Annotated in this window: 52 protein-coding genes and 1 pseudogene (1 of these 53 running past the window's edge); 27 read left to right on the plus strand and 26 right to left on the minus strand. The window is 71.2% G+C overall.

What is annotated here, in order from left to right; translation table 11 throughout:
- Positions 1-1,105: MFS transporter (locus tag IE136_RS30270; RefSeq protein WP_189601902.1), on the minus strand; the 1,105-nt coding region annotated here is incomplete at its 3' end.
- 261 nt (positions 1,106-1,366) lie between these two features.
- On the opposite strand from IE136_RS30270, the gene IE136_RS30275 reads away from it, so the two are divergent.
- The 5 genes from IE136_RS30275 (at position 1,367) to IE136_RS30295 (ending at position 5,848) form a co-directional block, all read left to right on the plus strand.
- Positions 1,367-2,479, plus strand: coding sequence for a carbohydrate kinase family protein (locus IE136_RS30275; protein ID WP_158987172.1), 1,113 nt, complete (start codon positions 1,367-1,369; stop codon positions 2,477-2,479).
- Positions 2,480-2,647: 168 nt separating this feature from the next.
- Complete coding sequence (locus IE136_RS30280; RefSeq protein WP_158987170.1) at positions 2,648-3,670, plus strand: PhoH family protein; 1,023 nt, start codon at positions 2,648-2,650, stop codon at positions 3,668-3,670.
- Between the two features lie 12 nt (positions 3,671-3,682).
- The gene (gene ybeY / locus IE136_RS30285) at positions 3,683-4,186 is read left to right on the plus strand and encodes an rRNA maturation RNase YbeY (protein ID WP_158987168.1); all 504 of its coding nucleotides are present in this window, start codon (positions 3,683-3,685) and stop codon (positions 4,184-4,186) included.
- Between the two features lie 25 nt (positions 4,187-4,211).
- Entirely contained in the window at positions 4,212-5,498 is a 1,287-nt protein-coding gene (locus IE136_RS30290) for a hemolysin family protein (protein ID WP_158987166.1), read from the plus strand.
- Complete coding sequence (locus IE136_RS30295; protein WP_158987164.1) at positions 5,495-5,848, plus strand: MmcQ/YjbR family DNA-binding protein; 354 nt, start codon at positions 5,495-5,497, stop codon at positions 5,846-5,848. Before IE136_RS30290 ends, IE136_RS30295 begins: the two co-directional genes overlap by 4 nt.
- A gap of 44 nt (positions 5,849-5,892) precedes the next feature.
- Here the strand turns inward: IE136_RS30295 and IE136_RS30300 are convergent, their stop codons facing one another.
- Positions 5,893-7,299 (minus strand): MFS transporter, encoded by a 1,407-nt coding sequence (locus IE136_RS30300; protein ID WP_158987162.1) that lies wholly within the window; start codon positions 7,297-7,299, stop codon positions 5,893-5,895.
- A gap of 91 nt (positions 7,300-7,390) precedes the next feature.
- Here IE136_RS30300 and IE136_RS30305 point away from each other — a divergent pair, with 91 nt between their 5' ends.
- The 7 genes from IE136_RS30305 to era all read left to right on the plus strand — a co-directional run bounded on the left by IE136_RS30305 (position 7,391) and on the right by era (position 13,331).
- Positions 7,391-8,275, plus strand: a complete 885-nt coding sequence (locus tag IE136_RS30305; protein WP_189601903.1) for a helix-turn-helix transcriptional regulator — start codon at positions 7,391-7,393, stop codon at positions 8,273-8,275.
- Positions 8,276-8,306: 31 nt separating this feature from the next.
- Positions 8,307-8,732, plus strand: coding sequence for a hypothetical protein (locus IE136_RS30310; RefSeq protein ID WP_189601904.1), 426 nt, complete (start codon positions 8,307-8,309; stop codon positions 8,730-8,732).
- 27 nt (positions 8,733-8,759) lie between these two features.
- Positions 8,760-9,122, plus strand: coding sequence for a cytidine deaminase-like protein (locus tag IE136_RS30315; protein ID WP_158987156.1), 363 nt, complete (start codon positions 8,760-8,762; stop codon positions 9,120-9,122).
- 232 nt (positions 9,123-9,354) lie between these two features.
- Positions 9,355-9,828: a hypothetical protein gene (locus IE136_RS30320; RefSeq protein WP_158987154.1), complete on the plus strand. Its 474-nt coding sequence runs from the start codon at positions 9,355-9,357 to the stop codon at positions 9,826-9,828.
- A 213-nt stretch (positions 9,829-10,041) separates the two neighbouring features.
- Positions 10,042-11,376: a WxL domain-containing protein gene (locus tag IE136_RS30325; protein ID WP_158987152.1), complete on the plus strand. Its 1,335-nt coding sequence runs from the start codon at positions 10,042-10,044 to the stop codon at positions 11,374-11,376.
- A gap of 35 nt (positions 11,377-11,411) precedes the next feature.
- Positions 11,412-12,359, plus strand: coding sequence for a WxL protein peptidoglycan domain-containing protein (locus IE136_RS30330; RefSeq protein ID WP_158987150.1), 948 nt, complete (start codon positions 11,412-11,414; stop codon positions 12,357-12,359).
- A 30-nt stretch (positions 12,360-12,389) separates the two neighbouring features.
- Entirely contained in the window at positions 12,390-13,331 is a 942-nt protein-coding gene (era, locus tag IE136_RS30335; protein WP_158987149.1) for a GTPase Era, read from the plus strand.
- 137 nt (positions 13,332-13,468) lie between these two features.
- On the opposite strand, the gene IE136_RS30340 is transcribed toward era, so the two are convergent.
- Positions 13,469-13,780, minus strand: a complete 312-nt coding sequence (locus tag IE136_RS30340; protein ID WP_189601905.1) for a protealysin inhibitor emfourin — start codon at positions 13,778-13,780, stop codon at positions 13,469-13,471.
- Between the two features lie 12 nt (positions 13,781-13,792).
- Positions 13,793-14,866, minus strand: a complete 1,074-nt coding sequence (locus IE136_RS30345) for a M4 family metallopeptidase (protein WP_158987145.1) — start codon at positions 14,864-14,866, stop codon at positions 13,793-13,795.
- 293 nt (positions 14,867-15,159) lie between these two features.
- On the opposite strand from IE136_RS30345, the gene leuA reads away from it, so the two are divergent.
- On the plus strand, positions 15,160-16,917 hold the full coding sequence (leuA, locus tag IE136_RS30350; protein ID WP_158987143.1) for a 2-isopropylmalate synthase: 1,758 nt from the start codon (positions 15,160-15,162) through the stop codon (positions 16,915-16,917).
- 355 nt (positions 16,918-17,272) lie between these two features.
- Complete coding sequence (locus tag IE136_RS30355; protein WP_158994255.1) at positions 17,273-17,932, plus strand: TerB family tellurite resistance protein; 660 nt, start codon at positions 17,273-17,275, stop codon at positions 17,930-17,932.
- 28 nt (positions 17,933-17,960) lie between these two features.
- On the opposite strand, the gene IE136_RS30360 is transcribed toward IE136_RS30355, so the two are convergent.
- The 4 genes from IE136_RS30360 to IE136_RS30375 form a co-directional block, all read right to left on the minus strand.
- Entirely contained in the window at positions 17,961-19,343 is a 1,383-nt protein-coding gene (locus tag IE136_RS30360; protein ID WP_189601906.1) for an FAD-binding oxidoreductase, read from the minus strand.
- Positions 19,344-19,635: 292 nt separating this feature from the next.
- Entirely contained in the window at positions 19,636-21,693 is a 2,058-nt protein-coding gene (locus IE136_RS30365; RefSeq protein WP_229819305.1) for a helix-turn-helix transcriptional regulator, read from the minus strand.
- Positions 21,694-22,232: 539 nt separating this feature from the next.
- Positions 22,233-23,609: an FAD-dependent oxidoreductase gene (locus tag IE136_RS30370; RefSeq protein WP_158987139.1), complete on the minus strand. Its 1,377-nt coding sequence runs from the start codon at positions 23,607-23,609 to the stop codon at positions 22,233-22,235.
- Between the two features lie 383 nt (positions 23,610-23,992).
- Positions 23,993-24,190 (minus strand): hypothetical protein, encoded by a 198-nt coding sequence (locus IE136_RS30375; RefSeq protein ID WP_189601907.1) that lies wholly within the window; start codon positions 24,188-24,190, stop codon positions 23,993-23,995.
- Between the two features lie 700 nt (positions 24,191-24,890).
- On the opposite strand from IE136_RS30375, the gene IE136_RS30380 reads away from it, so the two are divergent.
- The 4 genes from IE136_RS30380 to IE136_RS30395 all read left to right on the plus strand — a co-directional run bounded on the left by IE136_RS30380 (position 24,891) and on the right by IE136_RS30395 (position 27,347).
- Positions 24,891-25,109 (plus strand): hypothetical protein, encoded by a 219-nt coding sequence (locus IE136_RS30380; protein ID WP_158987135.1) that lies wholly within the window; start codon positions 24,891-24,893, stop codon positions 25,107-25,109.
- 97 nt (positions 25,110-25,206) lie between these two features.
- On the plus strand, positions 25,207-25,956 hold the full coding sequence (gene recO / locus IE136_RS30385) for a DNA repair protein RecO (protein ID WP_158987133.1): 750 nt from the start codon (positions 25,207-25,209) through the stop codon (positions 25,954-25,956).
- A 19-nt stretch (positions 25,957-25,975) separates the two neighbouring features.
- Positions 25,976-26,800: an isoprenyl transferase gene (locus IE136_RS30390; RefSeq protein WP_189601927.1), complete on the plus strand. Its 825-nt coding sequence runs from the start codon at positions 25,976-25,978 to the stop codon at positions 26,798-26,800.
- 19 nt (positions 26,801-26,819) lie between these two features.
- A complete protein-coding gene (locus tag IE136_RS30395) occupies positions 26,820-27,347 on the plus strand; it encodes a YcxB family protein (RefSeq protein ID WP_189601908.1) in 528 nt (175 codons plus the stop codon).
- Positions 27,348-27,421: 74 nt separating this feature from the next.
- On the opposite strand, the gene IE136_RS30400 is transcribed toward IE136_RS30395, so the two are convergent.
- From IE136_RS30400 to IE136_RS30415, 4 genes are read right to left on the minus strand one after another with little or no spacing between them, the layout of a single operon-like run.
- Positions 27,422-27,832 carry a Fur family transcriptional regulator gene (locus IE136_RS30400; RefSeq protein ID WP_158987129.1) on the minus strand — a complete coding sequence of 137 codons (411 nt, stop codon included), beginning with the start codon at positions 27,830-27,832 and terminating at the stop codon, positions 27,422-27,424.
- 46 nt (positions 27,833-27,878) lie between these two features.
- Positions 27,879-28,769: a metal ABC transporter permease gene (locus IE136_RS30405; RefSeq protein WP_158987127.1), complete on the minus strand. Its 891-nt coding sequence runs from the start codon at positions 28,767-28,769 to the stop codon at positions 27,879-27,881.
- Between the two features lie 16 nt (positions 28,770-28,785).
- Positions 28,786-29,547, minus strand: coding sequence for a metal ABC transporter ATP-binding protein (locus IE136_RS30410; RefSeq protein WP_158987125.1), 762 nt, complete (start codon positions 29,545-29,547; stop codon positions 28,786-28,788).
- 23 nt (positions 29,548-29,570) lie between these two features.
- Positions 29,571-30,575: a metal ABC transporter substrate-binding protein gene (locus tag IE136_RS30415; protein WP_158987123.1), complete on the minus strand. Its 1,005-nt coding sequence runs from the start codon at positions 30,573-30,575 to the stop codon at positions 29,571-29,573.
- Between the two features lie 164 nt (positions 30,576-30,739).
- Between IE136_RS30415 and IE136_RS30420 the strand changes: the two genes are divergently transcribed.
- On the plus strand, positions 30,740-32,122 hold the full coding sequence (locus tag IE136_RS30420) for a glycine--tRNA ligase (RefSeq protein WP_158987121.1): 1,383 nt from the start codon (positions 30,740-30,742) through the stop codon (positions 32,120-32,122).
- 78 nt (positions 32,123-32,200) lie between these two features.
- Here the strand turns inward: IE136_RS30420 and IE136_RS30425 are convergent, their stop codons facing one another.
- The gene (locus IE136_RS30425) at positions 32,201-32,785 is read right to left on the minus strand and encodes a TetR/AcrR family transcriptional regulator (RefSeq protein WP_189601909.1); all 585 of its coding nucleotides are present in this window, start codon (positions 32,783-32,785) and stop codon (positions 32,201-32,203) included.
- A gap of 58 nt (positions 32,786-32,843) precedes the next feature.
- Complete coding sequence (locus tag IE136_RS30430) at positions 32,844-33,869, minus strand: aldo/keto reductase (protein ID WP_189601910.1); 1,026 nt, start codon at positions 33,867-33,869, stop codon at positions 32,844-32,846.
- Between the two features lie 304 nt (positions 33,870-34,173).
- Here IE136_RS30430 and IE136_RS30435 point away from each other — a divergent pair, with 304 nt between their 5' ends.
- A complete protein-coding gene (locus IE136_RS30435) occupies positions 34,174-34,419 on the plus strand; it encodes a DUF6243 family protein (RefSeq protein WP_158987115.1) in 246 nt (81 codons plus the stop codon).
- A gap of 73 nt (positions 34,420-34,492) precedes the next feature.
- Here IE136_RS30435 and IE136_RS30440 read toward each other — a convergent pair whose 3' ends face one another.
- Positions 34,493-35,965 (minus strand): MFS transporter, encoded by a 1,473-nt coding sequence (locus IE136_RS30440; RefSeq protein WP_189601911.1) that lies wholly within the window; start codon positions 35,963-35,965, stop codon positions 34,493-34,495.
- A 101-nt stretch (positions 35,966-36,066) separates the two neighbouring features.
- Here IE136_RS30440 and IE136_RS30445 point away from each other — a divergent pair.
- A pseudogene (locus IE136_RS30445) lies at positions 36,067-37,013 on the plus strand (MmyB family transcriptional regulator).
- Positions 37,014-37,055: 42 nt separating this feature from the next.
- Here the strand turns inward: IE136_RS30445 and IE136_RS30450 are convergent.
- Positions 37,056-38,483, minus strand: a complete 1,428-nt coding sequence (locus IE136_RS30450; protein WP_158987110.1) for an MFS transporter — start codon at positions 38,481-38,483, stop codon at positions 37,056-37,058.
- A gap of 52 nt (positions 38,484-38,535) precedes the next feature.
- Between IE136_RS30450 and dusB the strand changes: the two genes are divergently transcribed.
- The 3 genes from dusB (at position 38,536) to IE136_RS30465 (ending at position 44,388) form a co-directional block, all read left to right on the plus strand.
- Positions 38,536-39,672, plus strand: a complete 1,137-nt coding sequence (gene dusB, locus IE136_RS30455; protein ID WP_158987108.1) for a tRNA dihydrouridine synthase DusB — start codon at positions 38,536-38,538, stop codon at positions 39,670-39,672.
- A gap of 401 nt (positions 39,673-40,073) precedes the next feature.
- Positions 40,074-42,785 carry a pyruvate, phosphate dikinase gene (gene ppdK, locus IE136_RS30460; protein WP_189601912.1) on the plus strand — a complete coding sequence of 904 codons (2,712 nt, stop codon included), beginning with the start codon at positions 40,074-40,076 and terminating at the stop codon, positions 42,783-42,785.
- 562 nt (positions 42,786-43,347) lie between these two features.
- Positions 43,348-44,388, plus strand: a complete 1,041-nt coding sequence (locus IE136_RS30465) for an ArsR/SmtB family transcription factor (RefSeq protein WP_189601913.1) — start codon at positions 43,348-43,350, stop codon at positions 44,386-44,388.
- On the opposite strand, the gene IE136_RS30470 is transcribed toward IE136_RS30465, so the two are convergent.
- Positions 44,358-45,518 carry a PhoX family protein gene (locus IE136_RS30470; protein ID WP_158987104.1) on the minus strand — a complete coding sequence of 387 codons (1,161 nt, stop codon included), beginning with the start codon at positions 45,516-45,518 and terminating at the stop codon, positions 44,358-44,360. The two genes, IE136_RS30465 and IE136_RS30470, sit on opposite strands and share 31 nt — an antisense overlap.
- A 222-nt stretch (positions 45,519-45,740) precedes the next feature.
- Between IE136_RS30470 and IE136_RS30475 the strand changes: the two genes are divergently transcribed.
- Positions 45,741-47,039, plus strand: coding sequence for a hypothetical protein (locus IE136_RS30475; protein ID WP_158987102.1), 1,299 nt, complete (start codon positions 45,741-45,743; stop codon positions 47,037-47,039).
- Between the two features lie 68 nt (positions 47,040-47,107).
- On the opposite strand, the gene IE136_RS30480 is transcribed toward IE136_RS30475, so the two are convergent.
- Positions 47,108-47,686: a hypothetical protein gene (locus tag IE136_RS30480; RefSeq protein ID WP_189601914.1), complete on the minus strand. Its 579-nt coding sequence runs from the start codon at positions 47,684-47,686 to the stop codon at positions 47,108-47,110.
- Positions 47,687-47,848: 162 nt separating this feature from the next.
- Between IE136_RS30480 and IE136_RS30485 the strand changes: the two genes are divergently transcribed.
- Complete coding sequence (locus IE136_RS30485; protein ID WP_158987098.1) at positions 47,849-48,259, plus strand: VOC family protein; 411 nt, start codon at positions 47,849-47,851, stop codon at positions 48,257-48,259.
- 27 nt (positions 48,260-48,286) lie between these two features.
- On the opposite strand, the gene IE136_RS30490 is transcribed toward IE136_RS30485, so the two are convergent.
- The 6 genes from IE136_RS30490 to IE136_RS30515 form a co-directional block, all read right to left on the minus strand.
- The gene (locus tag IE136_RS30490) at positions 48,287-49,048 is read right to left on the minus strand and encodes an SDR family NAD(P)-dependent oxidoreductase (RefSeq protein WP_189601915.1); all 762 of its coding nucleotides are present in this window, start codon (positions 49,046-49,048) and stop codon (positions 48,287-48,289) included.
- Positions 49,049-49,093: 45 nt separating this feature from the next.
- Positions 49,094-49,402 carry a hypothetical protein gene (locus IE136_RS30495; protein WP_229819307.1) on the minus strand — a complete coding sequence of 103 codons (309 nt, stop codon included), beginning with the start codon at positions 49,400-49,402 and terminating at the stop codon, positions 49,094-49,096.
- A gap of 314 nt (positions 49,403-49,716) precedes the next feature.
- Positions 49,717-50,301, minus strand: coding sequence for a TetR/AcrR family transcriptional regulator (locus IE136_RS30500; protein WP_189601916.1), 585 nt, complete (start codon positions 50,299-50,301; stop codon positions 49,717-49,719).
- Positions 50,302-50,374: 73 nt separating this feature from the next.
- Positions 50,375-50,701 (minus strand): nitrite reductase small subunit NirD, encoded by a 327-nt coding sequence (gene nirD / locus IE136_RS30505; RefSeq protein WP_189601917.1) that lies wholly within the window; start codon positions 50,699-50,701, stop codon positions 50,375-50,377.
- Positions 50,702-50,705: 4 nt separating this feature from the next.
- On the minus strand, positions 50,706-53,246 hold the full coding sequence (nirB, locus tag IE136_RS30510) for a nitrite reductase large subunit NirB (protein ID WP_189601918.1): 2,541 nt from the start codon (positions 53,244-53,246) through the stop codon (positions 50,706-50,708).
- A gap of 1 nt (position 53,247) precedes the next feature.
- Positions 53,248-54,615 carry an NAD(P)/FAD-dependent oxidoreductase gene (locus tag IE136_RS30515; protein ID WP_189601919.1) on the minus strand — a complete coding sequence of 456 codons (1,368 nt, stop codon included), beginning with the start codon at positions 54,613-54,615 and terminating at the stop codon, positions 53,248-53,250.
- 217 nt (positions 54,616-54,832) lie between these two features.
- Here IE136_RS30515 and IE136_RS30520 point away from each other — a divergent pair, with 217 nt between their 5' ends.
- Complete coding sequence (locus IE136_RS30520; RefSeq protein ID WP_189601920.1) at positions 54,833-55,615, plus strand: TSUP family transporter; 783 nt, start codon at positions 54,833-54,835, stop codon at positions 55,613-55,615.
- Positions 55,616-55,628: 13 nt separating this feature from the next.
- On the opposite strand, the gene IE136_RS30525 is transcribed toward IE136_RS30520, so the two are convergent.
- Together IE136_RS30525 and IE136_RS30530 are read right to left on the minus strand one after the other, a co-directional pair.
- Positions 55,629-56,279, minus strand: coding sequence for a class F sortase (locus tag IE136_RS30525; RefSeq protein WP_506417212.1), 651 nt, complete (start codon positions 56,277-56,279; stop codon positions 55,629-55,631).
- Between the two features lie 64 nt (positions 56,280-56,343).
- Positions 56,344-56,823, minus strand: the 3' portion of a protein-coding gene (locus IE136_RS30530; RefSeq protein ID WP_189601921.1) for a GVDTG sorting domain-containing protein. Its footprint extends 27 nt past the window's final position; the window shows 480 of its 507 coding nt (coding positions 28-507); the start codon falls outside the window, past its right edge — the gene reads right to left on this strand; it ends in the stop codon at positions 56,344-56,346.

Raw genomic sequence — 56,823 nt, forward strand, 5'->3', positions numbered from 1 at the left:
GGACCGCCACCAGCAGGAGCAGGACGCACAGGATCACGCCCATGCCCGGGTAGCCGGCCTGCTCGGACAGCACACTGCCGGTGACCGGGCCGCAGGCCACGCCCAGCGAGGACGCCGAGCCGACCAGCACCGCCCAGCGGCCGCGCGGGTCCAGGGAGGCGGCCAGGCCCAGCAGGTAGGACAGGACGACCGGATAGAAGACGTTCCACAGGATCTCGCCGGTCGCGAAGGCCGCCAGGCTCTCGGCGCCCGAACTGACCAGTACACAGAGGGCGATGAAGGCCGTGCCCGCCCCGACCGGCACCGCGCGGCCCAGCCTCGAACCGAGCACCCCTGCGCCCAGGACGCCCGCGAGACCCGCGCCGAGCGCCACCGCGAAGACCGCTCCGACGGTGACCTCGCCGAGGCCCGCCTGGGTGACGCCGATCCGGCCGCTGACGCCCCACAGGGCGTTCTGCGCCAGGGACCAGAGCAGGATCGCGGCGGCGAGCACGGCACCCGAACGCCGGTGCGGGAGCGGACTGCGAGGCCCGCCTCGAGCCCCCGCGCGCAGAGGCGTGCGGGCACCGGCCGGCCCGGCGAGTCCGCCCGTCAGCGGCCAGACCAGGGCCGCCGTCAGCGCGATCGACGCGAAGGGCAGCGCGTGGCCGCCGCCGAAGTGGGGGAGGGTCAGGTAGAGGGCGCCGGCCGTCGCTGAGACGGAGAGGAGGCCGAGCGTCGAGGCCCGGTGCGGGTCGGGCTGCGCCGCGATTCCCGCCGCGGCCACCGCGAGCGCCGTACCGGAGCCGAGACCGCCGATGACCGCGCCGCCGACCACCAGCGGGACGCTCGCGGTGAGCGCCGCCGAGCCGTAGCCGACGCCCATCGCCAGCAGCCCGGTCCTCGCCGCCCGTCGCGGGCCGAACCGTTCCACGCGTGCGGCGAGCGCGAAGCCGGCCGAGGCGGAGGCGAGCAGGAGGACCGAGCCGACCAGGCCCGCCTGGGCGGGGGTGAGTCCGAGCCCGCCCGAGAGCCGGCCGACGACGGTCGGGAGCAGGTACGGGGCGAGATAACCGGCCGTGAAAAGGGCGACAAGGGGCCCCAGAGCACGCGGGCGCGACGACATGGGCGTTCCAGGAAAAGAGGAAGAGGGGGTGGAGCGCCCGGTGTTGCACGGGATCGCGAGACATGTGTATCAAGCGACCGGTGGCCCGGAGAAGTCCGGAGAGGGCGGAATCCCTCCATTGTGTTTGTGATCTGAGTCACAAAGGCGTTTGGGGTTGGTTAGGCGGGGTAATGGCCCTCGCTTTCCCCGCTGCGTCACCCCCGTCTCGCCGCCCTCATCGGGCACACTGGGCTGATCCGCACCACGACCGGGGAGCCTGCCGTGACCACAGCAAGGGGAGAGCAGCAACACGACGCCGGGCTCGACCCGTTGGTGCGCCTGCGCGAGCCCACCGACCCCGAGTGCGACGTCTTCCTCACCGGCACGGTCTTCCTCGACATCATCTTCACCGGCCTCGACAGCGCCCCTGTCCGGGGCACCGAGTCCTGGGCCAGGGGCATGGGCTCCAGCCCCGGCGGCGTCGCCAACATGGCCACCGCCCTCGCCCGCCTCGGCCTGCGCACCTCCCTCGCCGCCGCCTTCGGCGACGACCACTACGGCGAGTACTGCTGGGACGCTCTGGAGCAGGGCGAGGGCATCGACCTCTCGCTCTCCCGCACCGTCCCCGGCTGGCACTCCCCGGTCACCGTCTCCATGGCGTACGAGGGCGAGCGCACGATGGTCTCGCACGGCCACCAGGCCCCGCCCCTGGACGGCGCTCTGCCCGCCTACCCGCCGCACGCGCGCGCCGCCGTCGCCTCGCTGGTGCCCGGCCGCGCCGAGGACTGGGTCGCACAGGCCGCCCGGGGCGGCGCCAAGGTCTTCGCCGACGTCGGCTGGGACGAGACCGGCGGCTGGGACCTCGCCGGTCTGACCGACCTCGAGCACTGCGAGGCGTTCCTGCCCAACGCCCAGGAGGCCATGCGCTACACCCGCAGCGACAGCCCGAAGGCCGCCGCCCACGCGCTCGCCGACCGGGTCCGTTACGCAGTGGTCACCCTCGGTGCGGAAGGCGCCTACGCCGTCGACGGCGCCACCGGCGAGACCGCCGAGGTCCCGGCCATCCAGGTCTCCGCGCTCGACCCGACCGGCGCCGGTGACGTCTTCGTCGCGGGCTTCGTCACCGGAACGCTCGCCGACTGGCCGCTCGCCGACCGGCTCGCCTTCGCCGGCCTGACCGCCGCGCTGTCGGTGCAGGAGTTCGGCGGCTCGCTCTCCGCGCCCGGCTGGGGCGAGGTCGCCGCCTGGTGGCAGCACGTCCAGGGGCACGCCTGCCAGGACCCGGAGGCCCTGCGCGCCCGCTACGCCTTCCTGGAACGGCTGCTCCCGGCCCCCACGCGCCCGTGGCCCCTGCGCCGGGCCGTCCCCACGATCGGCTTCCGCCGCTCGGCCTGAGCCGCGGCGGCGCCAGACCGCCGGTCCGAGCCGCCGGGCCGCCACCCACTCTCGCCCGGTAAAAGGCTTCGGCCTTGTCAGTGACAAGTCGTAGGCTTGGTGTCCGAGAGGTTGTCGAGCAGCGAGAACCCTGCAACGGGAGGTATGTGCAGGCCACAGTGCCGGCCCATGACTCAGACACCCACAGCCCCCAATGGCGCACCGGGCGAGACCCGCGCCCACTTCACCGTCCCCGCGAAGCACCCGATGGTGACCGTTCTCGGTTCCGGTGACGCGCTCCTGCGTGTGATCGAGAACGCGTTCCCGAAGACCGACATCCATGTCCGGGGCAACCAGGTCAGCGCGGTGGGGGACGCCGCGGAAGTCGCGCTGATCCAGCGCCTGTTCGATGAGATGATGCTGGTGCTCCGCACCGGACAGCCGATGACGGAGGACGCAGTGGAACGCTCGATCGTCATGCTCAGAGCGAGCGAGACCGGCAGCGCGGAGGCAGGCCAGGAGACCCCGGCAGAGGTGCTCACCCAGAACATCCTCTCCAGCCGCGGCCGCACCATCCGCCCCAAAACCCTCAACCAGAAGCGCTACGTCGACGCGATCGACAAGCACACGGTCGTCTTCGGCATCGGCCCCGCCGGTACCGGCAAGACGTACCTGGCCATGGCCAAGGCTGTCCAGGCCCTGCAGTCCAAGCAGGTCACGCGGATCATCCTGACCCGGCCGGCCGTCGAGGCGGGCGAGCGGCTCGGCTTCCTGCCCGGCACGCTCTACGAGAAGATCGACCCGTACCTGCGGCCGCTCTACGACGCGCTGCACGACATGCTCGACCCGGACTCGATCCCGAAGCTGATGGCCTCGGGGACGATCGAGGTCGCGCCGCTGGCGTACATGCGAGGCCGGACGCTCAACGACGCGTTCATCATCCTCGACGAGGCGCAGAACACCAGCCCGGAGCAGATGAAGATGTTCCTGACGAGGCTCGGCTTCGACTCGAAGATCGTCATCACCGGCGACATCACCCAGGTCGACCTTCCCGGCGGCACGAAGAGCGGTCTGCGCCAGGTCCAGGACATCCTGGAAGGCGTCGACGACGTGCACTTCTCGCGCCTCACGTCCCACGACGTCGTACGGCACAAGCTCGTCGGCCGTATCGTCGACGCGTACGAGCAGTACGACAGCCGCAACGGGAAGTAGTAACAGAGCACCATGTCGATCGACGTCAACAACGAGTCCGGAACCGAGGTCGACGAGCAGGCGATCCTCGACATCGCCCGCTACGCCCTCGCGCGGATGCGCATCCACCCGCTCTCCGAGCTCTCCGTGATCGTCGTCGACGCGGAGGCGATGGAGCAGCTCCACATCCAGTGGATGGACCTCCCGGGCCCCACGGACGTCATGTCCTTCCCGATGGACGAGCTGCGTCCGCCGTCGAAGGACGACGAGGCCGCGGAGCCCCCGCAGGGGCTCCTCGGCGACATCGTGCTCTGCCCCGAGGTCGCCGCCCAGCAGGGCAAGGACGCGCCGACGCAGCACTCCATGGACGAGGAGCTCCAGCTCCTCACCGTCCACGGAGTGCTGCACCTGCTCGGCTACGACCACGAGGAGCCGGACGAGAAGGCGGAGATGTTCGGTCTCCAGGCCGCCATCGTCGACGGCTGGCGCGCGGAGAAGGGCCTGACCGGCCCGTCCCCGGCGCCCACCGTCTCCTGAGCCCCCGACGGACCCGACGAACCCGATGAACGCATCGCTGATCTTCGGCGCGGTCGCCCTGATCGTCGTCGCCTGGCTCGCCGCCTGCGCCGAGGCAGGCGTCGCCCGCGTCACCAGCTTCCGCGCCGCCGAGGCCCTGCGGGCGGGGCGGCGCGGCGCCGACAGACTCGCCCAGGTCGCCTCCGACCCCACGCGCTACCTCAACGTGGCGCTCCTCGTCCGCGTCGCCTGCGAGATGGCGGCCGGCGTCCTCGTCACCTACGTGTGCCTGGAGGAGTTCTCCGCGACCTGGGAGGCGCTGCTCGTCGCCATCGGGGTGATGGTGCTCGTCAGCTACGTCGCCGTGGGCGTCTCGCCGCGCACCATCGGCCGCCAGCACCCGCTCAACACGGCCACCGTCGCCGCGTACGTCCTGCTGCCGCTGGCCCGGATCATGGGCCCCGTACCGCAGCTGCTCATCCTCATCGGCAACGCGCTCACCCCCGGCAAAGGCTTCCGTAAGGGCCCCTTCGCCTCCGAGGCCGAACTGCGGGCGATGGTGGACCTCGCCGAGCAGGAGCAGCTGATCGAGGACGACGAGCGCCGGATGGTGCACTCCGTCTTCGAGCTCGGCGACACGCTCGTACGCGAGGTGATGGTGCCCCGCACCGACCTGATCTGCATCGAGCGGTACAAGACGATCCGGCAGGCGCTCACCCTGGCCCTGCGTTCCGGTTTCTCCCGGATCCCGGTCACCGGCGAGAACGAGGACGACATCGTCGGCATCGTCTATCTGAAGGACCTGGTCCGCAAGACGCACATCAACCGCGACGCGGAGGCGGACGTGGTGTCGACGGCGATGCGGCCGGCCGCCTTCGTACCGGACACCAAGAACGCGGGCGACCTGCTGCGGGAGATGCAGCAGGAGCGCAACCACGTCGCCGTCGTCATCGACGAGTACGGCGGCACGGCGGGGATCGTCACCATCGAGGACATCCTGGAGGAGATCGTCGGCGAGATCACCGACGAGTACGACCGCGAGATCCCCCCGGTCGAGGAGCTGGGCGACGGCCGCTACCGGGTCACCGCCCGCCTGGACATCGGGGACCTCGGCGAGCTGTACGGCTTCGGACCCGACGAGTACGACGACGAGGACGTGGAGACGGTCGGCGGGCTGCTCGCCAAGGCGCTCGGCCGGGTGCCGATCGCCGGCGCGAAGGCGGTCGTGGAGCTGCCGGACGGGCGTACGCTGCGGCTGACCGCCGAGTCCCCGGCGGGCCGCCGGAACAAGATCGTCACGGTGCTCGTGGAACCGGAGGCGAGGCCGGAGTGACCCCGGACCAGCTGCGGACGTTCTGCCTGGACTTCAACGACGCCACGGAGGAGTTCCCGTTCGGCCCGGAGGCCTCGGTCTTCAAGGTCGCCGGGAAGATGTTCGCGCTCTCGGCGCTGGACGCCGAGCCGCTGAGGATCAACCTCAAGTGCGAGCCCGAGGAGGCGGAACGGCTCCGCGAGGAGTACGCGGCCGTCGCCCCCGGCTACCACATGAACAAGCGCCACTGGAACACGGTGACGGTCGGCGGGCTCCCGGACCGGATGGTCCGGGAGCTCATCGAGGACTCCTACGACCTGGTGGTCGCCGGCCTCCCGAAGGCGGTACGGCTCCGCCTGGACCGTCCGTAGCCCGTCCCTCCCGGCTTGCTCGGCGCCCCCCCGGCCCGCCCGGATCAGGCCCGCTTCCGCAGGCCGAGCGCCACGAGCAGGCCCGTGGCCACCACGATGGCCGCGTTCACGGCGAGGACCGTGCGGACCCCGTCGTAGAGATCGCCGCCCGTCGTCGCCAGGACGCCGAGCAGCGGGATGCCGACGGTGATGCCGACCTGCTGCGTCGTCGTGACCAGACCCGTCGCCAGCCCCTGCTCCTCGTCCGGCACGCCGGAGGTGACGATCAGCCCGTACGAGATGATCGCGCCGAGGTGGCACATGCTGGCCAGCGAGACGCCGACGGTCGCGAGGAGCGCGCCCGAGTCCGTGCCGATGCCGAGCAGCAGCGCCACGAAGAGGCCCTGGCCGAGCAGCGAGAAGACCAGCGTGCGGCCTGCGCCGACGCGGCCGATGACCTTCGCCGCCATCGAGCCGATCAGGACCGAGAGCAGCCCCTGCACACCGAAGACGAGACCCGTCGCGAACGCCGAGAGCCCCAGCGTCTCCTGGAGGTAGAGCGTCAGGACGAAGACGACCGTCGACATCATCGAGAACGTCACCAGACCGCCGAGGTTGCCGAAGGCGACCGTCCGGCGACGCAGCATCGGCAGGCTGACCAGGGGGGCGTCGTGCCGGGACTCCACGACCACGAACGCCCCGAGGAGCAGGACGCCCACGACCAGGGTCACCCGTACCTCCGCGCCGCCGAAGCCGTGCTCGGCCGCGGTCGACAGGGAGTAGATGAGCGCGAGCAGGGCGCCGGTGACGGTGACCGCTCCGGGCAGGTCGAGGCGCGGCCGGTCGGGCGTGCGGGATTCCGGCAGCAGACCGGGTGCCAGGGGCAGCAAGACCAGCGTGAACAGGGCGAGCAGACCCATCGTCGAGCGCCAGCCCAGGGTGTCCGTCATGACGCCGCCGAGCACCATCCCGATCGTGAAGCCCAGGGAAAGCACGGTCCCGGAGACACCGAGCGCGCGGTCCCGCTGCGGGCCCTCGGGGAACGTCGTCGTCAGCAGCGACATGCCGGTCGGCACGATCGCCGCCGCGCCCAGGCCCTGGAGGGCCCGCGCGATCAGGAACGACGCCGGGTCCCAGGCGAAGGTGGCGAGGAGCGAGGCCGCGCCGAAGAGGGCGAGGCCGGCCAGGAAGAGCTTCTTACGTCCGTAGAGGTCGCCGGTCCGCCCGAAGAGCAGCAGGAACCCGCCCGAGGGCAGCGCGAAGGCCGTCACGGCCCACTGCAGCGCCGACTGCCCGAGACCGAGGTCGGCGCCTAGGACCGGCAGGGCGACGTTCAGGACGGAGAAGTCGAGCGCCACCATGAACTGGGCGGCGCACAGCACGAAGAGGATGAGCCGGGCGCGGGCGGTCAGGGACGGCTCGGAGGAGGGGAGCGTGTCCGCAGGGGTGGTGGTCGGAGTGTCGGTTGCCATGGCAACCACCCTCGGCTCGCGGGAACATCCGTGGGGAGCGGGAACTTATCCTGTTGGTCGCACCACCAGGCTGCACAGGGGGAGGACGCACGTGGCCACTGCGGTCGAGAGTGATGCCGCCAAGCGGCACCGACTCGCCGAACTGCGCGAGTTCCTGATGAGCCGTCGGGCCCGGGTCACCCCTGCCGAGGCCGGCCTTCCCGAGGGTGGCCGCCGCCGCACGCCCGGTCTGCGCCGCGAGGAGGTCGCCGTCCTCGCGGGCGTGGGCGTCTCCTGGTACCAGTGGCTGGAGCAGGGCCGCGACATCACCGTCTCCCCGCAGGTTCTCGACTCCGTCGCGCGGGTGCTGCGGCTGAGCGCGATCGAGCGCCGCCACCTGTACGTCCTGGCCGCGCTGAACCCGCCCGCCCCCGAAATCGATCCGGGCGCACGCGACATGTGCACCGGGCTCCGCCGGCTGATCGACGCGTGGATGCCGTTCCCTGCGGTCATCATGGACGCGTACTGGAACGCGGTCCTGTACAACGACTCGGCGTCGATCGTGCTCGGCGTGCGGCCGGAGATCTCCCAGAACTGCCTCATCGCCTTCTTCACCGACCCTCTCTACCGCTCGCGGATGGGCGGGTGGGAGCACCTCGCCCCGCGCGTGGTCGCCCAGTTCCGGGCGGCCTGTTCGGAGAACCCGGAGGACGACGGCTTCCGCGCGGTGGTCGAGGAGGCCAAGGCGGCGAGCGAGGAGTTCGTCGCACTGTGGGAGCGGCGGGACATCATGCCGGGCGGGCAGGTCCGCAAGGAGCTGGAGCACCCCCTGGTCGGCACGCTGGTCCTCGAATCGACCCAACTGCGGGTGCCGGCCCGCCCCGACCTCGTCATCGTGCTGCACACCCCGCTGCCGGAGGCGGACACGGCGGCGAAGCTGGAGTGGCTGGTCTCCCCGGAGGGGCGGCGCGGGGCGATGTTCCCCCTGGCGGGCTGAGCAAGGTCGTCCTGGCGCACAGGTCGGCTTCATGGCCGACACGATCGCCGGGGCGACGATGGGCCCGTCCGGTAGCTTCGAGCGCACCAGCGACACGACCGGGATCGACAGCCAGGTCTTCACCTTCCCGGCCGCCGGTGCCACGGACTTCTTCAAGGCGCTGAGCACCTCGCTGGACACGTGCAAGGGGTTCGCCGCCGAGCTCCAGGGCATGAAGATGACCGTCACGGCCGAGAAGCTCACCGGCCCGAAGGCCGGGGAGGAGTCGCAGGCGTTCCGGCTGAAGATGAAAGTGGCGGACATCGCCATGACCGTCGAGACGAACCTGCTCGTCGTGCGGCAGGGCACGGGCCTGGTCCGCGTCTCCCACGTGCCGCCGAACGCCTCCGGCCACAAGGACTTCGACGCCCTCGCCAAGCTCGCCGCCGACAAGTTCGTCAAGGGCGCGCAGAGCTGATCCGCCGCCCCGACCTATGCTCGGGGCATGACACTCAAGCCCGACCACGGCGACCTCGGCGCCGAGGACCTCAAGATCATCACGCTGGCGCGCAGCGCCCGCGCCCGCAACGGTGTGCCCGAGGGCGCGGCGGTACGTGACGAGACCGGCCGGACCTATGTGGCCGGGACCGTGGACCTGGAGTCGCTCAAGCTGAGCGCGCTCCAGACCGCGGTCGCGATGGCCGTGGCCAGTGGCGCCCAGTCGCTGGAGGCCGCGGCCGTCGTCTCGACCGCCGACGCCGCGTCGGACGCGGACCGTGCGGCGGTACGGGATCTCGGCGGGCCCGGGACCCCGGTTCTGCTCGCCGGTCCCGACGGTCGGCTCCGCGCCGCGGTCACCGCGGGCTAGGGGCTGATCGCGACCGATCGCGGGCCGATCGCAGGCCCACCGCACGCCCCGAAGAGGGCCCGGCATCCCGCCGGGCCCTCTTCGCACGCTTGTGAAGAATCACCGGATGTTCTCTTGTCTTCCCCGGTCCGTTGCGCGTCAATGAACAGCGGTCCGCCCGACGGGCCGTCAGATTGTTTGCTTCACGCAGCGTCCGCACCCCTGCGTGCATCACCGAAAGGGGTACGACGTCATGAGAGGCAGCAACTCAGGCATCTGCGCGGTCCTCGCGGGAGCGCTCGCCGTGACCGGGCTCGCATTCGCCCCGGCCGCCGCCGCCGTGTCACCGGGGAACGCGACGGCCACGTACGACTGCGGGATCTGGGGCGGCGGGATCGCCACCCTCAAGGCCACGCAGAGCGGAACGGCGGCGACGATCACGCTCACCGCCGCCGTCAAGACGCCGATCGCGGTCGGCGCCGACCAGATCAACGCCCGTCTGACGATGGCCAAGGCCGGCGGCGGCACCCGCGTGTTCAGCGGCAAGAAGAACCCGGCACTGGCGGCCGATCAGGCCGTCACCATCGGTCCGCTCAGCGGCACCGTCGCGGTCGGCGACAGCCTCAACTCCTACTTCGCCGGTACCGCGCTCACCATGACGATCTTCGGGGCGACCGTGAACTGCGACGCCCTCACCTCGCAGTCACCCGGCCCGTTCGTCTTCTAGCCCACCCGAGCGCCACCCGCGCACGACCCCGGCACCACCCCCGCACGACCTCTCACCGGCGTCGCCCCAGGCGGCGCCGGCACTTGCGCTGACCAGGCAAAACGCCGATCTTGACAGAACCTGATGGGTCATCAGTCGGCGTATTTCGATTCCATTGACTTCTCTTGGCGCGCGGTCGTCAATGGCGCCCTCATCCCTCAGGAGGGGGCACACATGGCACTGAGAACCCCGGCCCGAAGGCGGCGCTGGACCGCCGCCCTCGGGGCCACCGCTCTCGCGGTCGCCGCCGGCGGCGCACTGGCCGCCCCGGCCGGCGCCCTGGCGACCGCGTCCCGGGCGGTGGACTTCCCCACGCACTGCGTCCCGCCGCCGATCGCGGGCATCCCGCCCATCGACGGCACCACGACCGCCGAGATCACGGTGGACAAGCCCACGCCCGAGGTCGGCGACACCGTCACCGTCACCTACAAGGTCACCAAGCCGGCCGCGTCCAACCCCGTCGACCTGGCCCTGCCGGCCGACATCATGACCCCGAGCGGCAAGGTCGTCCTCGGCGGCGCCCAGGCCGGCGCGGTCACCGTCACCGGGCCGAAGAAGAACGACCCCGTCCCCGGCAAGGGCGCCTTCCCGCCGTTCTCGATGACCGGCACGTTCACGGTCACCGCGCCCGGCTCGATCACCCTCTCTCCCGGCGACTACAACATCCACACCAGCTACCTGATGGAGCTGGACACCCCCTGCACGGTCACCGACCCGCCCGCCCCCGTCTCCGAGACGATCACGGTGAGCGACCGGCCGGGCGCCAACGAGCGGAACCTCCAGCTCGGTACGGCCTCGGGCGCCCCGGGCGCCCGCGTCACCGTGACCGGCGCCAAGTTCACCCCCCTCACCGAGGTCACCGTCGCCGGACGTTCCGGAGCGGCGGAGACCGCCGACCGGATGACCGTCACCACCGACAGCGAGGGCGGGTTCGCCGCGCGCCTGAGGGTCGACGACAAGGCGACCACCGGGATCGTGGCGTACGAGGGGACGGCCTGGGACCCGGACAAGGGCGCGGGACCGGTCGCGTACACCGTCGTCGACGACACCCCGCAGGCGCCCAACAGCCAGAAGCTCCACGCGGCGGTCACCGCGGGCGAACTGTCGATGACCCAGGCCGGTGACGCGGTCCAGCTGTCGTCCGTCGACTTCGGTCAGGGCGGCGCGGCGACAGGCGACCTGAAGACGGTGACGGTCAAGGACTTCCGCGGCGGCCCCGCGGGCTGGTCCCTGACCGGCAAGGTCACCGACTTCACCGGCCCCGGCGGCTCCATCGGCGCAGGACAGCTCAGCTGGACCCCTGCCTGCACCACCAGGCCCGGCAGCCCCAGCACCTGCGCCCCCGGCTCGGCCGGCACGGTCGGCAGCGGCGGGGCGACCCTCGCCTCGACCCCGAACGGCACGCTGACCGGCGGTGAGTTCACGGTCGACGCCAAGGTCTCCCTGAACGTCCCGGCGTTCACCGCCCCGGGCGCCTACTCCGGCGTCCTGACGCTGACCCTGTCCTGATCCTGACCCCGGGCGAGTAAAAGGAGTTCCGCACCGTGCGCAAGCTGTACGTACTCCTCCTGGCCGCCGTGCTTCTGCTCCCGCTCGGCGGCCCTGCCCCCGCCCACGCCGCCGACAACGGCGAGTGGGCCGTCCACCCGGCCGCCTCTCGGCTCGGCGGCCGGCCGTACTTCTATCTCTCCGCCGATCCCGGCACGACGCTGGCCGACCGGGTCACCGTCACCAACAAGACCGGCGCCCCCCTCACCTTCCGCCTCTACGGCGCCGACGCCTACAACACCGAGCGCGACGGCGGCTTCGCCGTCCGCACCCGGCAGGAGAAGCAGACCGGCGCCGGAGCCTGGATCACTCCCGAGCGCGCGCGCGTCACCGTCCCCGCCCGCTCCTCGCTCACCGTCCCCTATACGCTCGCCGTGCCCGCCGACGCCGAGCCCGGCGACCACCCCGGCGCCGTCGTCGCCCTCGACGAGCGCGTCGAGGCGGCCGGTGCCGGCTCCGTCGCGGTCGGAGTCCAGCGCGCCGTCGGGGCCAGGGTCTACCTCCGCGTGAACGGCCCCACCGTCCCCGCCCTCGCCGTCGAGGACGTCACCCTCGACCAGGACCGGCCGCTCGTCCCTGGCGCGGGCGCGAGCACCGCCCTCATCTCGTACACCCTGCACAACCGCGGCAACGTCACCCTCAACCCCAAGGTCGCCCTCCGCGCCGAGGGCCTCTTCGGCCGCACCCTGCTCGCCCGCGACCTGGCGGGGGTCCCCTCCGAGCTGCTGCCCCGCCAGAGGATCCGGCTCACCGAGCGGTGGACGGGATCTCCGCAGTTCGACTGGGGTGACGTGACCCTCACGGCGACGGCGAAGGACGTACGGGAGTCGGGGCGGGTGTCCTTCCTCGCACTGCCCTGGCTCGCCGCCGCGGTGGTCCTGACCGGGGGAGTGGTGGCCCTCGTCGGCCTGCGCGTACGGCGTCGGCGGGCACTGGGTACGTGAGGCGGCCCGGCATCGGGGAGAATGGCCCCCATGAGCGCTCGTAACCAAGATTCCGAAGCCGTCCACCGGGCCGGCTTCGCCTGCTTCGTCGGCCGCCCCAACGCGGGCAAGTCCACCCTCACGAACGCTCTGGTCGGCCAGAAGGTGGCGATCACCTCCAACCGGCCCCAGACCACCCGGCACACCGTCCGCGGCATCGTGCACCGCCCGGACGCCCAGCTGATCCTCGTGGACACGCCGGGCCTCCACAAGCCGCGCACGCTCCTCGGCGAGCGTCTGAACGACGTCGTGCGCACGACGTGGGCCGAGGTCGACGTGATCGGCTTCTGCCTCCCCGCCGACCAGAAGCTCGGCCCCGGCGACCGCTTCATCGCTAAGGAGCTGGCCGGGATCAAGAAGACCCCGAAGGTCGCGATCGTCACCAAGACGGACCTGGTCGACTCGAAGACCCTCGCCGAGCAGCTCATCGCCATCGACCAGCTCGGCAAGGAGCTGGGCTTCGAGTGGCAGGAGATCGTCCCGGTCTCGGCCGTCGGCGGCCGGCAGGTCCAGCTCGTCGCCGACCTGCTGATCCCGCTCCTGCCGGAATCCCCGCCGCTCTACCCCGAGGGCGACCTCACCGACGAGCCGGAGATGGTCATGGTCGCGGAGCTGATCCGCGAGGCGGCGCTCGAAGGCGTACGGGACGAGCTGCCGCACTCGATCGCCGTGGTGGTCGAGGAGATGATCCCTCGCGAGAACCGTCCGGCGGACAAGCCGCTGCTCGACATCCACGCGAACGTCTACATCGAGCGCCCCTCGCAGAAGGGGATCATCATCGGCCCCAAGGGCAGCCGCCTGAAGGAGGTCGGGATGAAGTCCCGCAAGCACATCGAGGCGCTGCTCGGGACCCCGGTCTTCCTCGACCTGCACGTGAAGGTCGCGAAGGACTGGCAGCGGGATCCCAAGCAGCTGCGGAAGCTCGGCTTCTAGCCGGCCCGCTTCCAGCCGGTTCGGCTTCTCGTCACCGGCGGCGAAGCCGAGCCGGAGACGCTCGGCCGTGGGCGCCGTCTCCACGCTGCTGCCCGCGGCCACCGCCTCCTCGGGGGGCCAGGACTGTGGGGATCCGCTTACGCCCCCTCCTTGAGGACCTTACGGATCAGGGTCCGCTGGGCTTCGGTCAGGCGCGGATCGCCGCAGTGGACCGTCTCGTCATCGATCGTGATCTCGTACGAGAAGCCGTCCGGCACCCCCCGGCCGCCGCCACGGCCCTCGCCGTCACCGTCCTCGTCGTCACCGTCCTCGTCGCGGTCACCGTGGTCGTCGAGGACCGTGCCGGCCAGGGTGTGCCAGTCCTCGGCGTCCGGCACGCCCGAGGTGTCCACCTCGGCTGTCCGCTCGATGCCCGCGAAGCCGCCGGTGCGCCGCACTCGAATACGCATGCCCCAGGTCTATCAGTCCGTCGGTACGCCCACGGCCGTCCATGCCTTCAGTACGGCCTGGATCTCCGCCCCGTCCCCGTACCGCGCCTTCGCCGCCTTCGCCGTCGCCCGCGCGAACTCGGTGAACCGGGTCTCGGGCGTCAGCGTGCCGCCGGTCATCACGTCGTACCAGATCTGCCCGGCCCGCTCCCAGGCGTTGCCGCCCAGCTCGGTCGCCGCGATGTAGAAGGCGTGGTTGGGGATGCCGGAGTTGATGTGGACCCCGCCGTTGTCGCTGCTCGTACGGACGTAGTCGTCCATGTGCGCCGGCTGCGGGTCCTTGCCGAGGACGTCGTCGTCGTACGCCGTGCCCGGCGCCTTCATCGAGCGCAGCGCCACGCCCTGGACGCTCTCGTGGAGCAGGCCCTCCCCGATCAGCCAGTCGGCATCGGCGGCGTTCTGCCCGAGCGTGTACTGCTTCACCAGTGACCCGAAGACGTCCGAGACCGACTCGTTGAGCGCTCCGGACTGGCTGTAGTACTCCAGATCGGCGGTGTACTGCGTGAAGCCGTGGGTCAGTTCGTGGCCGATCACGTCCACCGGCACGGTGAAGTCGAGGAAGATCTCGTCGTCGCCGTCGCCGAACACCATCTGCTCGCCGTTCCAGAAGGCGTTCGCGTAGTTCCGGTCGTAGTGGACGGTCGCCAGCAGCTTCATCCCGGCCCCGTCCATCGAGTTCCGGCCGTAGGCCTTCAGGAAGAGGTCGAAGGTGGCGCCGAGTCCGGCGTACGCGCGGTTGACGGTCGCGTCCCCCGTCGCCTCCGCACCCTCTTCCCGTACCGGAACGCCCGGCAGGCCGGTGCCGTGCTCGGCGTCGTACACCGCGCGCCGGGGCTTGGCGGTCTCGTCCGGGGCGGCCGGCGTGGGGGCAGGCGCGGGCGGGGCGAGGCGGCGCGCGGTCCGCTGGGCGGCGTCGGCGACCAGGGTGCGGCGGGCGGTCTCGGCGATCGCCGGGTTCTCGGCCCGGGCCAGCCGCTCCAGCAGGTGCGGCGGCACGATCGTGCAGAAGACGGGGACGGAGGGGCGGCGGTCCGCGGGGGAGGTCATGCCAGCAATGTGGCACTGGGTCATGCCGCTGTCACTAGCAGCGACGATGATCCGCGAAATGGAGTGATTCGTCACCTTTTCTGATTGTCGGCTCGGCCGTCCCGCATACTGAAACAGGACGTCCGGCCCCCGCCGACCTGAGCTAGGCTGCGGCACATCATGCGTTTCGGGCTGCTTCTCCTTAGCTGCCGCGGCGAGGGCCTGTAGTCGTAGGCCGACCCCCTCCCCGCGGGACCTGGTGTTGCGTTCGACAGTCGGCCGTCCCTCCCGCTGGACCCGAGGAGCCCTACGCAATGTCTCAGCCCGTTGGCCGTCCGACGCCCATCACCAACGCCACCCAGATGCAGAAGCCGTCCGGGATGCCGATCCACAAGTACGGCCGGTACGAGGCCGTGCACATCCCCGATCGCACCTGGCCCGAGCGGCGCATCACCAAGGCTCCGCGCTGGCTGTCCACCGACCTGCGCGACGGCAACCAGGCCCTGATCGACCCGATGTCCCCCGCCCGCAAGCGCGAGATGTTCGACCTGCTGGTGCGCATGGGCTACAAGGAGATCGAGGTCGGCTTCCCGTCCTCCGGCGAGACCGACTTCGCCTTCGTGCGCTCCATCATCGAAGAGGGCGCGATCCCGGACGACGTCACCATCTCCGTACTGACCCAGGCCCGCGAGGACCTGATCGAGCGGACCGTGGAGTCCCTGGTCGGCGCCAGGCGCGCCACCGTCCACCTGTACAACGCCACCGCGCCCACCTTCCGCCGGGTCGTCTTCCGCGGCTCGAAGGAGCAGATCAAGCAGATCGCCGTCGACGGCACGCGCCTGGTCATGGAGTACGCGGACAAGCTGCTGGGCGACGAGACGATCTTCGGCTACCAGTACAGCCCGGAGATCTTCACCGACACCGAGCTGGACTTCGCCCTGGAGGTCTGCGAGGCGGTCTGTGACGTCTGGCAGCCCGAGGAGGGCCGTGAGATCATCCTCAACCTGCCGGCCACCGTGGAGCGTTCGACGCCGTCCACGCACGCGGACCGGTTCGAGTGGATGTCCCGGAACCTGACCCGCCGCGAGTACATCTGCCTGTCCGTCCACCCGCACAACGACCGTGGTACGGCGGTCGCGGCCGCCGAGCTGGCCGTCATGGCCGGCGCCGACCGCATCGAGGGCTGCCTGTTCGGCCAGGGCGAGCGCACCGGCAACGTCGACCTGGTGACGCTGGGCATGAACCTGTTCTCGCAGGGCGTGGACCCGCAGATCGACTTCTCGCAGATCGACGAGATCCGCCGCACGTCCGAGTACTGCAACCAGATGGAGGTCCACCCGCGCCACCCCTACGCGGGCGATCTGGTCTACACCGCCTTCTCCGGCTCCCACCAGGACGCCATCAAGAAGGGCTTCGACGCGATGGAGGCCGACGCGGCAGCCGCCGGCAGGACCGTCGACGAGATCGAGTGGGCCGTGCCGTACCTGCCCATCGACCCGAAGGACGTCGGCCGCTCCTACGAGGCCGTCATCCGGGTCAACTCGCAGTCCGGCAAGGGCGGTATCGCGTACGTCCTGAAGAACGACCACAAGCTGGACCTGCCGCGCCGGATGCAGATCGAGTTCTCGAGGATCATCCAGCAGAAGACGGACACCGAGGGCGGCGAGGTCACCCCGGCCGCGATCTGGTCGGTCTTCCAGGACGAGTACCTGCCGAACCCGGACAACGCCTGGGGCCGCATCCAGCTGCGTTCCGGCCAGACGACCTCCGACACGGACGGCACCGACACCCTGACCGTCGAGGCGGTCGTGGACGGCGTCGACACCGTGCTGACCGGAACCGGCAACGGTCCGATCTCGGCCTTCTTCGCGGCCCTGCAGGCGATCGGCGTGGACGCCCGCCTGCTGGACTACCAGGAGCACACGATGAGCGAAGGCGCCTCCGCGCAGGCCGCCTCGTACATCGAGTGCGCCATCGACGGCAAGGTCCTGTGGGGCGTCGGCATCGACGCCAACACGACCCGCGCCTCGCTGAAGGCGGTCATCTCGGCGGTCAACCGCGCCACGCGCTGACGTCGGCGGTGCGCATGGCGGTGCCCCGCGTCCATCCCGGACGCGGGGCACCGCCACCCCTGAGGGTGACCTCGCCGCCGCGGTGGTTCCGGTCGGAGGTGGAGGCGTACCGCACCCCGCTCGCCGCCGCCGGACCGGTCTGTCCCGGCGCGCTGACCGTGTCTTTCGGGGCCGGTGCGCCTCCCGGGGGCATGCCAAGCCTGTGGCGTGTCTCGGCCAAGTCGTCGTCGATCTGGCGACAAGGTGCTGACGCCACATCACGGATGTGGTTAACATCACGCCCACGTCGGCAACGTTGCCGGGTCGTCAAGGGAGGTGCGGCGTGCGGTCTGCCCGAGAGTCACGTAGTCGAAAAATGGGCGTCTGCGGCATTCGTACTTCTTGGAACACCGTCGGGGACGGCGAGTTCTTCTGCGAGGAGTGCGGCGGCGACCGCAACTACCGGCGCCGTACGGGCCGTCGGCGGTTCGCCGTCCTGGGCGTGCCGGTCCTTCCCCGTGGCCAGGCCGGGCCGATCGTCGAATGCGCCGCCTGTCACACGCGCTTCGGCACGGAGGTCCTCGACCACCCGACGACGAGCCGCTTCTCCGCGATGCTCCGCGACGCCGTGCACACCGTCGCCCTCGCCGTCCTCGCGGCCGGCGGCACCTCCTCCCGTACGGCGGTGGACACCGCGGTCTCGGCGGTTCGCGCCGCCGGCTTCGACGAGTGCACCGGCGTCCAGCTGACCGACCTCGTCGAGGCGCTCGCGGCCGACACCGGCCGTTTCCTGCCGGACGTGGGCAGCGGTGGCGCCGCCCTGGCCATCGAACTCCACGAGGCCCTGGAGCCGCTCACCCCGCACCTGTCCCCCTCCGGGCGGGAGTCGATCCTGCTCCAGGGCGCTCGGATCGCCCTCGCGGACGGGGCGTACAGCCCGGCGGAGCGGGACGTGCTGTGCACCGTGGGCAACGCGCTGGCGCTGTGCGCCGACGACACCGCCCGGCTGCTCGCCTCCGCGCGGACGCTGCTCTGAGGGGTAAGGCCGCCCCCAGCGACGTCCCCTACGGCGCGATGTTGTGGTTGAGGCGGAACAGGTTGCCGGGGTCGTAACGGCGCTTGACCGCCCGCAACCGGTCGTAGTTCTGACGGTAGTTGGCCCGCACCCGGTCCTGGTCGTCGGTGTCCATGAAGTTGATGTAGCCGGCCTCCTGGGTGTGCGGGCGCAGCGCCTTGTCGTACGCCCGGGTCCAGGCGATGTTCCGCTCCGTGTCGGCGGGATCGGTGTAGCTGGCGCCGAACGCGGTGGAGAAGGCGGCGTCGCGGTAGGCGAACGCGGTGTCCTCGGCCCCGACCCGATGGCAGGCTCCGTCGATCGGGAAGATCGCGGTGTCGGTCTGCATGGAAGGGATCGTCTGCCCGAAGGTCATGTGGACGTCGATGGCGCCGTCGGTCAGTTCACGGCTGAAGTTCCCCTTCCAGTAGTGGTACAGGCCCGGCGGCAGGTCCTCGTCGAAGAGGGTGTTGATCACCGGGTACGGCATCCGGTCGACGGCCTCGCCGATGACCGGCCCGAGCGCGGCGAGGCGGGCGCGGACCTTCTCGTCCTTCTCGGTGGGTCCGGTGAAGCAGACCGCGACACCGCAGACCGGGCGTCCTTGCCAGCGCTCAGGCAGGAACGGGAGCTGTGGCCCGAGCATCGTCACGAGGAGGGTGTTCAGCTCCTCCGGCGCCTCGGCGTTCAGGTCGCGCCAGCGGCGTGGCACCTCCCCGTCGAGCGGGAAGATCATGATTCCGCCGAGGATGTCCGAGACGGGGTGCAGCCGGAACTGGAACGAGGTGACGACACCGTAGTTGCCGCCGCCGCCGCGCAGCGCCCAGAAGAGGTCGGGGTGCCGCTCTGCGTCGCAGGCGACGAGGGTGCCCTCGGCGGTGACGACATCGGCCGAGAGGAGGTTGTCGCAGGTCAGGCCGTAGCGGCGGGAGAGGTGGCCCATGCCACCGCCGAGGGTCAAGCCGCCGATGCCGGTCGTGGAGATGACACCGCCGGTGGTGGCGAGGCCGAAGGCGTGGGTGGCGTGGTTGAAGTCGCCCCAGGTGCAGCCGCCCTCGGCACGGGCGGTACGGGCCAGGGGGTCCACGCGGACCCCGCGCATCCGGGACAGGTCGACGACGAGCCCGTGGTCGACGGTGCCGTGTCCGGCGACGGCGTGGCCGCCGCCGCGGACGGCGAGCGGCAGGTGGTTGTCCCGGGCGAAGAGGACGCCGGCGATTACGTCCCCGGCGTCCGCGGCCCGTACGACGACGGCGGGACGCCGGTCGTGGAGGGCGTTGTAGACCCGTCGGGCTTCCTCGTAGGCGGGGTCTCCGGGGACGACGACCTCACCGCGGACGGCGCCGCGCAGCAGGTCGAGGGAGAGTTCGGTAGGGAGAGGGGTGGTGTTCATGGACCCGTTGTAGGCGGGGAGCCGGGGCGCGGACATCGCCCGAACCACCCATGTCGCGGGCGAAGGGGAGATGGGCGAATCGGCCCATGCGGGGCCCGAAGGGGGGTGAGCCCGGCGCGACCACAAGACACCCCAAGGCCGTGTCCGTGAAGTCGCGCCGGGATCGCTTCGCCTGGCACGCGCGTTCGCCGCGTTGTCGGGGTCACCCGAGTACGCCCGGTAAGAGGGCGGCCCTCCGCCTTGCGATCGCACGCACCGGACGCGGCGGGCCCTGTGCTGTGGGCAGACGGCGCTACTTTCCGGACACGACCTCGGCCAGGTCGTGGGCGTAGGCGTAGGCCGTGGCGGCGGCGCGGGAGGTGACGTCCAGCTTGGCGAAGATGTTGTTCAGGTGCCGGGCGACCGTGTGCTCGCTGATCACCAGGGTCCGGGCGATGTCCTTGTTGGTGCGGCCCGCGGCGACCAGCCGCAGTACCTCGGCCTCCCGGCTCGTGAGACCACCGGGCAGGGTCCCGCGCGTCCCGGGCCGCCCCGCGAGCAGGGCCGCCGCGCGGCGCGCGTCCGGGGCGGCACCGAGGCGTTCGAACGTCGCCCGGGCGGCCGCGAGCTCCAGCCGGGCCGCCTCCTCGTCGCCCGCCGCCCGGTCGGCGGCGGCCAGCAGCATCCGTACCTGCGCGGCGTCGTACGGGATGCGCAGCTCCAGCCAGGCCGCCAGGGCCCGGCGCAGCGGGCGTTGCGCAGGCTCCTGCCGGGCGAGGGCGAGGGCGCCGCGGGCGGTGTCGGCCATCGCGCCCAGGAGCGTGGCGTCCGCGGCGAGCGCCTCCAGCTCGGCCACGGCGGTGGCCGCGCCGTCCACGTCGCCGACGGCGAGCGCCACCTCCGTCTGCGCGGCGAGGAGCCGGGCCCGGCAGATGAGGTCGTGGCGCGGCTCGCTCTGGCAGGCCAGCGCGAGTCTGAGGCCGGTTACGGCGGCGTCCGCCTTGCCCTGGGCGAGCCGGAGCAGCGCGAGCCCCGGCTGGGGGATCCGGCCCAGCTCGTGGGCGTGCGCGTACGAGAGGGCGGCCTCGTCCAGCCTGCCCTGCCGCCGCCGGATCTCCCCGGCCGCGTAGTGCGCCGCGGCGGCGGCCTCCAGGCTGTCCACGAGAACCTCCTGGCAGACCCGCCCGGCCTCGGCCTCGGCGAGCGTCCACGCCCCGAGCAGATCGAGCACCTCGACGTAGTGGATCCGGCACAGCCCCCGGAACGGATTGTCGGTCAGCGGCACGGCCCGCTGGCCCCCGGCCCCCTCCGCGACCGCGACCGCAGGCCCGCCGGGCCCGGCAGGAGTGAGGTCGAGCCCGGCGGGCCCGACGCGGCGGGCCTGGTCGCCGTCCATACGGCCGGCTCCGGTGGGGGCAGGGCGGGGGTTGTCGTGCCCGCCCAGGGCCGGTTCGGCCGCCAGGCCGGGATCGGCGGTGTCGGGGCCGTTCCGTACCGGAGTACGGCCGGGGCTGTCATGCCCGTCCGGGGGCCGGGCCGGCCGGCGGCGGCCGGGGTCCTCCACCGGCCCGGAGGGCTCGGGCGGGGGGTCGGGGTGCCGGCCGGCGAGTGCTCGGGAGGTCGGGGGCCAAGGAGCCTCGCACCAGGTCATCGCCGCGTGGGTCCATTCCACCGCGCGGCCGAAGTCCGCCGCCTCCATGCACTGGGTGAGGGCCAGGCAGTACAGCCAGCCGGTAAAGGTGCCGCTCAACTCGCCCGCCATGACCGAGCACATCGCGTCGTCGAGAAGCGAAAGCCCTTCCCTCCTCCGGCCGCTCGCCAGCAGGACGGCCGCGTGGGCCTGGCGGCTCAGGGCGATCAGGTCCGGGCTACCGGAGCGGCCCGCGAGATGGTTCATGCGCCGCGCCGCCGCGAGCGCCGCGCCCGGGTCGTGGTGCTCCTGGGCCTCCTCGGCGTCCGTCCAGGCGAGATAGCACTGCTCGGGGCAGTCCGGGTCCTGCTCCAGGTGGTGGCGGGCCCGCCGCAGCCAGCCCGCCGCGGCAGCCGGCCGGCCCAGGCAGCGGTACTCGAAGTACAGCCACCATGCCGTGTGGCCCGCCCCCCGGTGGTCGCCCGCCGCCACGTACCCGGCCTGTGCCCGCAGCCGCGCGGCCACCGATTCGTCCACGTGCCCCGCCCACCAGGCGGCGTCCGCGAGGAGGTCCAGGTCGTCGGGGCCCAGCGCGGCGGAAGGATGCAGGTCGGCCTCGTACAGGAGGGTGTACGCCTCGGCCCACGACTCCCTGGCCGCCGCGTCCCGCGCCCGCTCCACGGCGGGGGCGGTGGAGGCGGTGGAGACGGCACCGGCCGCCTGGTCGACGGGAACGGCCATCGCCGCTCACTTCCCTTCCCGTCCCTCCCGGCCCTTACAGGCTCTTCCAGAATAGGACCGGCCGCCCCACCGCGCCCGTACTCCCCGGGCGCACCGCCGCCTCCGTACCGCCCCCGGCAGTAGCCCCCGACGCCGCCGCCGGTGCGACGAAACAGCCTCTCCCGGCGGGAATCTGGGATCGACCCGGACGGCCACGCCGGAGGGACGACCGAGGTCGAGGCCCCGAACACGACCGTCAGCGAACGCCGGGGACGCGGAGCCGTCCCCGGGGGCCCGCTCTGTGGGTGATCGTCCTCGTCATCGCCGCGCCGTTCGTCGGGCCCTCACCGGCGGGCAGACCTCGGTCGCCGCGCACCTCCTGATCGCCGACCGCCAGATCACGGCGCCGGTGGCCAGGGGCCTGAACGATACGGAGACCGCTGAGGACCCGGGCCTCTCGCCGCTCACGGCGAAGACCGTGTCAGCCGGGACACGGGCAGGCCGGGACCGGGCCCGACTCGTCGCCGGGGCGTACGAGTCGGGCCTGGTCCGGCCGGGTACTACTTCGGGGTGACGGCGTTGCTCGCGCGGAGCATGTCCTCGCGCTCGACGATCTTCACGCGCGCGCGGCCCTGCGGCTCACCCAGCGCCTTCTCCGCCGCGTCCAGGGCGTACCAGCCCTCCCACGTCGTGTACGTGACGCCCTTCGCCTCCAGGAAGGAGACGACGGCCTCGGCCTCCGGGGTCTCCGGGGTGAGCAGCCGTCCGTTGGCGAAGTCGTCGAGGAGGTTGGCGACGGTCTCGTTGGCGTCACCCTTGGTGTGGCCGATGAGACCGACGGGGCCGCGCCGGATCCAGCCGGTGACGTACGTGGACGCCAGGTGCTCGCCGCCCTCTTCGATCACGCGGCCGCCGGCGTCCGGAACGGTGCCGGAGGCGGTGTCCCAGGGCAGCTTGGGCAGCTCGTCGGAGAGGTAGCCGACGGCTCGGTAGACGGCCTGGACGTCCCAGTCCGTGGTCCGGCCGGTGCCCTTGACGTTGCCGGTGCCGTCGAGCTCGGTGCGCTCGGTGCGCAGACCGACGACCTTGCCGTCCTCGCCGAGAATCTCGGCCGGAGACTCGAAGAAGTGCAGGAAGAGCTTGTGCGGGCGGTCGCCCACGTCGCGGATCGCCCAGTTCTCCAGGGTCTTGGCGACCATGTCGGTCTGCTTGTTCTTGCGCCGCTCGGCTATCGAACCGTCGTCGTAGTCGATGTCCTCGGGGTTGACGATGACCTCGATGTTCGGCGAGTGGTCCAGTTCGCGCAGCTCCATGGGGCTGAACTTCGCCTGAGCCGGGCCGCGGCGGCCGAACACGTGGATCTCCAGGGCCTTGTTCGCCTTGAGGCCGTCGTAGACGTTCGGCGGGATCTCGGTCGGCAGCAGCTCATCCGCCGTCTTGGCGAGGATGCGCGCGATGTCGAGGGCCACGTTGCCGACACCGAGCACGGCGACCTTCTCGGCGTGCAGCGGCCAGGTGCGCGGCACGTCCGGGTGACCGTCGTACCAGGAGGCGAAGTCGGCGGCGCCGTAGGAACCGTCGAGCTCGACGCCGGGGATGCGGAGCTCGCGGTCGGCCATGGCGCCCGTCGAGAAGACCACGGCGTCGTAGAAGGCGCGCAGGTCGTCCAGGTGGACGTCGGTGCCGTACTCGACGTTGCCGAAGAGGCGGACCTGCGGCTTGTCGAGCACCTGGTGGAGGGCGGTGATGATGCCCTTGATACGGGGGTGGTCGGGGGCCACGCCGTAACGGATGAGACCGAAGGGGGCCGGCATCCGCTCGAAGAGGTCGATGGACACACCCGGCTCGGCGGCGGCCTCGGACTTCAGCAGCGCGTCAGCGGCGTAGATTCCGGCGGGGCCGGCGCCGACGATCGCGACCCGGAGAGGGCGGGGCATGTCAGGTTCCCTTCGCAAGCGACGTGACGACGATGGCTGTCATCACTTAGGTCACCCTAAATAACCGCTGAGGCGGGCCGGTACCCGCCCCCCGTCTATGACCTCATAAGGCCCGCTTATGGGATCACAAAGGAAAAGTTGGGACCCGTCCCCGGAGAAGGCGCCGCCGGTCACGGCGTCCACCGTGGGGAAGGTCAGCATCGCCACGCCGTTGAGCGCGCAGAAGAGGATGACCGCCCCCTCGTGATGGTGAAGCGCCGCATGAAGGGCGTCTGCGGCACGAGCACGTCCGCCGGGTTCCGCGGGTCGTAACTCGCCCGGACGAACGGTGCGAAGCCCAGGTGGGGCAGGACGCGGGTGGTTCCGACGGTGTCCGTGTAGAGCTACGCCCCCGGAATGCCGGCCTGCGACGCGGTGACGGTGATGCCGTGCTTGAGCGGCCGCCGCTCGCGGTTCCACGTCCCCACGACGTACACGCCGACCCCGAAGCCCGCCGTCGTGATCAACCCGACCGGCGCGATGCCGATGGCGAGGGGTGCCTTCCCTGCGATCGCGGCGACCACGCGGAGAGCGACGACCACGCCGAGGCAGCCCAGCACGAACCACTTCAGCCGGCGCGGGAACCTCTCGCGCCAGAGCGCCTTGGACGGCGCCGCCGCTGCCCTGGGGGAGGGGTATGGACGCGATCCTCGACATGACCGAGATCGTAGAGCGGGCCCGCGGCCGGGACAGTCCCGGACCGGGTCGGGGGTGCGCCTGGAAGGACGGGCCGTCGAGGCCCCGCTCGTCCACCACCCCCGGCTCATGAGCCGCCTGCACAAAAGGATGAAGAAAAACCGTCCACGAAGGCAGCGCCTCAAGTCGCCTTCAAGTCCGCCACCGGCTCGAAATCAGCCGCGTGCGACGAGGCGTTGAGGAGGCGTCTTCACGTTCCGTTCGAAAAAGCCGCCAATTCGTACGACCTCGTGGATTCGTTGCGGTTTCAACTCCCGACCGAAGAACCGCCACGTGGTCGGCGCCTTGCTTTGGTCATGGACCAACTCGCCAACGGTACGGCGCAGTTGCGAGACCTGCGCGTCTGCCGATTCTACGGATCCCGTACCACCCTGGAGGCGGTAAACGGGAAATGGATTCGGGAAGGCATGTGTTGGTGAAGGAACAACAAGAGCGACAGATGACGGGGCCGCCGCCCCCGTGCCGGCCGCTCGTCGAATTGGGACGCTGCACCGTGGAAACGGCGTGCCTGCGGGCCGCCGTCGTATCGGGGGGAGGTGGCAGGGAATGACGAAGCTGCCCATCGGGTCGTACGTCGTGGAGATCCGTACCGGACGGGTCGGGACCGTCATGGGGCACGAGGGCCCGTACCTCCAGCTCAGGCCGCTCGGCGGCGGGCGGGAGTGGGACTGCGAGCCGGAGGGCGTCCGGGCGGCGACGGTCTCCGAGCGGCTGAGCGCGGCGACGGCCCACGCGAACGCCCGGAGCCGGGGCGAGGTGCCCTGAAGGGTGGCGGTCCGGGTCGGGCGGGGCTGTGGGTGGACGAAAGGGCGGGATGCCGGTCTCGGACCGGGGAGGCCCGGGCGTACGGGAGAATGGGCCCATGAGTCTGTTCCGCGACGACGGCATCGTGCTGCGCACCCAGAAGCTGGGTGAAGCGGACCGCATCATCACACTGCTCACGCGCGGTCACGGGCGCGTACGCGCCGTGGCGCGCGGCGTGCGGCGGACGAAGTCGAAGTTCGGGGCCAGGCTCGAACCCTTCTCCCACGTCGACGTGCAGTTCTTCGCCCGGGGCAGCGACCTCGTCGGACGCGGGCTGCCGCTCTGCACCCAGAGCGAGACCATCGCCGCGTACGGGAGCGGGATCGTCACCGACTACGCCCGGTACACCGCCGGGACGGCGATGCTGGAGACGGCGGAACGGTTCACGGACAACGAGGGGGAGCCGGCCGTGCAGCAGTATCTGCTGCTCGTCGGCGGTCTGCGCACCCTCGCCAACGCCGAACACGCCCCTCACCTCATCCTGGACGCCTTCCTCCTCCGCTCCCTCGCCGTCAACGGGTACGCGCCCAGCTTCGAGGACTGCGCGAAGTGCGGCATCCACGGGCCCAACCGGTTCTTCTCCGTCGCGGCCGGCGGAGTCATATGCGGCGACTGCCGGGTGCCGGGGAGCGTCGTACCCTCTCCGGAGGCCATCGGCCTGCTCAGCGCGCTGCTGACCGGCGACTGGGCGACGGCGGACGCGTGCGAGCCACGCCACGTCAGGGAGGGCGGCGGACTGGTGTCCGCCTATCTGCACTGGCACCTGGAGCGCGGCCTGCGTTCCCTGCGGTACGTAGAGAAGAGCTAGGAGATCCATCGCCATGGCCATCGCACGACGCGGAATCCTTGGGCGGCAGCGCCGGGAGTACAAGCTTCCCGAGCCGCACCCGTCCGGCGCCCGCCCGCCGAAACTCCCGGCCGAGCTGGTACCGAACCACGTGGCCTGCGTGATGGACGGCAACGGCCGCTGGGCCAAGGAGCGTGGCCTGCCCCGCACCGAGGGCCACAAGGTCGGCGAGGGCGTCGTCCTCGACGTGCTCAAGGGCTGCCTGGAGATGGGCGTCAAGAACCTCTCCCTCTACGCCTTCTCCACCGAGAACTGGAAGCGGTCGCCCGAAGAGGTCCGCTTCCTCATGAACTTCAACCGGGACGTGATCCGGCGCCGGCGCGACGAGATGAACGACCTGGGCATCCGCATCCGCTGGGTCGGCCGCATGCCGAAGATGTGGAAGTCGGTCGTCCAGGAACTCCAGGTCGCCCAGGAGCAGACCGTCGACAACGACGCCATGACGCTCTACTTCTGCGTGAACTACGGCGGCCGGGCGGAGGTCGCCGACGCCGCGAAGAAGATCGCGGAGGACGTGGCGGCGGGGAAGCTGGACCCGTCGAAGGTCAACGAGAAGACCTTCCAGAAGTACATGTACTACCCGGACATGCCGGACGTCGACCTGTTCCTGCGCCCCAGCGGCGAACAGCGCACCTCGAACTACCTGATCTGGCAGAGCAGCTACGCCGAGATGGTCTTCCAGGACGTGCTGTGGCCCGACTTCGACCGCCGCGACCTGTGGCGCGCCTGCGTCGAGTACGCCTCGCGCGACCGCCGCTTCGGGGGCGTGGACCCGGCCGACATGGCCGTCCTCGACAAGGGCTGACCGGGATAGGGGGGGATCGATGGAGACGCGCGAGCGGCTCGAGCTGGTCTATGCGCCGGCGTTCGACGACGTGCACGAGGCGGTACGGGTGCGGCTGCGAGCCACCCTCTGGTGGCGCCTCCTGCGGTGGACGGCGATCGGCGCCTGCCTCCTGTCCCTCGCCGTCGCCGGCCTGGCCCTGCTGCCTCCGACGCCGGAGCCGGGGACCGCGGTGGTGATGGCCTTCCTCGGCCTCGTGGCCGTGGCAGCCGCCGAGCTGACGCCCTGGGCGACCGCCCGCAGCGTCTTCCTGCTGGTCCGTTCCCAGGGAGAGGCCCGGGCCGTCGTCGACGCCGACGGGGGCCGCTGGACCTCCCGGGACACCGAGATGGTGATCCGGTGGCCGATGCTGCCCCGTTACGTGGAGACGCCCCGGCTCTTCGTGCTGCTGACGGCCACGAAGTCCGGCAGCACCGGCTTCGCCTACCTGCCGAAGCACGGCCTGGCCGCCCCGGCCGACGTCGACCGGCTGCGGGAGATCCTGGACCGGCACACCACGCGGCTCTGACGGTCACACGCGGGCAGGAAAGGGCCCGCACCGGAGGACGGTGCGGGCCCTTTCGTAACGCCTTGCCGTATCGCCTAGCGAGTGGCGCAGTCCGCGCAGGTGCCGAAGATCTCGACCGTGTGCGCGACGTTCACGAAGCCGTGCTCCGCCGCGATGGTCTCCGCCCACTGCTCCACCGCCGGGCCCTCCACCTCGACCGCCTTGCCGCAGACGCGGCAGACCAGGTGATGGTGGTGGTCACCCGTCGAGCAGCGGCGGTAGACGGTCTCGCCGTCGCTGGTGCGCAGCGCGTCGACCTCGCCCGCGTCCGCGAGGGACTGGAGCGTGCGGTAGACCGTGGTGAGGCCGACCGAGTCGCCGCGGTGCTTGAGCATGTCGTGCAGCTCCTGGGCGCTGCGGAACTCGTCCACCTCGTTCAGTGCGGCCGACACAGCGGCCCGCTGCTTGGTCGATCGGCCGCGTACGGGGGGTCCTGCCGTCGCCACAGGGGCCTCCTTGAGTCTCGTTGCCCCCGCCATTCTGCCAGGCTGCCTAGACCGTGATGTCGTCCGTCGGAGGGCGGGTGCCGGGAACGGCCATGTCGCACTCCGCCGACGCCGCCTCCGCGGCCCGGGCCCGCCGTCTCGCCAGGGGTGTGGCGAGGACGGTCAGGGCGATGAAGACGCCGATCGCCAGGAGCACGATCGTCGCGCCGGGCGGCACGTCCTGGTAGTACGTCGTGATCGTGCCGGACAGCGTCACGCCGACACCGATCACGACCGCGAGCACGAACGTCGTACGGAACGACTTGGACAGCTGCTGGGCGGCGGCCACCGGCACGACCATCAGCGCGCTGACGAGGAGCAGGCCGACGACCCGCATGGCGACCGTGACGGTCACGGCGGCCGTGACGGCGATGAGCAGGTTCAGGGCGCGGACCGGGAGGCCGGTGACGCGGGCGAACTCCTCGTCCTGGCTGACCGCGAACAGCTGGCGGCGCAGACCGACTGTGACGAGGACCACGAAGGCGGCGAGCAGGGCGATGGCGGTGACGTCCGCGTCGGAGACGGTCGACAGCGAACCGAAGAGGTACGACAGCAGGTTCGCGTTGGACCCGTCGGCGATGCTCATCAGCATGACGCCGCCCGCCATGCCTCCGTAGAAGAGCAGGGCGAGCGCGAGGTCACCGCGCGTCTTGCCGTAGGCCCGGATCAGCTCCATGAGGACGGCGCCGGCGACGGCGACCAGGGTGGCCATCCACACCGGGCTGGAGTTCAGCAGGAAGCCGAGGCCGACACCGGTCATGGCGACATGGCCGATGCCGTCGCCCATCAGCGCCTGACGGCGCTGGACGAGGTAGATGCCGACGGCGGGGGCGGTGATGCCGACGAGGACGGCCGCGAGGAGCGACCGCTGCATGAATGCGGGCTCGAGGAATTCCATGATCAGATCAGCTTCCTCAGGTCAGCAGTCCTGTGCGCAGCGGCTCGTCGGCCGCGTGCGGATGTACGTGGTCGTGGCCGGGCAGGGCGTGCTGGCCGACGGCCTTCGGCGGCGGGCCGTCGTGGACGACGCAGCCGTCGCGGAGCACCACGGCCCGGTCGATCAGCGGCTCCAGGGGGCCGAGCTCGTGCAGGACGAGCAAGACGCTCGTGCCGCCGGCGACCTGCTCACGCAGGGTGGCCGCGAGAATCTCCTGGCTGGCGAGGTCGACTCCGGCCATCGGCTCATCCATGATCAGCAGCTCGGGCTCGGCGGCCAGTGCGCGGGCGATCAGGACGCGCTGGTGCTGGCCGCCGGAGAGGGCGCTCACCGAGTCCTTGGCGCGGTCGGCGAGGCCGACCAGCTCGATGGCCCGCTCGACGGCGGCCCGGTCGGTCCTGGTGAGGAAGCCGAGCTTGCGGCGGGAGAGCCGGCCGGAGGCGACGACCTCGCGGATGGTGGCGGGGACGCCACTGGCGGCGGTGGTGCGCTGCGGTACGTAACCGACCCGGGCCCAGTCACGGAACCGCTTCTGCTCCGTGCCGAACAGCTCGATGGCGCCGCCGGTGAGCGGGACCTGGCCGATGACGGCGCGGACGGCGGTCGACTTGCCGGAGCCGTTGGCGCCGAGCAGGGCGACGACCTCACCGTGGTTCACGGTGAGGTCGACCCCGCGCAGGACGGGCCGCGAGCCCAGCGCCGCTGTGGCTCCGCGGACGGATATGACGGGCGCGCTCACGGTTGCCTCCTGCTGTGCTCGCTTCACTTCGCGCCGAGGGCCTTCTTCAGCGCGGCGAGGTTGGACTGCATGACCTCGATGTAGTCATCGCCCTTGCTCCGGTCCGTAATTCCCTCGAGCGGGTCCAGGACGTCGGTCTTGAGGCCGGTGTCCGTGGCGAGGGTCTTCGCGGTCTTGTCGCTGGCGAGGGTCTCGAAGAAGACGGTGGAGACCTTGTCCTTCTTGGCGACGTCCTGGAGTTCCTTGATCCGGGCGGGGCTCGGCTCGGACTCGGGGTCCACGCCGGAGATGCCCTCCTGGTCCAGGCCGTAGCGCTCGGCGAGGTAGCCGAAGGCGGCGTGGGTGGTGATGAAGGTCTTGGTGGTGGTGTTCTTCAGGCCGGTCTCGAAGGCGGTGTCCAGGTCGCCGAGCTTCTTCACCAGGGCGTCGGTGTTCTTCTTGTAGTCGGCGGCGTGGGCCGGGTCGGCCTTCTCCAGGGAGGCGCCGACACCCTTGGCGACCTCGGCGTACTTCACCGGGTCGAGCCAGAGGTGCGGGTCGGCACCGGCCTCGGACTCGTGGCCGTGCTCGTCGGCGGGGGCTTCGCCCTCGTGGGCGGCGTGCTCCTCGGCGGTCTCGCCCGCGTGGTCGTGGCCGGCCCCGGTGCCGTGGTCCTCGAGCTTCGTGAGAGTGGCGGCGTCGACGGTGTTCTTGACGCCCGCCTGCTTGATCGCCTCGTCGACGGCGGGCTGGATGCCCTTGAGGTAGAGGATGTAGTCGGCCTCGCCGAGCTCGCCGATCTGCTTCGGCTTCAGCTCCAGGTCGTGCGGCTCGACGCCCGGCTTGGTGAGCGTGTTGACGGCGACGTGCTCGCCGCCGATCTGCTCGGCCAGGTACTGCATGGGGTAGAACGACGCCACCACGGCCAGCTTGCCGTCGCTCTCCTTGTCCCCGGCGCCGGAGGAGCCGGAGCAGGCGGACAGGGTGACGAGCCCCAGGGAGACGGCTCCGGCGAGGGCGGCGGTGGGTATCAGGCGGCGTACGTTCATGACACTCATTTTCAACAAAACTGGAAACGATTGTCAATTGTCCTACTTGTGGCACCGACCACGTCCAGGCGACCCCGCGCGAGGCCGGACCGATTTGATACGGGGGGTGCGGGCGCCGGTAATCTGAAGCATTCGCACTTCGTCGTCGTAATGAAGAGAGCACCGTGGCCGCCGACAAGATCGACACCATCGTCAGCCTGAGCAAGCGCCGTGGCTTCGTCTACCCGTGCAGTGAGATCTACGGCGGCCAGAAGGCCGCCTGGGACTACGGACCGCTGGGTGTCGAACTCAAGGAGAACATCAAGCGTCAGTGGTGGCGTTACATGGTCACCTCGCGCGAGGACGTCGTCGGTATCGACTCGTCGGTGATCCTGGCCACCGAGGTCTGGGAGGCGTCCGGTCACGTCGCCACCTTCACCGACCCGCTGACCGAGTGCACCTCCTGCCACAAGCGCTACCGCGCGGACCACCTGGAGGAGGCGTACGAGGAGAAGCACGGCCGTCTCCCCGAGAACGGCCTCGCCGACCTCAACTGCCCCAACTGCGGCAACAAGGGCACCTTCACCGAGCCCAAGCAGTTCTCCGGTCTGCTCTCCACCCACCTCGGCCCGACCCAGGACTCCGGCTCCGTCGCCTACCTGCGTCCCGAGACCGCGCAGGGCATCTTCACCAACTTCGGCCAGGTGCAGCAGACCTCGCGCAAGAAGCCGCCGTTCGGCATCGCGCAGATGGGCAAGTCCTTCCGGAACGAGATCACTCCGGGCAACTTCATCTTCCGCACGCGCGAGTTCGAGCAGATGGAGATGGAGTTCTTCGTCAAGCCGGGCGAGGACGAGCAGTGGCACGAGTACTGGATGGAGCAGCGCTGGAACTGGTACACCGGCCTGGGCCTGCGTGAGGAGAACATGCGCTGGTTCGAGCACCCGCAGGAGAAGCTCTCCCACTACTCCAAGCGCACCGCCGACATCGAGTACCGCTTCCAGTTCGGCGGCAGCGAGTGGGGCGAGCTCGAGGGTGTCGCCAACCGCACCGACTACGACCTGAACGCGCACTCCAAGGCGTCTGGCAACGACCTGTCGTTCTTCGACCAGGAGGCCGGCGAGCGCTGGACCCCCTACGTCATCGAGCCGGCCGCCGGTGTGGGGCGCACGATGCTGGCGTTCATGCTCGACGCCTTCAACGAGGACGAGGCCCCGAACGCCAAGGGCGTCATGGAGAAGCGCACCGTGATGCGCTTCGACCCGCGCATCGCGCCGGTCAAGGTCGCCGTCCTGCCGCTGTCCCGCAACCCGCAGCTGTCGCCGAAGGCCAAGGGCCTCGCCGCCGACCTGCGGCAGAACTGGAACATCGAGTTCGACGACGCCGGTGCCATCGGCCGCCGCTACCGCCGCCAGGACGAGATCGGTACGCCGTTCTGCGTCACCGTCGACTTCGACACCCTGGACGACAACGCGGTGACCGTGCGCGAGCGCGACACCATGAAGCAGGAGCGCGTCTCCCTCGACCAGATCCAGGGCTACCTGGGCAGCCGCCTGCTCGGCTGCTGACGGTCCGACCCGTAGTACGCGAAAGCCCCCGGCTCCTTGGAGCAGCCGGGGGCTTTCCGTCGTCGGGGGGACTCGGGCCTACGCGCGCAGGCCGCGCAGCAGGAGGTCCATCACCGCGTCGAACTCCGCCTGGATCGTGGGCAGTCGCCACTCGGGGGCGTAGGCCGGGTCGTGGAAGCGGCAGGTCGCGTCGAAGAGGGCGCGGGCGGTGGCGCCGGGGTCGGCGGCGGTGAACTCGCCGCCGCGCACGCCCTCCTCGACGATCACGCGGACCTGACCGATCAGCACGTCGATGTGCTGCTCCACCACACCGCTGCTCTCGTCGATCAGCACGCCGTACGTGGCGAAGAGTTCGGGGTCGTCGCCCGCCTTGTGCCGCTTGGCCTCGAAGAGACCGGCGAACCAGGAGCGCAGCTTCTCCGCCGCCGGCCGGTCCGAGGTCTCGACCAGCTCGGCGAGGGCGACCTCGGCGCGGGTCAGCCAGCGGTGGGTGACCGCCTCGCGCAGCGCCGCCTTCGTGCGGAAGTGGCGGTAGACGCTGCCGTGGCTGACGCCGAGCACCCGGGCCACGTCCACGACTGTCGCCTTCGCCGGGCCGTAGCGCCGCAGCACCTCCTCGGTGGCCTCGAGGATGCGCTCTGCGGTCAGGGTCTCGGCGGGCATGGGATGACAGTACCTGTCAGCCGCACGGCGGGACGGTGGGCGGGTGCGTTCGACGGGGTCAGTGCTCGCTGTCCAGGTGGGCTATCTGCGCCGCCGGGTACCGCTCGCCGGCCGCCGCCCCCGCCGGAACGGCCCTCTCGATCGCGGCCAGGTCGGCCGCGTCCAGCGTCACGTCCAGGGCCCCGAGCGCTTCTGCGAGCCGGTCGCGGCGACGGGCGCCGATCAGCGGGACGATGTCCACGTCGTGCCGGGAGCCCTGGCCGAGCACCCAGGCGATGGCGATCTGCGCGACCGACGCGCCCTTGACGTCGGCGACGGCCCGCAGCCGGTCCACCAGGTCAAGGTTCCGGTGGAGGTTGTCGCCCTGGAAGCGCGGGCTCATCCCCCGGAAGTCGCCCGGGGCCAGCTCGCGGTCCCGGGTGAAGTGGCCGCTGATCAGGCCCCGGGACAGCACGCCGTACGCCGTGACGCCGATACCCAGCTCGCGGGCGGCGGGAAGGATCTTCTCCTCGATGCCCCGGGATATGAGGGAGTACTCGATCTGGAGGTCGGCGATCGGGGCGACCGCCGCCGCCCGGCGCAGGGTGTCCGCGCCCACCTCGGAGAGGCCGATGTGGCGGACGTGCCCGGCCTCGACCAGCTCGGCGATCGCGCCGACGGTCTCCTCGATCGGCACGTCGGGGTCGACGCGGGCGATCCGGTAGATGTCGATGTGGTCCGTGCCGAGGCGCTGGAGTGAGTACGCCGCGAAGTTCTTCACCGCGGCGGGCCGGCCGTCATAGCCGGTGAAGCCGCCCTCGACCGTGCGCAGGGCGCCGAACTTCACGCTGGTCAGGGCCTGCTCGCGGGCGGCGGCGGGGGCCGTGCGCAGCGCCTCGTTGATCAGCAGTTCGTTGTGCCCCATTCCGTAGAAGTCGCCGGTGTCGAGGAGCGTCACGCCGGCGTCGAGCGCCGCGTGGATCGTCGACACCGACTCGGCGCGGTCGCTCTCGCCGTACAGCGCGGACATGCCCATGCAGCCGAGGCCGAGGGCGGAGACCTGGGGGCCGGTGGTGCCGAGGGAGCGGGTGGGGACGGAGGTCATGGGTGTCTCCTCGGAAGGACGCGGAAGGACATGGAGGACTCGAAACGACTCGAAACAACGCGAAACGACTCCGAAGGGATCGGAGGCCCCGCCTGACAACCATGGCATGACGGCTGACAGATTTCAATCTTTGTCATTCAGTCGACCGTGTGCTCCCAAAATGGTGTGACCGAGGGCCGGGGGCGGGGTAGCGTCTGCCCCATGTCTTCGTTCTTCCAGATCTACGAGTGAGAGCGCCGCGGGTTCGACCCCCGCGCAGCGCCAGCCGACTGACCACCGCATTTCTCACTGATGGGAGAACCCCATGGCCAAGGGCCGCAACAACCTTCTCGGCGTCGGCGGACAGCGCAAGAAGCTGTCCCGCGCCGACCAGCAGGGTGCCGTGCAGAGCAGCAACGCCGACCGCAAGGCCGGCCTCGACCAGAAGCAGGAGCTGCTGAGGAAGATGCGCGAGCGCGCGGCCGGCACGGAGAGCGCCGAAGGCGCCGAGACCGGCGAGGCCGGCGGCGCCACGGAGGCCCCCGAGGCCGCCGCGGGCGGCCAGGAGTAGCCACCGGCATCACAGATGCGTCGGGCCCGGGTCACGTCCGTGACCCGGGCCCGACGCGTGCCCCTGGGAGTTCCTAACCGACCGTGCGCGGCAGCCGCAGGCTCAGGAAGATCGTCAGGAGCACCGCCGCCAGCTGCACCAGGAGCGTCGTGGTGAGGGCGGTGGCCATCGAGCCGGTCGCCGCCAGCGACAGGAAGAGGGAGCCGAGCGTCGCCACGCCCAGGGCGAGGGCCGACTGCTGGGCGGTCACCATGACGCCGCTGCCCACCCCGGCCCGGTCCGCGGGAATCTCCGAGAGCACGACGCGGAAGAGGATCGGAAGCTGGAGGCCCTGGCCGAGACCCGCGACGGCCATGCCGGGCAGCAGGCTCCAGGCCGTGAGGTCCGGCCAGGAGCGCCAGACCGTCAGTGCCAGCAGGACCAGGCCCACGGCCTGCAGGAGGCCCCCCGCCGTCACGACCCGGGTCCCCCAGCGTCGCACCAGGCGCGGGCCGGCCAGCGAGGCCCCGAAGAAGGCGACCGCCATCGGGACCAGCGCCAGGCCCGAGACCACAGCGGTCATCCCCAGGCCCTGCTGGAGCGCCACCGCGATCACGAACATGAAGCCGCCGAAACCGATCGAGAACGGCAGCACCAGGGCCAGCCCCCGGCGCAGCGAGACCAGGCCGAGCAGGCTCGGCGGCACCAGCGGTGTACGGCCCCGCCGGTCCGCGCGCAGCTCCACCCGCCAGAACGCTCCCGCGGCGAACGGAAAGGCCCCCAGCGCGAGCCAGGTCCACAGCGGCCAGCCCGTGGCCCGCCCCTCGGTCAGCGGCGCGAGGAGGGTGAGGAGCGTGAGGCCGAGGAGCAGTGTGCCCGGGACGTCCACCGGCGCCGGGCGCTCCGACCGAGTCTCCGGGACCGTGCGGACGGCGAGCAGCAGCCCGGCCATCGCCACGGGCACGTTGACCAGGAAGATCGCCCGCCAGCCGGTGCCGGCGAGATCGACCGCGACGAGCAATCCGCCCAGGATCTGCCCGGCGACCATGGAGAGGCCGGCGGTCGCTCCGTACAGGCTCAGTGCCTTCGCGCGGCGCGCGCCGGCCGTCGAGGAGTGAATGGTCGCGAGGACCTGGGGCAGCATCAGCGCGGCCGAGGCACCCTGTGCCACGCGGGCTCCGACCAGCGTCCAGGCGTCCGGCGCCAGGCCGCAGGCCAGCGACGTCAGGCCGAAGGCGGCCATGCCGACCAGGAAGAGCCGCCTGCGGCCGTACAGGTCGCCGAGCCGCCCGCCGAGGACGAGCAGGACGGCGTACGCGAGGCCGTACCCGGCGACGACCAGCTCCAGCATCGCCGGACCGGCGGCCAGGTCGTGGCCGATCGTCGGCAGGGCGACATTGACGATGAAGAAGTCGATCAGCGGCAGCGCGGCGCCGAGGAGCACGGTGAACAGGCCGAGGGAGCCGAGGCCGGGGGCCGGAGCGGAAGCCGGAGCCGGGGACGTGGCCGGGTGGTCGACGACGGCACCGGTCCCGCGGACGGAGGGGGAGGAGGCTGTAGTACTCACTCAGGCGACGATCGCCCTCTTCTCAGCCTGGTACCAGAGTGTCTTCATCCTGGTACCAGGAGTACCTGGAAACGGGCTGAGCGCCCGGGCACGCTGGGAGCATGACGACCATGGCGGTGAAGACAGGTACGGAGAGCCGTACGGAGACCGACTCGGAGAGCGACGTCCGGCGGCACGAGCTGGCGCAGTTCCTCCGTAGCCGCCGCGAGCGCATCACCCCCGAGCAGGTCGGCCTGCCCCGCGGCCGACGCCGCCGGACCCCGGGCCTGCGCCGCGAGGAGGTCGCCCACCTCTCCGCTGTCGGTGTCACCTGGTACACCTGGCTGGAGCAGGCACGGGACATCCAGGTCTCCCCGCAGGTCTTGGACGCCCTCGCCCGCGCCCTGCTGCTCGACGCGACCGAACGCACCCATCTGTTCGCCCTCGCCGGTGCCGTCGACCCGGCCCCCGGTACGCCCTGCCCGACCGTCACGCCCGCCCTGCGCCAGATGCTCGACCGGCTGGAACCGCTGCCCGCCTGCGTCCAGAACAGCCGGTACGACATCCTCGCGTACAACCGCACGTACGGGCGGCTGCTCTGCGACCTCGACGCGCTGCCCCGTGAGGAGCGCAACTGCATCTGGCTCGCCTTCACCCACCCCGAGTGGCGGGCGGCGGTCGCCGAGCTGCCGGACGTCACGCGCGCGATGGCCGGCAAGTTCCGCGCCTCGATGGCGGAGCACCTCGCGGAGCCGGCGTGGAAGGCGCTGTTGCACCGCCTGGAGGCGGCCTCGCCGGAGTTCCGGGAGATCTGGGCGCGGCACGAGGTGGTGGCGCAGGGCGGCCGGACGAAGATCATCCGTAACGCCCGTGTCGGCCCGCTCCACCTGGAGCACACCAACCTGTGGCTCGGGCCGTCCAGCGGCCCGCGCCTCGTCAATACGTACCGATGGACGAGGAGTCCCGCGCGGGCCTCGAACGCCTCCACGCGCTGGCCCTGGAGGAGCCGGTCCTCCAGGAACCGGCGCCCGCCCCCGCCTCTGCCCAGCCCTCGCCCAAGAGCCCGTAGCGTCTGGGAACCGCGCACTCCTGGGACCGACCCCTGGGCGACCTAGGAAGCCACGCTGCTCCCCGCCGGCCTGACCCCCTCCGCCTCCAGCCGTCGCGCCGTCCGCTCCGCCGTGGCGCGCGCCCACGCGCCGCTCGTCACGGCCCCGACCAGCAGGACGCAGAGTCCGCAGGCGGTGATGGTCCAGTACCCCGGCCTGCTCGCCTCGACGAAGCCGTCCGTGTGCGAGACCGAGCCCACCCCCGCCGCCAGGACGGCGCCCACCACCGCGACGCCGAGCGTCTGACCGATCTGCCGGCTGGTGGAGGCGACGGCCGCCGCCACCCCCGCCTGGGCGCGGGGCATACCGGCGACGGCGGTGTCGGTGATCGGCGCGTTCACCATGCCGAAGCCGAGGCCGAACACCACGTACCCGGTGAAGAGCAGCGGATCACTCGTCTCCGCCTCGAAGGCGGCGAAGAGCAGCGCGCCCGCCGCCATGGCCGTCCCCGCGATCAGCAGCGACGGGCGCGGCCCGCGTGCCCCCACGAGCCGCCCGGAGAGCGGGGCGAAGACGAGCGTCATCGCCGCCATCGGGAGCATGTGGAGCCCGGCCTGCAGGGCGGAGAGGCCGCGTACGTCCTGGAGGTACAGCGTGTTGAGGAAGAGGAAGCCGCCGAGCGCGGAGAACGCGCAGATCGCGATGATCGTGGCGCCGCTGAACGGAGCGCTCCGGAAGAAGCGCAGGTCGATCAGGGGATCGCGGCGCCTGGGTTCGTACAGGAGCAGCCCGGTGAGCGCCGCCGCCGCGAGCCCGGCGAAGAGCGGGCTGGATTCGATGATCGCGTACGTGAGCGAACCGAGGAGCGTCATGACCAGCAGCTGGCCGACCGGATCGAGGCGCCGGGCGCGGGGAGCGCGGGACTCGGGGACGTACCGGAGGGTCAGCAGAAGCGCGACGAGCGCCACCGGGAGGTTCACCCAGAAGATCGCCCGCCATCCGACCGTCTGCACCAGTACCCCGCCCACCACCGGACCCGCCGCCATGGAGACGCCGACGACGCCGCCCCAGACGCCGATCGCGCGGGCGCGGGCGGCCGGTGCGGTGAAGGTGTTGGTGATGATCGACATGGCGACCGGGTTCAGCATCGAGCCGCCCACCGCCTGGACCGCCCGGAAGGCGATCAGCGCCTCCTGGTTCGGCGCGAGGGAGCAGAGCAGCGAGCCGAGGGCGAAGACGACGAGGCCGGTCAGGAAGACCTTCCGGCGGCCGATCCGGTCCGCCGTGGAGCCCGCGAGCATCAGCAGCGAGGCGAGGACCAGGGTGTACGCGTCGATGGTCCACTGCATCCCGGTGACGCCCCCGCGCAGCTCCCGCTGCATCGACGGCAGCGCCACGTTGAGCGCCGTGTTGTCCAGGCTGACGATCAGCAGGCTCATGCAGCAGATCCCGAGGACCAGAAGCCGCCGCCGGTGTGTGAGCTCGGGCATACGCGGATAGTACGGCTAACTAATGACCTTCGTCGTGCGCGACAATGTAGGGATGACCGCGTTCTCCCCTCTCTCCATCGGGCCGCACATCGTGCAGCCGCCCGTGGTGCTCGCGCCGATGGCCGGCATCACCAACGCCCCCTTCCGCACCCTCTGCCGCGAGTACAGCGGCGGTAAGGGTCTGTTCGTGAGCGAGATGATCACGACGAGGGCGCTGGTCGAGCGCAACGAGAAGACCATGCAGCTCATCCGCTTCGACGAGAGCGAGCGGCCCCGGTCGATCCAGCTGTACGGGGTCGACCCGGTGACGGTCGGCAAGGCCGTGCGGATGATCGTCGACGAGGATCTCGCGGACCACATCGACCTGAACTTCGGCTGTCCGGTGCCCAAGGTGACGCGCAAGGGAGGCGGCTCGGCCCTCCCGTACAAGCGGCCGCTGCTGCGGGCGATCCTGCACGAGGCCGTGACGAACGCGGGCGACCTGCCGGTCACCATGAAGATGCGCAAGGGCATCGACGACGACCACATCACGTATCTGGACGCGGGGCGGATCGCGGTCGAGGAGGGCGTCACGGCCATCGCCCTGCACGGGCGGACGGCGGCGCAGCACTACGGCGGTACGGCCGACTGGGACGCCATCGCGCGCCTCAAGGAGCACGTGCCGGAGATCCCCGTGCTGGGCAACGGGGACATCTGGTCGGCGGACGACGCGCTGCGGATGATGCGGGAGACCGGCTGCGACGGTGTCGTCGTCGGGCGCGGCTGCCTCGGCCGGCCGTGGCTCTTCAGTGACCTGGTGGCGGGCTTCGAGGGTACGGGCGCCTATGCCCAGCCGCCGCTGCGCGAGGTCGCGGACGCGATGGTGCGGCATGCGCGGCTGCTCGGTGAGTGGCTCGGCGACGAGTCCCGCGGTGTCATCGACTTCCGCAAGCACGTCGCCTGGTACCTGAAGGGCTTCTCGGTCGGCTCCGAGATGCGCAAGAAGCTGGCGATCACCTCGTCCCTGGACGAATTGAGCGCTCAATTGAGCGAACTGGACCTGGACCAGCCGTGGCCGGTGGGCGCGGACGGCCCGCGGGGCCGCACATCGGGCAACAATCGGGTCGTCCTGCCGGACGGATGGCTCAAGGACCCGTACGACTGCGCGGGCGTCGGCGAGGACGCGGAGCTGGACACTTCCGGCGGCTGACCACGGCTGACACCTGGATGACCATGGACGATCTCGTCCGGATCGTGGGAATCCAGCCGTTTCGACGGCGTGATCCTCGCCACCCTTGATGAGGGTGCCGCTCAGATGAGCATATTTCGCGGTGTTGGACTACTGGAAGGGTGGCACGGGTGCCACCCTTCTTGCGTTCAAGTCTTGAACGCAGATGCCGCGACTGTCGCTCATCTGAGCGACAATTCCCAGCTTTCAGTCAAGCGGCCTTCGGAGCATGAAAACGGAAGCTACTAATCAGTTACTTTCGATCTGCTGGCGGACGGGTGGTTAAGCCCGGATGACGGGTAGGCGTACCTCCCCAGAAGCCTTCGATCTGGGTATGTTCCTCGCCGTCAGGGCAGCCACCGAGCCTCGAGGAGTCGAGACCCGTGTCGGAAAACAAAGATCAGAAGTTCGTGTACGACTTCACCGAGGGCAACAGGGACCTGAAGGACCTGCTCGGTGGCAAGGGCGCGAACCTGGCCGAGATGACCAACCTCGGCCTGCCGGTTCCTCCCGGGTTCACGATCACCACCGAGGCGTGCAAGGTCTACCTCGAGAGCGGCTCCGAGCCGGTCGAGCTCCGCGACGAGGTCACCGCGCACCTCGACGCGCTCGAGCAGAAGATGGGCAAGAAGCTCGGCCAGGCCGACAACCCGCTGCTCGTCTCGGTCCGCTCCGGTGCCAAGTTCTCCATGCCCGGCATGATGGACACGGTGCTGAACATCGGCCTCTCCGACGAGTCGGTCACCGGTCTCGCCGCCCAGGCCGGCGACGAGCGCTTCGCCTGGGACTCGTACCGCCGCCTCATCCAGATGTTCGGCAAGACCGTCCTCGGCGTCGACGGCGAGCTCTTCGAGGAGGCCCTCGAAGAGGCCAAGGCCGCCAAGAAGGTCACCGTCGACACCGACCTCGACGCCGCCGACCTCAAGAAGCTCGTCAAGCACTTCAAGAAGATCGTGAAGGCCCAGGCCGGCCGCGACTTCCCGCAGGACCCGCGCGAGCAGATGGACCTGGCCATCGAGGCGGTCTTCAACTCCTGGAACACCGACCGCGCCAAGCTCTACCGTCGCCAGGAGCGCATCCCGCACGACCTGGGCACCGCGGTCAACGTCTGCTCCATGGTCTTCGGCAACCTCGGCCCGGACTCCGGCACCGGCGTCGCCTTCACCCGCGACCCCGCCTCCGGCCACCAGGGCGTCTACGGCGACTACCTGCAGAACGCGCAGGGCGAGGACGTCGTCGCGGGTATCCGCAACACCGTGCCGCTCGCCGAGCTGGAGTCGATCGACAAGGCGTCGTACGACCAGCTGATGCAGATCATGGAGACGCTGGAGGTCCACTACAAGGACCTCTGCGACATCGAGTTCACGATCGAGCGCGGCCAGCTGTGGATGCTGCAGACCCGTGTCGGCAAGCGCACCGCCGGTGCCGCGTTCCGCATCGCCACGCAGCTCGTGGACCAGGGCCTGATCGACGAGGCCGAGGCGCTCCAGCGCGTCAACGGCGCCCAGCTCGCGCAGCTGATGTTCCCCAAGTTCGACGAGGACGCCAAGGTCGAGCAGATCGGGCGCGGCATCGCCGCCTCCCCGGGCGCCGCGGTCGGCAAGGCGGTCTTCGACTCGTACACGGCCGTCAAGTGGTCGCGCTCCGGCGAGAAGGTCATCCTGATCCGCCGTGAGACCAACCCGGACGACCTGGACGGCATGATCGCCGCCGAGGGCATCCTGACCTCGCGCGGCGGCAAGACCTCGCACGCCGCCGTCGTCGCCCGCGGCATGGGCAAGACCTGTGTCTGCGGCGCCGAGGAGCTCGAGGTCGACACCAAGCGCCGCCGGATGACCACCGCCTCCGGCGTGGTCGTCGAGGAGGGCGACGTCGTCTCCATCGACGGCTCCACCGGCAAGGTGTACCTCGGTGAGGTCCCCGTCGTGCCGTCCCCGGTCGTCGAGTACTTCGAGGGCCGGATGCACGCCGGCGCCGACGACGCCGACGAGCTGGTCGGCGCCGTCCACCGGATCATGGCCTACGCGGACCGCGTCCGCCGGCTGCGGGTCCGCGCCAACGCGGACAACGCCGAGGACGCGCTGCGCGCCCGCCGCTTCGGCGCCCAGGGCATCGGCCTGTGCCGCACCGAGCACATGTTCCTCGGCGAGCGCCGCGAGATGGTCGAGAAGCTGATCCTCGCCGACACCGACGAGGAGCGCGAGGAGGCCCTGGCGGCCCTGCTCCCGCTGCAGCAGAAGGACTTCGTCGAGCTGTTCGAGGCCATGGACGGCCTGCCCGTCACGGTCCGGCTCCTCGACCCGCCGCTGCACGAGTTCCTGCCCGACATCACCGAGCTGTCGGTACGCGTCGCTCTCGCCGAGGCCCGCAAGGAGCCGCACGAGAACGAGCTGCGGCTGCTCCAGGCCGTGCACCGGCTGCACGAGCAGAACCCGATGCTGGGTCTGCGCGGTGTCCGCCTGGGCCTGGTCATCCCCGGCCTGTTCACCATGCAGGTCCGCGCGATCGCCGAGGCCGCGGCCCAGCGCATCGAGGCGAAGGGCGACCCGCGCGCCGAGATCATGATCCCGCTCGTCGGCACCGTCCAGGAGCTGGAGCTCGTCCGCGACGAGGCCGAGCAGGTCATCGCCGAGGTCCAGGCGAAGACCGGCGTGGAGCTGAAGCTCGCGCTCGGCACCATGATCGAGCTGCCGCGTGCCGCCGTGACCGCCGGTCAGATCGCCGAGGCCGCCGAGTTCTTCTCCTTCGGCACCAACGACCTCACCCAGACGGTGTGGGGCTTCTCCCGCGACGACGTGGAGGCCTCGTTCTTCACCGCGTACCTGGAGAAGGGCATCTTCGGGGTCTCCCCGTTCGAGACCATCGACAAGGACGGCGTCGGCGCGCTGGTCCGCAGCGCCGTCGAGGCCGGCCGGGCCACCCGCCCGGACATCAAGCTCGGCGTCTGCGGCGAGCACGGCGGCGACCCCGAGTCGGTGCACTTCTTCCACGAGGTCGGCCTGGACTACGTCTCCTGCTCGCCGTTCCGGATCCCGGTGGCGCGTCTGGAGGCGGGCCGCGCGGCGGCCGAGTCGAGCGGCAGCGACAGCCGCTGAACCAGCGGTCGGGGCGGTGGTGACCGCCGCTGAACCAGCGTTCAGTAGCAAAGATCACCGGATCCGCCGTCGGTCAACCCAACCCTCACCGGCGGGCGGCGGATCCGGGCGCAAGAGAGACGGGGCGGACACCTTGTGCGGAGGTGTCCGCCCCGTCGTATTTCGTCCGCCCCGTGATGTTGCTCAAATGTGAGTTCATGTTCAATCACGGCCGCTCGAATTATTGGCCGTTGAACTTTCCGCGTTGAACTTTCCACGATTCATCTAGCAAAGAACGGGACGGGCGCGGCCCCCGGATCCCCACCCGGTGACCGCGCCCATTACCCATGCCGGGCAAGTGAGCCGCAACCCTCGCCGACCGCCGCCGGACGCGCAAAGCCCCCCACGGTCTTCGCCACGTCACCTCGGTCCTGAAGGTTTCCTGCCCGACACGCACAGCTTTTCGGTTCCGGCCGGTTCCCCGCGATGCTTTTCAAGTGTGGCTGAAACACCCTGGTAACGTCCTGTGATGGTGTGCATACTCGTTGACGGGGGTGGTTGCGAGTGCACAGGTGGGGGTTCAATGCTGCGGATTCATTTCACCGCAAACGACTTGGCCGGGGTCCGGATGGCCGCCCGGCCCGACGTTCTGTGGGAAACGATTCTCAGTTTTCATCGCTTAAGGGACCGGCGCGGGTCGGTCGTCTACGGAGAATGGCGCTCGGAGGCCCGCACACGGCTCAACGGTGAGACCCGGCTGCTTGCCGCCCTGGTCCCCAGCCGCGGCTATTTCCCGGACTTCCTGACCCCCGCGGAGGGGCTCCAAGGCCTCGACGAGGGACTGGAGGCGGTCCGCGCGACCCCGCAGGCCCGGCTCCGCAGGGAGCTGGCGCTGCTGGGCGCCCACCGGGCCGGCGGCCGCACGGTGCCCCACTCGCTGCGCGTGCTCGCCGAGGGCGGCGCGGAACCGTTCAGCCGGCTCCTCGGGGCCCTGCGCAGCTACCACCGGGCCGCCATCGAGCCGTACTGGCCCCACATCCGGGCCCGGGTCGAGGCCGAGCGGGCGCTGCGCGGCCGGGCACTGCTCGACGGTGGCGCGGACGAACTCCTCGCCTCCCTGCCGCCGATGCTGCGCTGGCGCGCCCCCGTCCTGGAGGCCGACTATCCCGTCGACCGCGACCTCCACCTCGACGGCAGGGGGCTGCTGCTCCAGCCCTCGTACTTCTGCCGCGGCGCCCCGGTCGTCCTGCGCGACCCCACGCTGCCGCCCGTCCTCGTCTACCCGACCACCCATTGCGAGGCGCCGACCGTCCACGAGCCGGGCGGGTCCTCCCTCGCCAAGCTCGTCGGCAACACGCGCTCGGCTGTCCTGCACGCCATCGGCGACGGCGGCACCACCAGCGAACTGGCCCGCAGGGCCGGGGTGTCGCTCGCCTCGGCCAGCCAGCACGCGGGAGTCCTGCGCGAGGCGGGACTCGTCGCCACGCTGCGGCACGGCAACGCGGTCCTGCACACACTGACGCCCTTGGGTGCCGCCCTGCTCGGCGGCGCCCAAGGGGTCGCGGGGCACTCACGGGCCCGGGTGGAGCGTCTCTACGCGCGGAACGGACCCGTCACCTCATAGGTGATGCCGCCCGAGGAGCTGCCGGTCGTGCCCCGCTGGCTGGAGAAGTACAGCCGGCGGCCGTCGGGAGAGAAGGCCGGTCCGCAGATCTCGGAACCGGACTGGCCGCTGATCCGGAGGAACGGCGCGACGACGTCGTCCGGCGTGATGACGCAGATCTCCATGTTGCCGCCGTCCTCGGCGACGAACAGGTCGCCCGAGGAGGAGCCGGTGACGTTGTCGACACCGGTCAGCGGCGCGCCGCCGCCGACCACGAGCGAGTCGTCGTAGGCCAGCTCGTAGGTGTTGTCGAGGAGGTTGAGCTGCCAGAGGCGGTTGTCGCCCTTGGTGGTGAACCAGACGGTGTCGTTGGCGTAGTGACAGCCCTCGCCGCCGCTGAACCGCTTGGCACCCGAGACCTGGTCGCGGGTGTACGTCGGGGAGCCGTCCGGGTCCGGCACGGTGGCCCAGGTGAAGGAGCCGGAGGTCGCGGTGCCGGCCCGCAGGACCTGGAGCGTGCCGGAGGAGAGGTTGCCCCAGGTGGTGGGGACGAACCGGTAGAGGCAGCCGTTGGTCTCGTCCTCGGTCAGGTAGATCACCTTGCGGACGGGGTCGGCGGCGGCGGCCTCGTGCTTGAACCTGCCCATGGCGTCACGGCGGACGGCCGCGTTCACGCCGTACGGGTCGGTCTCGTAGACGTAGCCGAGGCTGACCTCCTCGCAGGAGAGCCAGGTGTTCCACGGCGTCTTGCCGCCCGCGCAGTTGGTGCGGGTGTTGGAGAGGATGCGGTACGCGCCGGTGATGGCGCCGGTCGAGCTGAACTTCACCGCGCTCGCGCCGCCGCCGGGGTTGATCTCCGAGTTGGAGACGTAGATCCAACCGGTGCCGTCGGTGAAGCAGGCGCCGCCGTCGGGTGCGTTGTGCCAGGTGTACGAGGTGCTGCCGACCTTCTGGCCGGACCGGGCGATGACCCGGCTGCTGAATCCGCTCGGCAGCAGGATGCCGTTGGCGTCGGCGGTGCCGAGGGCCCCGTAGGGACCCGCGCCGGGCTGGGCGGGCGCCGCGTAGGCGGCCCCGCGCATCAGGGTGCCGCCGAAGGCGGCGGCCGACGTACCGATGACAGCTCCGCGCAGGAAACTGCGTCGCTCCACGTCTCACTCCAGAGGGGGTGGTGGTGACCGCCCCACCGCACCGGTCGGCGGCGGGGTCGCGCGCTTCCGGAACCTAGAAGTACGGAGTTGACTGTGCAGCAACATCCGATGAAGGGGAAGCGTCGGGTCGCGGTCGGGGCACGACCGCGGAGACACCCCCTGTCCTTCCTCCCGCCACGGCCTGGGGAGATGCGCTCGGGACGCCGCGCCTAGGCTGCTGCCATGACACAGACACGACACACAAGCTGGCGGGTTCGGATGGCCGTCCTCGGCTCCGCGCTCGCCACCCTCGCCGGCAGCCTCGCGGTCGTCGGGGCGGGAGCGGGCGAGGCGCAGGCGGCGATGCCCTTCGGGCAGCTAGACCCGGCCGCCGTATCGGAATTCAAGCTCTATGCCGGCACCACCTTCGCCGACAACGACAAGGCCATCACGGCCGTCGAGGCCCAGGGGGCCGTCACCGTCCAGAACTCCACCCAGGTCCTCACCTCCGGCGGCCGCACCGGCATCAACAACCTGTGCCACACGACCGGGCTGGCCACCGGTCTCAGCCCCGCCGGCTTCTGCTGGGACAAGGGCGACGACACCTCCAACTCGTGGACGGACACGGGCGGCTGGACTCCGCAGGGCATCACCGGCTCGTACGACGCCCAGCCCGACGGCAAGGTGGACGGGCGCACGGCCTTCCTCGCCTCCTGGCACTTCAGCCGGGGAATGCAGGGCCCCAGCCCCGTGCCCAACGAGTTCGCCCGGGTCAGCCTCGTCAACGCCGAGGGCGGGCAGATCCGCTACAACCACCTGCTGCTGGTCAAGCCGACCGTCGACGCGAACGGCAAGGGCAGTTTCACGCGCGTCAGCAGCCATGCGGACGGCGTGGTCTGGTACGGCAACCGGGTCTTCGTCGCCAACGGGCGCTGGCTCCAGGTCTACGACCTCCGGCACATCTGGAAGGTCAACTCCAGCACCGAGGCGGTCGGCATCTCCGGCACCACGTCCTCGGCCCGCTGGAGCAACTACGCCCTGCCGATGATCGGCGAGTACGTCACCACCAGCGACGGCGGCGCCTGCTCGACCACCACCGGCGACCGCCCCTGCCTCAACTCCCTCAGCCTCGACCGTTCCGGTCAGGACGGACTGGTCTCGGCCGAGTTCAAGCGGGGCGCGGCGGGCGGCCGGGTCATCCGCTGGGCGCTCGACGCCAACTCGGCCCTGCCCTACGGGCACGCGACCGTCGGATACTCCTCCCCGATCTGGGGCATGCAGGGCGCGGCGACCGACGGCACCGACTACTACCTCGCGGGCGACTGCCCCTCGGGGGTCGGCGGAGGCTCGGGAGACCCGGCCGGCGCACCCTTCTCCTGCATCCACAAGGCACGTCCCGACGCGGCGCCGCACGTCCTGACGACCTCTCCGGTCTACACGCAGAACCTCGGGTACGCGCCGTCCACCGGCCGGATCTGGGGACTCAACGAGAGGATCAACTCCACGAACGGCGTCAGGGTGGTGTTCTCCATCAACCGCTGAGCCGGCAGCGCGACCGGGTCGGCCGAGCCTTTGTGGTGAGCTCGTGAGCCCAGCCCCGAGCAGGACCCTCAGCCGGGGGACTCGCCCGACTCGAGCAGCGCCTTGAGGGCGGCGAGCCGCTCGCGCCAGAACTCCTTGTACGCCGCGACCGCGTCCGCGTCCGGGAGTCTGGTGTGGCCGAGGCCGACCTGGGTCCTGCCCGCTTCCTTCGGTGTCAGGTAGACCGCGATCCGGCTCGCCCCGCCGTCCCAGTCCGCCGTCAGAGACTTCCCCGGCCGGTGGGCGCGTACCTCCAGCTCTCCTTCCGGGAGCCAGCGGCGGCGCAGCTCCTCGTCGGCGAAGGCGGCCGTGCAGCGGGCGGCCGGGGCGTTCACCGTCTTGCTCGCGCTCAGCTGCCAGTCGCCGGCGGAGGACTGGCCGACCTCGCGCATGCCGCGCTCCTGCTCGTAGCCGACGGTGATCGACTGTGCGTGCCAGCCGCTCACGCTCTCGGCCTCGACCAGATGCCGGGCGATCTCGGTGTGGCCGCGGCCCGTCGCACCCCAGGCGTCGAGCAGGGCGAACCAGTCGGCCCAGCCCTTGCCGGTCGCGTCGGCGAGCGCCTCGTCCGAGAGCTTCTCGATGATCCTCTTGCCTGCGGGGCTCATGGTTCGACGCTAGCCGGATCCGGCCCACCCGGCCGCCCGGCGTCCGGGAGGTCCTTCGAAAAAAGACTCCGGCGCGGCGATGAGTTTCCGGACGGCGCCCCGTCTTAACTCTCGTAAGCGCCGATACGGCCGGTACGCACGAGACGGAAGAGAGAGACCCCGATGAACCAGATGATCTTCGTGAACCTGCCCGTGAAGGACCTCGAGACCTCGAAGACCTTCTGGGGCAAGCTCGGCTACTCCTTCAACCCGCAGTTCTCCGACGACGCCGGCGCGTGTCTGGTCATCAGCGACACGATCTTCGCGATGTTGCTGACCGAGGCGAAGTTCAAGGAGTTCACCAAGCCGGGCAAGGAGATCGCCGACGCGACGAAGACGACCGAGGTGCTGATCGCGCTGAGCGCCGAGAGCCGCGAGAAGGTCGACGAGCTGGCGGACGGGGCCCTCGCCGCCGGCGGATCGGCGGCGAAGGAGCCCCTGGACTACGGCACCATGTACGGCCGCTCCTTCACCGACCCGGACGGCCACCACTGGGAGGTCATGTGGATGGACCCCGCCGCCGTCCAGGGCTGAGCCCATCGACCGGTCACGGCTGACCGGTCACGCCGAGACGCCTCCGTCGATCACGAGGTCCGTACCGACGGCCGATCCGGCGTCGTCCGAGGCGAGGTAGAGCACGGCCGCCGCGATCTCGGAGGCCGTCGAGATCCGGCCGAGCGGTGACTGCTCCTTCATCCGCACCTCCCGCTCGGCCTCGGTCTCACCGGGCAGCAGCGACATCGTCGAATCCGACGCGCCGGGGCTGACCGCGTTGATCCGGACCCCGTCGGCGATGTGGTCCCGCGCGGCGGCCCGGGTGATCGCGGAGACGGCGGCCTTGGAGACCTGGTAGCCGAAGACGCCGGGGACGCGGACGTGCGGTCCCAGGTTGGACGAGATGTTGACGATCGCGCCGCCGCCGTGCGCCCGCATGTGGCCGATCTCGGCCTGCAGGGAGTGCAGGACGCCCGTGACGTTGATGTCCAGGAGCGTCTGCCAGTCCTCCAGCGGGAAGTCGGCGGCGGAGTGGCCGCCCCGGAAGACCCCCGCGTTGTTCACGGCGACGTCGAGGCCGCCGAAGAGTTCGACCGTGCGCCGGACGAGCCGCCGGGTGTCCTCCGCGCGGGACACGTCGGCGACCACGGCGGCGGCGGTGCCGCCGGCGGCCTCGATCAGGGACACCGTCTCGTCGAGGGCGGTGGCGCCCCGCCCCGAGACGACCACCTGCGCGCCCTCGGCGGCGAAGGCGAGCGCGACGGCCCGGCCGAGACCGCTTCCGGCGCCGGTGACGAGGACGGTCTTGTGCGTGAAGCGTGCGGACATGTGGTGCCGACTCCCTCTGCGATGAAGCGCGATCACTTCGTGTGGTTACTTGACCCGGGTGGTGAGCGCGGCCAGGGCGGCGAAGCCGACGGCCGTCGCGGCAGGCGACGAGGCGTCGCCGCCGAGCGTGAGGAGGGCGGCGAAGAGGACCGTGGGCCGCAGCTCCATCGCCGTGTCGAGGACGCCGCCCGCGAGCCCCGGCCGGTGCGGCGGTACGCCGTCGTTGGCCGGCGCCGCGGCCCCGGCGAAGGAGGCGGCGGCGGCCGGGAGCAGGAGCAGGCCGGGCAGCAGGCCGCACGAGAGCGGGTTTCCCGTCGTGGCGCCGAGGACGGAGAGCCCGCCCCGGGTCGCCATCGCCCCGCCGTACGCCGCCGGTTCGGGGAAGGGGCCGCGGAGCACCGCCCTGGCGGCGGGAGCGACGAGTGCCGCGCCGAACCCCTGGGCGGACCGGGCGGGCGTGAACGGTGACGGGGTGTCGCCCGCTCCCCGGCCCGCTCCCCGGCCCGCACTCCGGCCCGGTCTCGGTCCCGCCTCCGTGCGCGGCCTCCGGCCCCGCGTACGCGCCGCGTCCCCAGTTCGGCATCACCCACCCCCGATCTTGACCGTACGTTCCAATATCTGGGCCGAAAGAAAGGGCGCCACATGGCGCCCCTTTCGGCCGTGATCCCTCAGTCCAGCAGGGTCAGTGCCTGCTCCGCCGCGTCGCGGACCCTGGCCGGGTCGCTCGACGCCTTGCCGACCAGGCGGATGCCCTGCAGCAGCACGAGCAGCATCCGTGCCAGCGCCCGCGGGTCACGGTCCGCCGGCAGCTCCCCCTGGGCCCGCGCCCGGACGAGGGCCGAGTGGAGCAGGGTCTCGACCTGCTCCCAGCTCAGCTCGACCCGCTGGGCGACCGCGGTGTCGTGCGGCCCCAGCTCGGCCGCCGTGTTGGTGATGAAACACCCGGCCAGCCGGACCTCGTCCGACGCCGCCTCGGCGGCGAACCGGCGCACCACGGACCGTACGGCCGCCAAGGCGCTGTCCGGTTCGGAGAGTTCCGCGGTCAGGACGGGGTGGTTCGCCCCGCTGTAGCGTTCCATCGCCTTCATGTACAGCGCGTGCTTGTTGCCGAAGGTGGCGTAGATGCTGGCGCGGCCGATCCCGAGGTGCTCGACGAGGTCCGACATCGTCGTCGCCTCGTAGCCGCGCCTCCAGAACAGCTCGAGCGCTGCCTGGAGCGCGGCGTCCGGATCGAATTCCTTGGTCCTGGCCACGCTCTGACCCTATGGTCATCTGGAACGTACGGTCAAGAACGCTCGGTGGGGACGTACGGTCAGGAACCTCTGCTCACACGGTCCGCACCGGATACACCGTCACCGAGACCTCCTCGTCGTCCAGGCACTTGCCCGTCTCCAGGTCGAAGCGCTGCTTGAGCAGCGGCGAGGCCACGAACGGCCGCCCGCCCGCCGACCCCAGCAGCCCGCGGGACAGCACCTGGGCCCCGGTGAAGGGATCGCGGTTCTCGATCGCGTACGCGCGCCCCGACCGGTCCTTGAACAGTGCCGCCTGCCGGCCGTCCGGCAGCAGCGCCGCTACCCCCCGGCCCGGCGTCAGCCGGGAATCCTCGCAGATCGTCATCCAGGCGTCGGGCGACGGAGACAGTTCGAGCTTCATGGCTTCAGACCCTTTCCAGGCGGGTTCCGATGGTGAGGACCGTCAGGTCCGGCTTGATCTGGTCGCGCTCGGGCACGAACTTCACCGACGGGTCCGGCGCGTCCGGCGCGTTCACGAACGACACGAAACGGCGCAGCCGGTCGGGGTCGTCCAGGGTCTGCGCCCACTCGTCCTGGTAGTCGTCGACGTGCGCCGCCATCAGCGCCTCCAGCTCGTCGCAGAGTCCCAGCGAGTCGTGCACGACCACGTCCTTGAGGTGCTCGAGGCCGCCCTCCAGGCGCTCGAGCCAGGTCGAGGTGCGCTCGAGGCGGTCGGCGGTACGGATGTAGAACATCAGGAACCGGTCGATCAGCCGCACCAGTTCGGCGTCCGACAGGTCCTGGGCCAGCAGGTCGGCGTGGCGCGGGGTCGCGCCGCCGTTGCCGCCGACGTACAGGTTCCAGCCGCTCGCCGTCGCGATGACGCCGAAGTCCTTCGACTGGGCCTCCGCGCACTCCCGCGCGCAGCCGGAGACGGCCGACTTGAGCTTGTGCGGGGAGCGCAGGCCCCGGTAGCGCAGCTCCAGCTGGATCGCCATCTTCACCGAGTCCTGGACGCCGTAGCGGCACCAGGTCTGGCCCACACAGGACTTCACCGTGCGCAGCGACTTCCCGTACGCGTGCCCCGACTCGAAGCCCGCGTCGACGAGCCGCGTCCAGATCGCCGGAAGCTGGTCGACCCGGGCACCGAACAGGTCGATCCGCTGGCCGCCCGTGATCTTGGTGTAGAGCCCGAAGTCGCGGGCCACCTCCCCGATCACGATCAGCTTCTCCGGGGTGATCTCACCGCCCGGGATGCGGGGGACGACCGAGTACGAGCCGTTGCGCTGCAGATTCGCCAGGAAGTGGTCGTTGGTGTCCTGCAGCGAGGCCTGCTCGCCGTCCAGGATGTAGCCGCTCGCCTTGATGACGGGCGCGAGGCTCGCCAGGATCGATCCGACCGTCGGCTTGCACACCTCACAGCCGTCGCCGCCGCGCGCCTCCGGCCGCCCGTGCGAGTCGATCAGCTCGGCGAAGGAGGTCAGCCGCAGAGTGCGGGTGATCTCGTAGAGCTCGCTTCGGGTGTACGAGAAGCAGCCGCAGAGCCCTTTGTCGGTGGCCGCCGGCAGCAGCTGGCCGATCACCTTCAGGCAACTGCCGCAGCCGGTGCCCGCCTTGGTGCACTTCTTCACCTCGGGCAGCGACGTGCACTGGCTGATCGCGTGCTTGGTGACGTTGTGGCAGGAGCAGATCACCGCGTCGTCGGGCAACGAGGACGGGCCCAGCGCGACCGGCGCGCCCGCGCCTGCCGGCAGCACCAGCTGCTCGGGGGAGACCGGCGGCACGGAGCCGGTGAGCGGCCGCAGCATGCCGTACGAGTCGGCGTCGCCGACCAGCACACCGCCGAGCAGCACGCCGTCCCGGTCGACCACGAGCTTCTTGTAGACACCGGAGCGCGAGTCCGAGTAGACGACGTCGAGGCAGCCCTCGGCCGTGCCGTGCGCGTCGCCGAAGGAGGCCACGTCCACGCCGAGCAGCTTCAGCTTGGTCGACATGTCGGCACCCGTGAAGGAGTGCTCCTCGGCCGAGGCGATCGTCGCCGCCGCCGTCTGCGCCATCTCGTAACCGGGCGCCACCAGGCCGTACACCCGGCCGTCCGAGGCCAGGGCGCACTCACCGATCGCGAAGACGGCGGGGTCGGAGGTACGGCACTGCTCGTCGACCGCGATGCCGCCCCGCTCGCCGACGGCCAGACCGCAGTCGCGCGCGAGCTGGTCCCGGGGCCGTACGCCGGCCGAGAAGACCACCATGTCGACGGGGAGGTCGGAGCCGTCCGAAAGGCGCATGCCGGTCACCGCGCCGTCCGTGGTCAGGACCTCCTGCGTACCCGTACCGGTGTGGACGCTCAGCCCCATCTGCTCGATCGTGCGCAGCAGCGCCGCGCCACCGCCCTCGTCGACCTGCACGGGCATCAGCCGCGGCGCGAACTCCACGACGTGCGTCCGCAGGCCGAGGCCCTTGAGCGCGCCCGCCGCCTCCAGACCCAGCAGACCGCCGCCGACGACCGCGCCGGTCGTCGCGGTCTTCGCGTACTCCTCGATCGCCAGCAGGTCCTCGATGGTCCGGTAGACGAAACAGCCGCGCGCGTCCTTGCCGGGGACCGGCGGGACGAAGGGGTACGAGCCGGTGGCCAGGACCAGCGTGTCGTACGCGAAGACCTGCCCGGATCGGGCGGTGACCGTGCGGGCCTCGCGGTCGATCGTCTCGGCCGGGTCGCCGACGTACAGCTCGATGCCGTGCTTGGCCATGAAGCCGTCCTCGACCATCGACAGGTCGTCGGGGGTACGGCCGGAGAAGTAGGAGGTCAGCTGGACACGGTCGTAGGCGGGGCGGGGCTCCTCGCAGAGCACCACGACGCGCGCCCGCTCGGTGACGCCGCGGTCCGCGAGCGCCTCCAGGAAGCGCTGGCCGACCATTCCGTGGCCGACCAGGACGACGGTGGGGGTGTGCGTGGGCGTGGTCGACATCTCAGGAGCCTCCGTCATGGGTGAGCAGGTGAAGCAGGGGAGCGTGCGGGAGGGCCTCGTCGCCCTCCCAGGCCCGGGCGAGCGCCCCGACCGCGGCGAGATCACCGAGCAGCACGCCGCCGACCAGACGGTCGCCGCGGACGACGACCTTGCGGTAGGCGCGGCGGGTGGCGTCGGTCAGCTGGACGACGTCGTCGCCCGGCTGGGCGGTGGCCTCGCCGAAGGAGGCGAGGTCGAGGGAGACGGGCCCGCCGAGGGTGAGCCGGGTGAGTGCCCGGGTCCCGGTGTAGGCGGGGACGGGAGGGCGGGGCAGGTCGCCGCCGGGAGCACCGGGAGCGCCGTGAGTTCCAGGAGCCCCAGTGGTGCCGGAGGTGCTGGAGGCGCCGGGAGCGCCGAAGGCCCCGTTCGGCGTCCCGGGTCCGGCGCTCGTGGCACGGGCCGCGCCCGCCGGCTCGCCGGCTCCCGGGGTGTACGCCGAGGCGGCGCCCGTCAGGACGGTCGCCAGCGCGTCGGCCTGTTCCAGGGCCGGCCCTGCCAGTCCGTAGACCTGGCCGTCGTGCTCGGCGCAGTCGCCGATGGCGTGGATGTAAGGATCGGAGGTCCGCAGCTCGTCGTCGACGACGATCCCCCTGCGGACGTCGAGACCGGCGTCCCGGGCGAGGCCGACGCGCGGCCGGACCCCGCAGGCCAGGACCACGACCTGGGCGTCGAGTACGAAACCGTCCGCCAGCTCGACGGCCGTCACCGCCCCGTCCTCCTGACGCAGACCGCTGACCCGGCACTCGGTGTGCACCTCGACGCCGAGGGACTCCACATGCTCGCGGAGCAGCGCCGAGGCCTGTGTGTCGAGCTGCCGTTCCATCAGGCGCTCACCCTGCTGGGTCAGCACCACCTCGGCGCCGAGCGCGGCCAGCGCGCGGGCCGCGGAGACCCCGAGCAGCCCGCCGCCGATGACGACCGCGCGGATTCCGGGCCGGACGAGCGCCCGCAGCTCCATGCAGTCGTCGAGGGTACGGAACGGGTGGACGCCCGCCGGCAGCTGGGAACCGCGCAGCCCGCGCAGCGGCGGCAGCACCGGGTTGGAGCCGGTCGCCAGGACCAGACGGTCGTAGCCGACCGCCGTGCCGTCCTCGCACTCCACGATCCGGGCGGCGCGGTCGATGCGCACCGCCCGCACACCGCGCCGCACCGGCTCCTGGGGAGCCGGCAGCGCGATCACCTCGGGCGCGTACCGCCCGGCGAGGACGTCCGCGAGCAGCACCCTGTTGTACGGTGCGTGCGGCTCTTCGCCGAGGAGGGTGACGGGCAGGCGCTGGGCGAGCCGGACGCCCGCCGTTCCGCCTCCGACCACCACGATCCGTGTACTCATGTCTCGAAGAGTGCGGTGCGGGTGTTTCCCGACGGCATCCCGTCTGTTTCCCGTACGGAACGCTGACCTCAGATCCGGTTCGCACGCGCTGTGAGGCGCGCGGCTCCCGTGTACCGCCACCGCCACCGCCCCAAGCCGAGACGCAAAGCTCAGACGTAGCTCAAAGACCGCGGGGATCGATGGACCTCACACCCATCTCCTCCCTAGGCTCGCGATCATGCCCGACATCTCCCTGACCACGCTCGTCCTGCTCTGCGTCGCCGCGCTCGTCGCGGGCTGGATCGACGCCGTGGTCGGCGGTGGAGGACTGCTTCTGCTGCCCGCGCTGCTGCTCGGCCTTCCGCAGGTGCCGGCCGCCCAGATCCTCGGCACCAACAAGGCCGTCGCGATCGTCGGCACGTCCGGCGCCGCCGTCACCTATGTACGCAAGGCGCCCGTGCATGTGAAGACGGCGGTACGGATCGGGCTCGCGGCCCTCGCCGGTTCCATGGGCGGCGCCTTCTTCGCCGCCGGGATCAGCAGCGACGTCCTGCGGCCCGTGATCATGGTGGTGCTGCTCGGCGTGGCGGCGTTCGTCATGCTGCACCCGTCCTTCGGCACGCGGGCGGAGGCGGACCGGGTCCCGGCGACCCGGGCCCGGATCGTCGCCGCGATCGTGCTCGTCGGCGGGGGGATCGGCTTCTACGACGGCCTCTTCGGGCCGGGCACCGGAACGTTCCTGGTCCTCGCCCTCACCGCCGTACTCCACCTCGACCTGGTGACCGCCTCCGCCACCGCCAAGATCGTCAACGTGTGCACCAACGCGGGCGCGCTCGCGATGTTCGCCTACCAGGGCAGCGTGCTGTGGCAGCTGGCGGCGGTCATGGCTGTGTTCAACCTGGCCGGCGGGATGATCGGGGCGCGAATGGCGCTGAGCAGGGGCTCCGAGTTCGTGCGCGGGGTGCTGCTGTTCGTGGTCTTCTCACTGGTCGCGAAGCTCGCCTTCGACCAGTGGAGCTGACCGGTCGCCTTGGTCAGCGCACGCCGATGAGGTGGCCGAAGGCCACCACGTTGCCCCGGTAGCCGGTCTTCTCGGAGAACCCGCCACCGCAGGTGATCACCCGCAGCTCGGCCCGGTCCGCCTCGCCGTACACCTTCTCGTCCGGGAACCGCTCGTTGTCGTAGACCTCGACGGCGTCGACGGTGAAGACGGCGGTACGCCCGTCCTGGCGGTCCACCTCGATCCGGTTGCCCTTCTTGAGCGCGCCGAGCGCGTAGAAGACGGCGGGGCCCTGCGCGTTGTCGACATGGCCGGCGACGATGGCGGTGCCCTTGGCTCCGGGCGTCGTGCCGTCCTTGTACCAGCCCGCGATGTTGCGGTCCCCGGCCGGCGGCACGTCGAGCGTGTCGTTCCGGCCGAGGCCGAGCCGCATCATCGGCGTGTCGACGTCGATCTCGGGGATGCGCAGCCGGACCGGGGCGGAAGGCGGCAGCGGGTCGGCGGCGGCCTCTGTGTGCGCGTTCGGCCCGGCGGCGAACGCCTCCGCGGCGGACGGGACCGGCGGCGTCACGTTCTCCGAGCCGTTCTGGACGAGCCAGAGGCCGACGCACGCGGCGGCGACTGTGCCCCAGCCCTTTCCTCTGCTGCTCACGGTCCTCCTCCGCGACGTGCGTGCGCGAAACATGCATGGCCCTGCCCCCGCCGGGCCTCGTGCGGGCGCGCGACGGGGGCAGGACGTGCGGTACCCCTCAGCGGCCCTGCGCGCCGCTCGCCCGGCGACGCAGGAGCCAGGTACCGCCGACGGCAGCCGCGGCCAGCACCGCCGCGCCCGCCGTGACCTGGGCGGTGTCGGGGCCGACGCTGCCCCCCACACCGGTCTGGACATGGCCGCTCGGGCCCTTGTGCTTGACGACCAGGTCGCCACGAGCGGTCTTGCCGTTGTCGCAGGCGACGCTGATGCCGTAGGTGCCGGGCCTGGCGTGCTGGGGGACGGTGAACTGGCCGACCACGACCTGCTTGTGCGTGCTCGGCCTCAGCTGGAAGTCGCCCGCGCCGAGGGACTGGGCGTCGCCGATGCCGTGGCCCCGCGAACCGCAGGCCAGCGTGTTGACGGTGACGATGGTGCCCGGCGTCGCGGTGGACGGGTAGACCTCGAGGGCCTCGGAGTTCCCGGCGTGGGCCGCCGGTGCGGCGAGGGCGCCGATGGAGACGACCGCCAGCGCGGTTCC

The organism is Streptomyces lateritius, from assembly GCF_014649715.1.
Lineage (GTDB): Bacteria > Actinomycetota > Actinomycetes > Streptomycetales > Streptomycetaceae > Streptomyces > Streptomyces lateritius.

What these genes read in the sequence shown, in the direction of transcription:
- IE136_RS30370 (WP_158987139.1), bottom strand. Translation starts at nt 23,609, where the DNA reads ATGCCCCGCCCTCTCCGGGTCGCGATCGTCGGCGCCGGCCCCGCCGGA.
- IE136_RS30280 (WP_158987170.1), top strand. Translation starts at nt 2,648, where the DNA reads ATGACTCAGACACCCACAGCCCCCAATGGCGCACCGGGCGAGACCCGC.
- IE136_RS30360 (WP_189601906.1), bottom strand. Translation starts at nt 19,343, where the DNA reads ATGAACACCACCCCTCTCCCTACCGAACTCTCCCTCGACCTGCTGCGC.
- dusB (WP_158987108.1), top strand. Translation starts at nt 38,536, where the DNA reads ATGACCGCGTTCTCCCCTCTCTCCATCGGGCCGCACATCGTGCAGCCG.
- IE136_RS30525 (WP_506417212.1), bottom strand. Translation starts at nt 56,279, where the DNA reads ATGTTTCGCGCACGCACGTCGCGGAGGAGGACCGTGAGCAGCAGAGGA.
- IE136_RS30515 (WP_189601919.1), bottom strand. Translation starts at nt 54,615, where the DNA reads ATGAGTACACGGATCGTGGTGGTCGGAGGCGGAACGGCGGGCGTCCGG.
- IE136_RS30340 (WP_189601905.1), bottom strand. Translation starts at nt 13,780, where the DNA reads ATGCGTATTCGAGTGCGGCGCACCGGCGGCTTCGCGGGCATCGAGCGG.
- IE136_RS30435 (WP_158987115.1), top strand. Translation starts at nt 34,174, where the DNA reads ATGGCCAAGGGCCGCAACAACCTTCTCGGCGTCGGCGGACAGCGCAAG.
- era (WP_158987149.1), top strand. Translation starts at nt 12,390, where the DNA reads ATGAGCGCTCGTAACCAAGATTCCGAAGCCGTCCACCGGGCCGGCTTC.
- IE136_RS30520 (WP_189601920.1), top strand. Translation starts at nt 54,833, where the DNA reads ATGCCCGACATCTCCCTGACCACGCTCGTCCTGCTCTGCGTCGCCGCG.
- IE136_RS30300 (WP_158987162.1), bottom strand. Translation starts at nt 7,299, where the DNA reads ATGGCAACCGACACTCCGACCACCACCCCTGCGGACACGCTCCCCTCC.
- IE136_RS30465 (WP_189601913.1), top strand. Translation starts at nt 43,348, where the DNA reads ATGCTGCGGATTCATTTCACCGCAAACGACTTGGCCGGGGTCCGGATG.
- IE136_RS30345 (WP_158987145.1), bottom strand. Translation starts at nt 14,866, where the DNA reads ATGACCTCCCCCGCGGACCGCCGCCCCTCCGTCCCCGTCTTCTGCACG.
- IE136_RS30425 (WP_189601909.1), bottom strand. Translation starts at nt 32,785, where the DNA reads ATGCCCGCCGAGACCCTGACCGCAGAGCGCATCCTCGAGGCCACCGAG.
- IE136_RS30320 (WP_158987154.1), top strand. Translation starts at nt 9,355, where the DNA reads ATGAGAGGCAGCAACTCAGGCATCTGCGCGGTCCTCGCGGGAGCGCTC.
- leuA (WP_158987143.1), top strand. Translation starts at nt 15,160, where the DNA reads ATGTCTCAGCCCGTTGGCCGTCCGACGCCCATCACCAACGCCACCCAG.
- ybeY (WP_158987168.1), top strand. Translation starts at nt 3,683, where the DNA reads ATGTCGATCGACGTCAACAACGAGTCCGGAACCGAGGTCGACGAGCAG.
- IE136_RS30475 (WP_158987102.1), top strand. Translation starts at nt 45,741, where the DNA reads ATGACACAGACACGACACACAAGCTGGCGGGTTCGGATGGCCGTCCTC.
- nirB (WP_189601918.1), bottom strand. Translation starts at nt 53,246, where the DNA reads ATGTCGACCACGCCCACGCACACCCCCACCGTCGTCCTGGTCGGCCAC.
- IE136_RS30310 (WP_189601904.1), top strand. Translation starts at nt 8,307, where the DNA reads ATGGCCGACACGATCGCCGGGGCGACGATGGGCCCGTCCGGTAGCTTC.
- IE136_RS30380 (WP_158987135.1), top strand. Translation starts at nt 24,891, where the DNA reads ATGACGAAGCTGCCCATCGGGTCGTACGTCGTGGAGATCCGTACCGGA.
- IE136_RS30290 (WP_158987166.1), top strand. Translation starts at nt 4,212, where the DNA reads ATGAACGCATCGCTGATCTTCGGCGCGGTCGCCCTGATCGTCGTCGCC.
- IE136_RS30485 (WP_158987098.1), top strand. Translation starts at nt 47,849, where the DNA reads ATGAACCAGATGATCTTCGTGAACCTGCCCGTGAAGGACCTCGAGACC.
- IE136_RS30315 (WP_158987156.1), top strand. Translation starts at nt 8,760, where the DNA reads ATGACACTCAAGCCCGACCACGGCGACCTCGGCGCCGAGGACCTCAAG.
- IE136_RS30355 (WP_158994255.1), top strand. Translation starts at nt 17,273, where the DNA reads ATGGGCGTCTGCGGCATTCGTACTTCTTGGAACACCGTCGGGGACGGC.
- IE136_RS30415 (WP_158987123.1), bottom strand. Translation starts at nt 30,575, where the DNA reads ATGAACGTACGCCGCCTGATACCCACCGCCGCCCTCGCCGGAGCCGTC.
- nirD (WP_189601917.1), bottom strand. Translation starts at nt 50,701, where the DNA reads ATGAAGCTCGAACTGTCTCCGTCGCCCGACGCCTGGATGACGATCTGC.
- IE136_RS30430 (WP_189601910.1), bottom strand. Translation starts at nt 33,869, where the DNA reads ATGACCTCCGTCCCCACCCGCTCCCTCGGCACCACCGGCCCCCAGGTC.
- IE136_RS30365 (WP_229819305.1), bottom strand. Translation starts at nt 21,693, where the DNA reads ATGGCCGTTCCCGTCGACCAGGCGGCCGGTGCCGTCTCCACCGCCTCC.
- IE136_RS30495 (WP_229819307.1), bottom strand. Translation starts at nt 49,402, where the DNA reads ATGGCGACCCGGGGCGGGCTCTCCGTCCTCGGCGCCACGACGGGAAAC.
- IE136_RS30405 (WP_158987127.1), bottom strand. Translation starts at nt 28,769, where the DNA reads ATGGAATTCCTCGAGCCCGCATTCATGCAGCGGTCGCTCCTCGCGGCC.
- IE136_RS30450 (WP_158987110.1), bottom strand. Translation starts at nt 38,483, where the DNA reads ATGCCCGAGCTCACACACCGGCGGCGGCTTCTGGTCCTCGGGATCTGC.
- recO (WP_158987133.1), top strand. Translation starts at nt 25,207, where the DNA reads ATGAGTCTGTTCCGCGACGACGGCATCGTGCTGCGCACCCAGAAGCTG.
- IE136_RS30480 (WP_189601914.1), bottom strand. Translation starts at nt 47,686, where the DNA reads ATGAGCCCCGCAGGCAAGAGGATCATCGAGAAGCTCTCGGACGAGGCG.
- IE136_RS30490 (WP_189601915.1), bottom strand. Translation starts at nt 49,048, where the DNA reads ATGTCCGCACGCTTCACGCACAAGACCGTCCTCGTCACCGGCGCCGGA.
- IE136_RS30395 (WP_189601908.1), top strand. Translation starts at nt 26,820, where the DNA reads ATGGAGACGCGCGAGCGGCTCGAGCTGGTCTATGCGCCGGCGTTCGAC.
- IE136_RS30325 (WP_158987152.1), top strand. Translation starts at nt 10,042, where the DNA reads ATGGCACTGAGAACCCCGGCCCGAAGGCGGCGCTGGACCGCCGCCCTC.